Source organism: Balnearium lithotrophicum (assembly GCF_900182585.1).
In the GTDB taxonomy this organism is placed as follows: Bacteria; Aquificota; Aquificia; order Desulfurobacteriales; family Desulfurobacteriaceae; genus Balnearium; species Balnearium lithotrophicum.
On the sequence record NZ_FXTM01000019.1, the window covers coordinates 1 to 43,879 of the forward strand.

Below are 43,879 nucleotides of genomic sequence, written 5' to 3' on the forward strand. Positions count from 1 at the left end.
ATCTGAGGTTGTCTTACTCTGTGAGGTCTTTTGTTTCTGTCTTTGAGGCCTTCTAAACCGTACTTTTTGTATCTATTTTTCCATTTGTAGAAGGTGGTTGGACTTATTCCGAAGTATCTGCAGGTTAGTCTTGCATTTTGGTGTTTTTCGTAGTGTTGAATCCATTTAAGTCTTTTTCTCACGTTTGGGTCTTTTGTTAGGTCGAGTTTGGTTTTGATTTTCGTTCCTCTTTTGATTGTTTTTTTGAAGGGTGTATTTGATATGTGCAGGGATGCACCTTTGAATTTCTTTAATTGTTTCATTGGTGGACACCTCCTTTTGTTGGAGTTCAAATCTTATTTTAGGGTGTCCACCTTCTTTCTGAACTTCAACAGATGTCAATACTATGATAATTTTCTATTTTTGTAATTCAATTTACATATCAATAATTGAGATAATATAAAGATTTCCTTATTTAAAAATCCCGTTTCTACATCAACAATTAAAAGGAAGAACTGAAAAAATTCCTGTAAGAATCCCCCTCATAAATTGTTGTTATGTTAACCCTTAAGCTCAAATCTTAATCAACTTTCTTTCAACCACTCAGCAACGTCAAGGGCGTGGTATGTAAGAATTAAATCTGCTCCCGCTCTCTTCATTGATGTAAGAGTTTCTAAAACAACTCTCCTCTCATCAATCCATCCCTTCATAGCGGCAGCTTTAACCATTGAATATTCACCACTAACGTTGTACGCAGCTGTTGGATACTTGAAGGTTTCCTTTACCGCCCTTATTACATCCATGTATGCAAGAGCAGGCTTAACCATTACTATGTCTGCTCCCTCCTGAATATCTAAGGCAACTTCCCTGAGAGCTTCATTAAAGTTAGCAGGGTCCATCTGGTACGTTCTTCTATCTCCAAATGCGGGCGTAGACTCTGCTGCATCCCTAAAAGGACCGTAGTAGGCAGAGGCGTACTTTGCAGCATAGGACATTATTGGAATGTCCGAAAATCCTGCAGAATCTAAGGCCTCCCTTATTGCTTTAATCATTCCATCCATCATTCCAGAGGGAGCCACCATGTCGGCTCCGGCTTCAGCATGGGATATAACCTGTTTTTTTAAAAGTTCCAGAGTTTTATCGTTGTCAACATCACACACCTCACCACTACAGGCCAAATACCCACAATGGCCGTGGGAGGTGTATTCACAGAAACAGACGTCGGTTATTACGTAGAGCTCCGGACACTCCTTCTTAAGTTTCCTCACTGCTCTCTGAATTATTCCCTCTTCCGAGTAGGAGTCTGAACCCAGTTCATCCTTGTGTTCAGGTATTCCAAAGAGGATAACTGCAGGAATTCCAGCTTTTAAAACCAACTCACCTATTTCAGGCAGTCTATCTATGGAGTACCTAAACTGCCCAGGCATAGAGGGAATCTCTTCCTTCTTATTTTCTCCTTCAACAACAAAGATGGGATATATGAAATCGTCTACTGTTAGAACAGTTTCCCTTACCATTCTCCTGATATTTTCATTTTTCCTCAATCTCCTCAATCTCAACTGGGGGAACCTTCCTGTTAGCATAACTCTCCTCCTATCCTACTTTTCAGGACTACATTTCTACTGTAATCTTACTAAAGTTTAATCAATCAAAGAGTAAAGAAATTATTTCCTTAGCGATTTCGCTTGATGTTCTATACAAAACCTTTGTCCCTTCCTTTCTGAAAGAGAGAATTCCCAACTCCTTCATTAAACCAACATGTTGTGATACTTTTGGTTGAGAAATTTTTAAAATGTCTACAAGGTCCTTAACACAGACCTCCTTTTCCATAGTGAGAATAACAATGGCCAATCTCTCTGGATGACCTAAAACTCTTAAAAACTCAGCTTTTTTCTCTAAACTTTTTCTCTCTATTTCCAGTTGGCCAATCATCAGAACACCTCCTCCTCGTAATCAAAGTTAACCGAATTCCAGATTTTGTAGAACTTTCTAAGCTTCTGGTCGTTCCACTTTGGTAGTGGAAGCCCTAACTCTATTCTATCGATAATATCCCCTATGTTTAGTAACACTTTTCTCCTGAGGAACTCCAAAATTCCATCTACCAACTTTTTCTCTGCTTTTTTAAAGAGGATTAATCCAGGATACTTCATTTGTAGTTTTCCTATTGTGCTCCATCCCCTCTCACTTCTGACTATGAAAAGAGCTCTGTTTTCTTCCTTAATGGGAACGTAGGTAATATCACTCCCCTTAGCCGATAAGTTAAGACAGTATCGGCAGGCCGAATTCATGTATCTGTGGTGAATTTCTATGGGAACTTCAACGTCCTCTCCCTCTACTTCGTAGAAGAGATGGTCTCCTTCAAAGAAAATTCTTTCAACTTTGCCGCTTTTCTTAGATATATCTAAGAGCTCTGCTTCAAAAGAAGAACTCTTTAAGTTTCCAGGACAGAGAATTCCGATTTTTATTGCAATAGCTGTTTTCGTCCAGTTACATCCTATGCCGTAGTACTGAGTTTTGTTTATACCGTCAAAGACACAGGAAGGAGCAAGAACTGCTAATTTTGACAAACTGTACTTTTGAACAGCCTTCTTTAAGAAGGAATTAATCCCAAAACACGCATTCTTCTTTGGAACTTTGACCTTTTCCTTTGAGAGGATGAGCTCCGGTTTGAATCCATCCTCACTACACGTTAAGAGACCATCAATGAGGTTTTCTAGAAACATAAGTTTTAAAAATTCCTCTAAAGGATTTCCCCTTTCAGAGGTTACCTCAAAGACTTTTCTGTACTTCCCTATAAGAAACTTTTCATCAAGGAATAACATTAACTCCCCTTAATAGGTTGGTTGTGGATAGGTTTTAAACGTCTGAGGACAAGCAGCTAAACAGGCTCCACAAAAAACACAAAGGGATAGGTTGAGAGTAGGTTTGTTGCACCTTTTATCATAGGTTATAGCCCTTGTAGGACAAGCTGTAGAGCAGGTTCCACATCCTGTACAAAATCCCTTATTGACAACTTCTGAAAGGATATCCAGTCCGCTGACCCTTGCAGAGTTGGCCATGTACTCAAACGGTAGGAGAAAGTCCTCGTTTGATTCTAGAAGAGCAAGGAGAAAACTGTAGAGGAGTGAAGGGTTGGGAGGACAACCAGGAATAGCGTATTTGATTTTACTTCTTAAAAACTCCAATTCTGTTAGAGGTATAAAGCTCTGTTCGTGGGGTTGGGGCAACTGATTTCCACAGGAGAGTCGTCTTATTCCCCCGAATGAGGAGCACGCTCCAACGGTAACGATAGCCCTGGCCTTTTCCTTAAGCTGTTTTAGAAGGTTCAAGTGGTGATGGTCCTCAATACAGAGAGCTCCTTCAACAAAGGCAACATCCATTTTAGGGATTTCTCTGTTTCGAGTAAGCATGTTGGAGTAAACTAACTTAACAGTATCAAGTATTTCAACTGCATCTTCAAACATATCCAAAAAGGAAACTTGGCAACCGGAACAGCTTGAAAGGTGGACAAAACCTATTTTCAGTTCAAAATCACCTTCCTCTGAGAGGCTGTAGAACAATTTATCCCCCTAATGGGATGCACATACTATACATGGGTCGTACGCTCTTACAACGTATTCGACTTTGTCAATCTCCACACCCTTGAGTGACTCGGAGATTGCCCAAAAATTAATTTCCGTTGGAACTACAATTTTATAATATATAATTTTTCCAGATTTATCAATTTTTACAGCATGTACATTTGTTCCCCTTGGAGCTTCGTGGACTCCTACTCCCAACGTTTCTCCATCGGAGATGGGTAACCTTCTATTCCTGAGCTCCCCAGAAAAACTATTACTTTCAAGGAGTTCAAGAATTCTCTTTAAGGCCTCAACGTTCTCCTCTCCCCTTAAAATGTGGAGCTCCTTTATTCCCCCTTTAGGTTTATAACCTTTAAAAAAAACTGCCCTTGCTCTCGGACCTGTTTCAACAGGTTTCCCGTTGAGTAGAGGATAAAGGTTAGAAACTCTCCTCTTTAGTTCACCCTCAAAGATTTCTTGAGGCATCCTAAAGGAAAATCTGTTGAAATCAATTTCCTTACCGTAGTAAAGGTCGGTGGAGAAGAACTCTAAATTGTGACTTCCAAGGGTTTCTTCTAAGGATTCCCTCCTCCAGAGTTCATCGACAGCTTCCCTAAATGTAAGGTAGTTACTTTCAAGTAAACCTAAAACTTCTTCTCCTTCCTTTAAAAATTTCTCCTTTACAAAATCCTCGAAAGGTTCTGAGATTCCTCCTACAACTATGTTTGGAGAGTGGATAATTTCACCACCTGCAGACTCAAGAAGACGGGCTACAAATTTTCTAACTCTTTGAACCTCCCGTATAAACAGAAATCTGTCATCCTTCTTTAGAAATAGGTCCTCAGATACCATTATCTGATGGAGGAGATTGTTGTAGATTCTAACGGCCAAACCTAAAACTTCCCTTAAAACTTCAGCCTCTGGAGGTATCTCTATTCCCGCTGCAGATTCAATGGCCTTTGCAGATGCTATCGAGTGGGTTATTTGACAGAGCCCGCAAATTCTACTGGTTAAAACGGGAGCAACAGAGGCCTCCCTTCCAATTAAGAGGGTCTCAAATCCCCTAACGGGAACCAAAGCAAAGTACAGTCCCCTTTTGACGATTCCATCTTCAACATCCAAGTAGAGGCCCGAATGGCCTTCCGTAAGAGGTATTCCTTCTATCTTTACAACTTTCCTCAAATCAACCCTCCGTATACTGCCTGTCCCAAAGAAATTCCCCCATCGTTTGGAGGAACCAACTGGTGAATAATCGGTTTAAATCCAAGGGAAGAGAGTTTTTTAAAGGCCTTTTCAACTAAAATCTTGTTTTGAAAAACACCACCAGAGAGAGCTACCTTCCCAATTCCTGTTCTATCCCTCAGTATTTGTGCTGTTTTAACGATTATGTCAACGACGGTATTGTGGAACTTCATTCCTATTTCCTCAGGTGAAACCCCTTTCTTCAAATCCTCCAGTATTCCCAAAATTATTGGTCTCCAGTCTATTTCGTTACCTTCTATTTCAAAGGGATAGCTCTTCTCCGTTCTCGCCTTCATTGAGAGCTCTTCAAGTAGAATTGCTCCCTGTGCGTGGTAGGAAACGTAGTTTCTTATTCCCAAGATGGAGGATACTCCGTCGAATAACCTTCCCATACTTGAAGTTAATGGGGAGTTAACCCCTTTTAAAACCATCTGCTTTACAAATTCAACTTTTCCGGCCTCAACGTTCAGGAGCTCCCTCGGTTCCTTCTCTACCTCCATTAAAAGTGAAACGGCAGTTCTGTAGGGTTCCTTTACGGCTTTATCTCCTCCGGGAAGTGGAAAGTACCTCAAGTGAAATTCCCTTTCAAAATCGGTATATGAAGCAGTTAAAACCTCCCCTCCCCAGATTTTCCCGTCCTTTCCATACCCTGTTCCATCAAATGAAAATGAAATAACTCTCTCCTCAAGGGGAACTTCGTTTTCAGCCATGACTGAGATTGTATGGGCGTGGTGGTGGTAAACCTGCCTTACCCTTTCCTGAAAGAACTCTTTCCCAAACTTCGTTGTAAAGTAGCCTGGATGATAGTCTGTAACTACCACCTCCGGTTCTAATTCAAAGAGCTCTATTAGGTCCCTGACAGTTTCCTTTAAAAATTCCTCTGCCTTTAAATTGTCGATATCCCCTATGTGCTGGGATATGTAAACTTTGTCCTCCTTTCCTACGGCAACTGTAACCTTCATGTGGGGACCAAGGGCAAGAACCGGTCTTTTAAGTTTAAATGGAAGAACTACTGGAAGTGGAGCATACCCCCTTGAACGCCTAATTGGAACGATTCTACCTGAAATGACCCTAACAACTGAATCGTCGCACCTCCTTGCTATGTCCCTGTTGTGGATAAGGGCTCCGTCAACTAATTTCCCTAAGACTTTTTCAACCTCTTCGTTCCTGTACATAATCGGTTCATCTGTTAAATTGCAGCTCGTTGCAACAATTGGCTTCCCAAAGTCCCTAAGGAGGATGTGGTGGAGTGGTGTGTAGGGAAGAAAGGCTCCTACAGTTTTAGTATCTGGAGAAATTGAGGGAGCTAAGTCTGTATTTTCCTTTCTCTTTAAAATGACAATCGGAGTTTCAACGCTCGTTAGTGCAATTTCCTCAAGTTTCGATACCTCTGCGTACTCTTTTAACTGGTCTAAATCCTTAAACATAACTGCAAACGGCTTTTCCTCCCTTCTCTTTCTCCTCCGAAGTTCCCTTACAGCCTTTTCGTTCGTTGCATCGCATACAAGGTGAAATCCACCCAATCCCTTAACTGCAAGAATTTTTCCTTCCTTGAGAAATCTAACCGTTTCCTTTAATGCACTTTCCCTCTCTCCTATCCTTTCTCCCTTTTCATTTAGGAGTTCTACATGTGGACCACATTCAGGACATGCGTTAGGCTGGGCGTGGAACCTCCTGTTTAAAGGGTCTGTATACTCCCTGTAACACTCAGGACACATCTTAAACTTTTTCATCGTTGTGTTTTCCCTGTCGTAGGGAAGGGAGAGTATGATTGTGTACCTTGGACCACAGTTTGTACAGTTTATGAAGGGATATCTGTATCTCCTGTTGCTTTTGTCAAAGAGCTCCCTTAGACAGTCCCTACAGGTTGCTAAATCCGGTAGAACGGAGACCTTAACTTCTCCCCTCTTCTCACTCCTTCTTATTTCAAAATCACTGTAGCCGATGTCATCGAGGAATTTCTTATCGATGCTAAATATCCTTGCAGCCGGAGGGAGCTCTGTCTGGAGTTTCTTTAGAAATTCCTCCAACCTCTCTTTTTCACCCTCAACTTCAACTACAACACCGGAATCACTGTTCAGTACGTAACCCCTTAGAGAGAGCTCCTTAGCAACTCTGTAAACGAAGGGCCTGAAACCTACTCCCTGAACAAGTCCTGTAATAAAGAGTTTTAATCTCATACTTTAATTCCTTCCTATAGAAATATATTTCCACTTCACCAATCAGTTTTAATTGTAGGATAATTACCAACACAAACAGTATGGGGAGAGTAGATGGATAGAAGACTTATTGAACAGCACGTTACTCTGGAAGAGTACCAGAAAATTCTGGAACTGCTTGGAAGAGAACCAAATTTAGTTGAACTTGGTATATTTTCGGCTATGTGGTCCGAACACTGTTCCTATAAGTCTTCAAGGCCACACCTCAAAAAGTTTCCAACAGAGGCTCCGTGGGTGGTTCAAGGACCCGGTGAAAATGCAGGAATCATAATGGTTGATGAGGAAAGGGGAATATGTGCAGCTTTCAAGGTTGAGTCCCACAACCACCCATCCTACATAGAGCCGTTCAACGGAGCAGCTACAGGTGTAGGTGGAATTTTGAGGGACGTTTTTACAATGGGTGCCCGCCCTGTAGCCTGTATGGATTCTTTAAGATTTGGAGAGCTTCACGACTCAAAGATGAGGTACGTGACGAAGGGAGTCGTTTCTGGTATTAGCCACTACGGAAACTGTGTTGGAGTTCCGACAGTTGGAGGAGAGGTTTACTTTGATTCGTGTTACCAGACGAATCCCCTTGTAAATGCATTTGCACTGGGACTTGTTAAGAAAGACAAGATTTTCTACGCAAGGGCAGCAGGAGTTGAGAATCCCGTTATATACGTTGGAGCAAAGACGGGAAGGGATGGAATCCACGGGGCAACAATGGCATCTGAGGAATTTTCCTCAGAGGAGGAGGTTGAAAAGAAGGTTAACGTTCAGGTTGGAGACCCATTCCTTGAGAAGCTCCTGATAGAAGCCTGTTTAGAGGCAATGGAAAAGGAAGGAATAGTTGCTATTCAGGATATGGGAGCTGCTGGATTAACCTCATCCTCGGTTGAGATGGCCTCCCGCGGAGGCGTTGGCGTTGAGTTAGACCTTGATAAGGTTCCTACGAGGGAAGAGGGGATGACCCCTTACGAGATAATGCTCTCAGAATCTCAGGAGAGAATGTTAGTTGTCTGCGAAAGGGGAAAGGAAGAGGAGATAATGAACGTTTTTAGGAAGTGGGGATTAGATGCCGTTGTAATTGGTGAGGTTATTGAGGAGCCTGTTTTGAGGCTCTTTTGGAAGGGAGAGGTTGTTGCGGAGCTCCCTATAAAGGCACTTACAGATGAAGCTCCCGTTTACTATAGGCCCTTCAAGGTACCAAAGTACATTATTGAGAATAAAAAGTACGACCAGAACGACATTCCTGAACCTAAAAACCTAAACGAAGTTGTAAGAAAGCTCCTTTCCTCCCCTACGATAGCAAGTAAAAGGTGGATCTGGGAGCAGTACGACCACATGGTTCAGATAAATACCGTTGTCTATCCTGGTTCAGATGCGGCCGTTTTGAGGGTTAAGGGAACAAAAAAAGGAATAGCTATAAGCAGTGACTGTAATTCAAGGTACTGCTATCTGAACCCTTATGAGGGTGGAAAGATAGCCGTTGCTGAAGCAGCAAGGAATGTTGCCTGTAGTGGGGCCGTTCCAAGGGCCATAACGGACTGTTTAAACTTTGGTAGTCCGGAGGACCCGGAAATTATGTGGCAGTTTGTCAAGGCAACAGATGGAATGGCCGACGCCTGTAAGGTTCTTGAAACTCCGGTTGTCAGTGGGAATGTAAGCTTTTATAACGAAACAAAAACAGAGGAAGGAAAGAGAGCCATTTTCCCAACTCCTACAGTTGTCTGTGTGGGGGTTTTAGAAGATGTAGAGAAACGGATGACCTCCTACTTTAAGAACGAAGGGGATATTATCATCCTACTTGGCGAAAACACCGGAAATATTTCCGGTTCAGAGTATCAAAAGTTAGTGGAGGGTGAGTTTAAGGGAAGCGGTCAAACGGTAGATTTAAGATTTGAAAAAACCCTTCAGGAAGCTTTAATTGAAGCAATAAAATCGAAACTGATAAAACACGCCCACGATGTATCTGAAGGTGGTTTAGCAGTTAATCTCTTTGAATCCTCCTTCGAGAGGGGCTTAGGGTTTGAAGTTAATTTAGATGACGATTTGAGAACCGATTTCTTACTCTTCGGAGAGGAGCAAAGCAGAGTCGTTGTAAGTACCTCTCAGAACAGGTTGGATGAAGTATTAGAGTTTTTCAAGAGAAAAGCCGTTCCAGCTAAAGTAATAGGTAAGGTAGGTGGTAAAAGGGGAATAATCAAACATAAGGGAAGAGAAGTTGTGAATATTCCAATAGAGGAATTAAAAGAGCTCTATGAGAACTCCTTAGAGAGAGAGCTTGGTATCTGTTAAATTCTCCTTTGAAAAGCTTCAACTTATTTATAAGGTTGGCAGATTGGGATTCTCTGCCGGCCTTTTTGTTCTCCTTCTTTCGGTTTACTCGATAAGTTCAAAATTTCTCGACCCATACTCCTATTTAGTTTTAGGAATCTATTCTTTTATCTCATTTCTTATCCTTCTTTTTTCGGAAAAGTCCTACCTTTATGAATTTCTCCTTGACGAATTGTTTCTTTTTCTCCTTGCAGTCAAGGGAGTTTTTTCGTACACCATTTTTTCTCTCTTTCTCTTCTTTCCGATTTTTTTCTCCTCCCTTTTTCTAAACAGATGGCAGGGGATATCTGTTCTTATCCTTTCCTATTCACTTCACATTTTTTACTTTCTTATAGAGAGGGGAGAATTTAATCTACTTCAAAGTTTTCTTAACTTTTTAGCCCTTACTCTAATTTTCTTAATTTCCCAGAAAATAAGGGAAAACATGGAAGAACAAAAGAGAAATTTTGAGGAGTTGGAAAAATTAAAGAAAGAGTCTGAATTTTATAAAAGACTCTACGAAATAAGTGCAAACCTAGCTCACGAACTGAAAAACCCGTTAGCTTCAATTAAGGGAGCTCTCCAATTAATAAAACCGGAAAGGGAAAATGAGAAGTTAATGAAAATTCTTTTTACTGAGGTTGATAGACTCGATAGAACGATAAGGGATTTTCTCAATTTATCAAGGCCTATGCCCCAGTTTAGAAAACGAATTAATGCCAAACAGGTTGTAGAAACTGTTTGTAATAATCTTGTTTCAGAGAAATCCTGCAAAGTAGAGGGTGAAGACGTATGGATTTTTACAGACCCACAATCTTTCAATTCCGTTGTTGAGAATCTAATAAACAATGCTCTCTACTGGGCAAGGAGTCAAGTTATTGTGAAGGTTAAAAAGGATAGAAATTTACTTGAACTGAGGGTTGAGGACGACGGTCCAGGGGTTTTAGAAGAGGATAAAGAGAAAATTTTTGAGCCATTCTTCTCAAGGAGAAGTGGTGGTTCCGGCCTTGGCCTCTCCATTGTTAAGAAGTTTGTGGTTGAAAATGGAGGATTTATCCTTGTTGAAAGGAGTTCCTTAGGGGGAGCTGCTTTCATTTTAAAAATTCCTGTTGGAGAGTTTGATGAGAGCTCTGATTCTTGAGGATGAGATTAACTTAAGGGAAATACTCAAAATGCTCGTTGGTGAGTTTGGTTACGAAATTAGCGAAGCTGGAAGTTTAAAAGAGGCTTTTTCCCAAATCGATGAGAGAATCTACGATTTAATTCTCGTTGATTTGAGGCTTCCTGATGGTTTTGGCATGGAAGTTGTGAGAAAGGTTAAAAAGGAACAGCTTGAAACTGAAATGATAATAATTACAGCCTTTGCTACGACGGAGACAATTAAAGAGGCATTTGAATTGGGGGTTTACGACTACATAGAAAAACCCTTTAACGTTGATGAACTGAAGCTGATTTTAAGGAACGTTACAGAAAAAATTAGATTGAAGGGGAAAACAGAAGAAGACTTCCCTTTAATAGTTGGAAAATCAAAGGTAATAGAGAGGTTAAAGGAACAGATAAAAAAAATTGCTCCTTACGATGTCAACGTTCTGATTTTAGGAGAGAGTGGAACTGGTAAAGAACTCGCAGCAAGGGCAATTCACAAGTTAAGTCCAAGAAGGAATAAACCCTTTGTTGCAATTAACTGTGCAGCACTACCGATGGAGCTACTTGAGAGTGAACTCTTCGGTTATAAGAAAGGGGCTTTTACTGGAGCTCTCTCTAACAAAATGGGACTTATAGAGAAGGCCGACGGAGGAACTCTCTTTTTGGACGAAATAGGGGATATGCCATTACAACTTCAAGCAAAGCTTCTAAGGTTTTTAGAGGAAAAGACATTTATCCCTTTAGGTTCAACTCAGGAAAAAAGGGTTGATGTAAGAGTTTTGGCAGCTACAAACAAGGACTTAAAGAGGGAAATTGAGGATGGAAGGTTTAGAGAGGACCTCTACTATAGGCTTGCAACAATCACTCTATGCACTCCTCCTTTAAGGGAGAGGAGGGAGGATATTCCTATCTTGGTTGAATACTTTGCAGATATCTTTTCAAAGAAGTACAAAAAGAGGGTAAGGAAAATTTCTCCCCGCTTCATAAAGTACTTATCCTCACTACCCCTTGAAGGAAACGTTAGGGAACTTAAAAATTTGGTTGAAAGGGAGGTAATTCTCTTAGACGATGATGGAGTCCTTGGAGCTGGCTTCTCTTTCGAAAGCTTTAGTATTCAGGATGTTGAAATTCCACCTGAGGGAGTAAACCTGAAAAAAATTCTTGAAGAAACGGAAAAAAATTACCTGCTTAAAGCACTGAAGTTAGCTGAGGGAAAAAAGACGAAGGCAGCAGAACTTCTTGGATTAACATTTAGGGAGTTTAGGTATAGATTAGGAAAGTACACCCCCCAAAGGGGGGATAAGGAAGATTAACCTTCTTTTTCCTCTTTGTTTTCCTCCTCTGCTTCTACCTCTTCAACCTCTGCAAGCTCAATCAGTCTGTCTAATGCCTTCTGCCTCAAAATGTCCTGCCTTATCATGCTGAGTAGTCCCTTTTCCTCCAACGACTGCCTTGCCTTTACGTAGTCTCCGCCAAAGGCAGAATCTGCAAGTTTCTGTATTTCAGATTCAACATCTTCGTCTGTAACTTCAATCCCTTCAAGTTCGGCAATTCTCTCAAGGAGAAGCTTGACCTTTACCGTTTTTTCTGCGGTCGGTCTTACCATCTCAACTATTCCTTCAGGGCTGACTTGACTTACATCAACTCCAATTTGAGCAAGCCTGTTTAACTGATTCTGAGCCTGAGCCCTTATCTCAAGGTCTAACATTGATGGAGGTACGGGGATGTTCACCTTTTTGAGGAGTTCCTCAATAATCTGGTCCTCAACCTCCTCCTGCTCCCTTACCTTTTCAGCAGTTTCTAAATCCTCTAAGATTTTCTTCTTCATGTCTTCAAGATTCTCAAATCCAAACCTCTTTGCAAACTCATCGTTAACTTCAGGGAGCTCCTTTTCCTTAACTGACTTTACTTTAAACTTAACTTTAACCTTTTTCCCCTTAGCTTCACCGTACTTTTCTTCATCTGGAGCCTCAAACTCAACCTCTCCTTCCTCTCCGGCCTTCTTACCTAAAACCTCCTTCTCAACCTCTGGCCAGAGTTGCTCCTGTCCCAAAACTACTGAAACTTCACCTTTATGGCTCTCCTCCTCCCCTTCAACCTGAGTTTCGTACTCTAATTCAACCAAATCTCCTTCCTTAGCTTCCCTGTCAACCTCCTTCCATGTTGCACTCTGGTTCCTCAAGCCCTCAATTACCTTCTGAACGTCCTCATCTCCAACGTTTCTCTTTGTTCTCTTTACCTTTATTCCCTTGTAATCTTCGGGATTAATCTCTATTTCAGGCTTAACCTCAAGAATTAAAACTACATTGACTCTATTTTCCTTAAGGTCTGCGTTGTAGGACTCAACTCCGGGGTCAGAGATTAGGTTGAGCCCTTCTTTTTCCAAAACTTCAGCCAACTTCTGAGGAATGAGTGTTCTTAGTAGAGTATCCTTTATATCCTCCTCGTAGTACTTCTTTATTACAGACGCAGGAGCCTTACCGGGTCTAAAGCCGGGAACTTTTGCCCTTCTTCCTATCTCCCTGCAGATTGCCTTTACCTCTTTCTCTACCTCTTCAGGTTCTAACTCCATTTTCACTTTCTTAATTACATCGTTTACATTCTCCAATTCGTATTTCATCTGTTCCCTCCTTTCTTTCTTACTCTTCCCATTACTTTAAGCGGCAGACTCCACACCTTTGTAAATGCCGCTCCTGCCTTATGGTCAAAGGTATCCTTTGGACTGTAGGTTGCCAAATCCTCAATGTAGAGCGAATTTGGAGACTTCCTTCCAACAACTTGAGCACTTCCCTTGTAGAGCTTAAATCTCACAGTTCCTGTAACCAAAGGAGAAATTTTATTGTTAAACGCATCTAAAGCTTCCCTAAGTGGTGTGAACCAGAGGGCTTCGTAAACAACTTCTGCGTAAGGGTGCTTTATGTGACTCTGTTTGTAGTGGTAAGTAAATCTGTCAAGAACTAAACTTTCAATCTCATCGTAAGCCTTTATGAGTAGTAGTCCTGCAGGAGATTCGTAAACCTCCCTTGATTTAATCCCGACAAGTCTATTTTCAACCATATCTATTCTTCCAAATCCGTGTCTTCCAGCAATTTCATTCAAATCCCAGATTAATTTCCAAATCTCTGTGTAGCTTTTGCCGTTTAGAGAAACTGGAGTTCCCTCTTTAAATTCAATTTCAACGTACTCGGGCTCATCAGGTGCCTTCTCGGGGGATACTGTTAAAACGAAAGCATCCTCAGGAGGTTCTATATAAGGGTCCTCAAGTGGACCGGCTTCTATTGCAACTCCCCACAAGTTTCTATCGTAGGAATAGGGCTTCTCCTTCGTTGCCACCACAGGAATTCCGCACTTTTGAGCGTACTCTATCTCCTCATCCCTCGACTTGAACTCCCACTCTCTAACGGGAGCAAGAACTTCAATGTCGGGGTCTAAGGCCCAAACTGAGGCCTCAAACCTCACCTGGTCGTTACCCTTTCCCGTTGAACCGTGGGCAACAAAGTCGGCTCCAACCTTATGGGCGATTTCAACCAACTTCTTAGCTATCAAAGGCCTTGAAAGGGCACTTATCAGTGGATACTTTCCTTCGTAGAGAGCTCCCGCCCTCATTAAGGGTAAACAGTACTCCCTTGCAAACTCTTCCTTTATATCATCAACAATGGCCTCAACGGCCCCTGAAGCCTTAGCCTTTTCTGGAATTTCTGTAAGCTCTTCACCCTGTCCAACGTCTGCAGTATAGGTAATTACCTCGTATCCTCTATCTGTTAACCATCTAACTATCACAGATGTATCAAGCCCACCGGAATAGGCGAGAACAACCCTTTTCTTCACATTTCCCTCCTAAAAAGGATAAAAGTCTGTGGAATTTTAGACAATTTTATTTATAAGTTCAAAATTGTTAAAAGAATCTAATTCCGAAAATGTAGAGAAGGAGCTTAAAAGTTAATCCAACTAAGAATAGAGGAAGTACTCCCAATCTAAGGTACCTAACGGACAAAAAAGCATAAGCTACCCATATGAAGGAAAACGGGTAGGAGACCAGGAACTTTAGAATAGTCAGAACAACAAAGAAAAGCATTCCAGTGAAGGCAGAAAGGACGGCGGATATTCCTCTTCTTATAAGGGTTAGCTCCTTTATTTTGCTGTAAATGTCGGCAAAGAGAAGGGTAAAGAAAAAGGAGGGATAGAACATTCCAAAGGTTGCAACCATTCCCCCTAAAACTCCACAGACTTTGTACCCTATGAACGTCGAAGTTATCAGGATTGGCCCCGGCGTAATCTGGCCAAAGGCGATTCCGTCCGTAAACTCCTTGAGTGAAAGCCAGTGGTGGTAACTGACAACTTCCTGTTGAAGGAGGGGGAGAATTGTAAATCCATTTCCAAAGGCAACTGAACCGATTTTTACCATTGAGAGGAGGAGTTCTGCCAACTTTCCTTTCGATACCAATCCTACTAAAAGGGCAGCAAGGAGTGGAGCTCCTAAAAGAAACAGTTTAAGGTAGTCAACTGATACGTTTGAGACATTAAATTCTCTTTTCCCCTCAATGGATTTAAAGAGAAACGTACCCAAAACAAAAGAGACGGCTACTACAACAGCTCCATTGACGTTTAGGAGAACTGAGAGAAAGGCAAAGAGCGCCATCAAGAACTTTTTAAGTGTACTTGAAAATTTCCTGGCAAAGTCAAGGGAAATGTGGATTAAAACACCTAAGACCATTCCTTCCAACGGAGGAAAGAGGCTCTTAAGCCAGGCAACCTGCTTAAAATTAAAATAGATGTAGGAAAGGAAAAGCATCAAGAGAAATGTAGGGAGAAGAAAGAAAAGTGTGCCTAAGAGAGCTCCAGCCACTCCCCCTATCCTGTAAGCTACGTACGTTGCAAGGTTGAACATTACAGGACCCGGGTAGAGCTGAACCATTCCAAGACCTTCCTCAAATTCCTTCTCTGTAATCCATCCCCTTTTTAAAAAGGAGGACCTTAACTCTTGAAGCATAACTGCACCGTAGGCAGTAAGTCCCAACTTTAGGTAGGCAGTTGAAAGCTCAAAAAGTGAGGGTTTTTTCCTATCCATTGAGAAATTCTCTGTACTTTTTCTCTACTTCGTCAGTATACTCCCTCCTCTTACAGTCTGAGTAGATAACGAGGGGAGGTTCTACAGTTACTCCCTTACCTCCTCCCCTTACCCCTTCAACCAAGAACAGGTTTGCCTCCCTCCCGAAGCAGGGATACAGAAACCTCAGTCTTTTAGGTTCTATCCTATTTTCCCTCATGAGAAAGATTGCATCTGTAAACCTGTGAACGGGTAGGAGGAGGTAGAATCTACCTCTATTTTTCAGTAAGAAGCCTGCTGCTTTTATAAAGTCCTCTAGCTTTGCCTCAATCTCCTGTCTTGCCAGAGCCCTCAAGCTTCCCTTTGAAATGGAACCCTTCCCAACCTCAATGAAGGGAGGATTTGTTACAACAATGTCAAAGGAGTGGGGTTTGAAAACCTTACTCACTTCCTTAACGTTAAGTTTCAAAACTTGAAACCTCTCTTCAACGTTGTTTATTTCTGCATTCTTCCTCGCCAATTCAACGTTCTCCTCTGCAACATCAATTCCCACTGCAGATATTTCACCGTACTTTAGAAGGAGGAGAATCGGAATAACACCGCAGCCCGTTCCAAGGTCTATCAGTTTTTCCTTTCCCTTTATCCTTACAAAGTCAGCAAGCAGGAACGTATCCGTTCCGAATCTAAAACCGTCCTTCAGTTGGTAAAACTTGCACTTTTCATTTAAAAATGTTGAAAGGTCTACCCTATTCTCCACAGAGATTCCTCTTCATTGAAGTTACGTACCTCTTTATCTGTTCAATCCATCTCAAAAAATCGTTTGTATCGTCGAAGTAGTAATTTGCAACATCCCCAACTACGTGTTCAAAGTCTGCCGGATTGTTCTTTAAAAACTGGTCAATTTCTGAGAGGAGCTTTTTTGCAGTTTCACAGTCCACCAATTCCTCCCTGACTATGTCCCAGTCGGACTTCCCCTCCTCAATCCCGTACGAAAAGGATGCAAGGAGGGAGTAGAAAAAGGGATACCTCTCCTCAAAGAGCTTCTCCTTCTCGTAGTTCACTTCCTCCTCCATCTATGTTGGATATGCAGTTAGAACAATGAAACCAAACCTTTTGTCCTTTTTCAAGACTATTCTTGCACTCTTACACACTCTCTCAGTGTAATAACCCCTTCCCCTTACTACCTTTATTCCTATCGGTTTTTCTCCCCTGTAGATTAGAACTAATTTGTTGGGAGCTCTGCTGTTTAAAAGCCACTCTTTAATTCTATTTCTGTTTTCTGAAATAGCCCTTCTAACAACCTCTTCTGCAGTTCTTAAATCGTAAAAAGAACTTGCACTCCTTAATCTTGGCTCACTTTCAAGTCTTTCTACAAGCCACTTATAGTTCTTCCCGACGTGTCTTCTTATCGTATGTCCTCCAACTGTTTCGTAGAACTTCAATCCCCTGTAGTTAAGCTCGGTTAGGGTCTCTCTTTTTACCTTCTCTCCACCTGAAAAACAGCTGTAGAGGGTAACTGGAAAAATCAGGAGGAGGATAGAAATTATTAACGTTAATATCCTCTTCATTCTTACCTCCGTTGAATTTAGTTGAATTTATTTTTTAAAAAAACTACATTAGTCTTGTAATCCAATCGGGAGGAAAAATGGCGAAGTTTATCGATAGAGCTAAAATATTTGTCCAGGGAGGACACGGAGGCAACGGCTGTGTTGCATTTAGAAGGGAGAAGTTCGTTCCTAAAGGTGGCCCCTCTGGAGGCAGTGGCGGTAAGGGAGGAGACGTTGTCTTAGTTGCCGATAGAAACGTCCACACACTCCTTGACTTTAAGTATAGGAGGCACTACAGGGCTGAAAGGGGAAGACACGGAGAGGGAAACAAGAGAAGCGGAAAGAGTGGAGAGGACCTAATAATTAAGGTTCCCGTAGGAACGGTTGTAAGGAATGCAGAGACTGGAGAGGTGATTGGAGACCTGACTGAACACGGGCAGAGGTTGATAGTTGCCAAGGGGGGAAGAGGAGGAAGGGGAAATGCAGCCTTTGCAACACCTACAAGGAGAGCTCCCGACTTTGCAGAGCCAGGTGAACCTGGAGAGGAGAGATGGATAGAACTTGAACTCAAACTCCTTGCAGATATAGGCCTTATAGGTTTTCCAAACGCTGGAAAGTCAACCTTCCTCTCTAAAATTTCTGCAGCAAAACCGGAAATTGCAGACTATCCGTTTACAACGTTGAGGCCAATTTTGGGAGTTACGAGAGTGGGGGACCACTCCTTTGTAGTTGCGGACATCCCAGGGCTTATAGAGGGAGCTCACAGGGGAAAAGGTTTAGGTCATGAGTTTTTAAAGCATATTGAAAGAACAAAACTGTTACTCCACCTCATAGATTTAACGGACCAGACAAGGTCTCCTGAGGAGGCTTTTGAGGCCATAAATAGGGAGTTGGAGCTCTACTCCCCAGAGCTCTCAAAGAAACCTCAAATCGTTGTTGGAACGAAAATCGATGCACTTTCAGACCGCTCCATTCTAAACAGGCTCAAGGAGTACTTCTCCAAAAAAGGTTATCCTTTCTTTGCAGTTTCTGCTGTAACTGGAGAGGGGATGGATAGGCTTATGAGCTTTGTTTCCCAGAAATTAAAGGAGCTTGAGAATGTTCAGAAGAGCAAGGAGAATAGTAGTTAAGGTAGGTTCTCAGCTTTTAGCTGGCGAAACCGGACTGAACAGGGAGTTTATTCTTAACGTAGCCTCTCAAATTGCCAAGTTAAAGGAGGCAGGGAGAGAAGTTATTCTGGTAAGTTCTGGGGCAGTCCTTGCAGGTATAAAGGCCTTAGGTTTTAACAGGAAGCCCTTTTCACTTGCCGAAAAACAGGCTCTCTCTGCAATCGGTCAACCATATCTCCTTGCAGAGTACAGGAGAGCCTTTAAGGAGTTTGGTGTTGAGGTTGCCCAGGTTCTCCTGACTGCAGAGGATTTAAGGTCTAAGGAGAGATTTTTAAATGCAAGGAATACGTTTGAATCCCTCCTGAAGTTTGGAGTCGTCCCCATTGTTAATGAAAACGATACAGTTTCAACGGAGGAGATTCAGATTGGCGACAACGACAATCTATCTGCCCACGTTTCAGTTGTCGTCGAGGCTGAACTCCTCATTATGCTAACAACTGCAAAGGGTATATACGATAAAGACCCTCTTAAAAATCCCGATGCAAGGCTGATTCCCGTTGTTGAGGATGAGAGGGAGCTCTTTAGGGTATGCGACTTTTCCTGTAAAACCTCCTTCGGCACTGGAGGTATGGGAACAAAGGTTGAGGCTGCATTAAAGGCTGTAAAAAAGGGAATTCCCGTTATTGTTGCAGGAGGAAACGAAGATAACGTTCTTCAGAGAATTGTAAATGGAGAGAGATTGGGAACCCTATTCCTGCCGAAGAAGGTTTTGAGGGCAAAGGGATACAGAATTCTCTATTTGATGGAGCCAAAGGGGAAAATTTTCGTAGATAGGGGAGCAGAAGAGGCCATTGTAAACTTTGGAAAGAGTTTACTTTCAAAGGGGATTAAACACTGGGAGGGCGAATTTAGAAAGGGCGATGCCGTAGAGGTCTATTCAGAAAGGGGAGAGTTGATAGGAAAGGGAATTTCAAGGTGCAGCAGTAGCGAGATTGAGAAGAAAAAGGTTTGCATCCACAGGGACGACTTTGTACTGATAAAGGAAGGAGTATAAAGATAATGGAGTTTAAGAAACTTTTAAGAATAGAGCTCTAAATGATGATATGTAGGAAATTCCTTAGAAAGAACTCCTTTATTTCTTATCTAATTTTTGCCGTCTGTGACCTGTTTGAGTCGGACTACATGTTCTATGCTGCCTCGATAGCTTACTATACCTTAATGTCAATAATTCCCCTTTTTATATTTCTCTTTTTCTTAGGAATGGTCATTTTTCATACAAATTTTCAAGAGTTCATTCCAAAGGAGTTTTTGAACTCCCCTTTAAAGCCGATAATCAACCAGATAAACCAGGTAATTAACAGTTCAGGAATAATAAGTGGAACGGCAGCTCTTGTAATGCTCTGGTTTTCAAGAGGAATATTTCTTTCTATTGAAAGGTCATTCTGTGAGATTTTAAGGGTAGACAACCCTGCCGGTTTTATTTACAGGCACTTAGTTATAGTTCTCGTAATACTTTTGCTTTGGGCTCTTATGTTCATGTTCTATGTAGCCCACTATCTACTTGCCTTTCTGCTTCCTCAGTTTCCAGCCCTCTCCTTTTTATCTTCACTTGTAGCACCGTTACTTCTATTTATCATTCTACTGTCCATATACTACTTCCTCCTGCCTATATCCCTTCCCATTTCATTTATGGTTAGAATCTCACTAATTGTTTTTTTCCTCCTTGCACTCTTTGAGAGGTTTTTCGTTTGGTTCATAGTTAACGTCTCAAAGGTGAGTATTCTCTACAGTTCCTTTGCTGCGGTAATAATTTTTCTCCTTTGGATATACTACTCTGCAACCGTTATACTCTTAGGTGTAGGAATTGTCAAAGGAAAGGTAATTGCAGAGGGAGAGGTCAATGAGAATAGTAAAGAAAGTAAAGGAGATGCAGGGGATAGGAACTAACCTCCTTAAAACCGGAAAGGAGGTCGGCTTTGTTCCTACAATGGGTTACCTTCATGAGGGCCACTTAAGTCTTATAAGAAGGGCAAGGAGAGAAAATGACGTTGTAATCGTTAGTGTGTTTGTTAACCCTACTCAATTTGGCCCGAACGAAGACTTTGATAGGTATCCAAGGAATTTAGAGAGGGATGCAGAGCTTTGTAGGAAGGAAGGAGTTGATTTTCTCTTTAACCCTTCCGATGATGAAATGTACCCTGAGGGTTTCTCAACATTTGTTGAAGTAGGAGGCTTAACTGAGAGTTTGTGTGGAAGGAGCCGACCGGGACACTTTAGGGGTGTTGCAACAGTTGTAACGAAGCTTTTAAACATTGTTCGGCCAACAAGAGCTTACTTTGGAGAAAAGGACTTTCAGCAACTTCAGGTTATAAAAAGGCTTGTTAGGGATTTGAACATTCCTGTTGAAATAGTAGGATGCCCAATTGTTAGGGAAAAGGATGGTCTTGCTATGAGTTCGAGAAATGTATACCTCTCGGAGGAAGAGAGGGAATCGGCACTCTCCCTCTACAGAGGATTGAAACTTGCAAAGGAGCTCTTTGAAAACGGGGAAAGGAATCCTGAGGTAATAAAGGAAAAAGTCAGAGACTTTATCCTTTCACACCCTAAGACAAAAATTGACTATGTAGAAATCGTTTCCCCGGAGAGCTTGAAACCTGTATGTAAAGTGAAGGAAGGGGATGTAATAGCTCTTGCTGTCTTTGTAGGAAATACGAGGCTTATAGATAACTACACGTTTGGAAGGGAACTCTAATATAATAAACTTAAAATTAAAGAGAGGAGAGTCTGATGGTCTACGAAATAACATTAAAAACTACAGGAAGAGACCAGTTTATAGATATTACAAGACAGGTGGAATCAGTGGTTCTTCAGTCTGGGGTAAAGAAGGGAATTTGCGTTATTTACGTTCCCCATACTACTGCAGGAGTTACGATTAACGAAAATGCAGACCCAACGGTAAGAAAGGATATTATTAAAACTTTGGATAAGCTAATTCCCTGGAGAGAACCATTTTACGAGCATGCTGAAGGGAACTCTGCGGCCCACATAAAGTCCTCCCTTATAGGGTGCAACCAGACGGTAATCATTCAGGAAGGAAGGCTCCTCCTTGGAACTTGGCAGGGAATCTACTTCTGTGAATTTGACGGTCCCAGGACGAGAAGGGTTTTTGTGAAGGTAATTCCAGAGTAACTGGGAGCAGGCCGTAAGCCGGGTTCTGTTTTTAAGGGAGTCATTTATCTGTGCAGCTTACCCACCGGCATCGGGCGGGCCACCCTCAAGCGCCGGCCTATTTAGCCTTGCTCCGGGAGGGGGTTGCCGTGCCTCTCCTCCTTACGGAGAAGAGCGGTGGTCCCTTACACCACCTTTTCACCCTTACCACCTTTTAGGTGGCGGTCTCTTTTCTGTGGCCCTTCCGCAGGGTCGCCCCTGCCCGGCTCAACGCCGGCTCCCTGCCCTGTGGAGCCCGGACTTTCCTCTCAAAGGGTCTTCCCCTTTGAGCGACTCCCCGTCCTGCTCCCACTATAAATATAGGCATTTTCTACTTTTTTACCTCTTTCCCTAATTTTCTCTCAACTGACCTTATCTTTTGCTCCAGTCTGTTTGACCTTCCTTTCCTTATATCAAACTTTACAACGGAATATACTCTATTACAGTCGGGTTCCAGAAGCTCGTAAGCTTTCTTAATTATGGAAAGGGCTTCATCCATAGTTTCTGTTTCAAAAACAGTTCCCATAGGGGTTAACCTGTAAGGAATGCCGCTCTCATCTATCATTTTAATTATTCTTGAAACGTAGGAGCTTACACTTTCACCCTTATCTGTAGGAAACATTGCAAATTCGACCAAGACGGACATTCTTTCCTCCCCTATTTACTTTCTCTCTATAATTTAACTTCTGAATACTGATGGAGGAAAGTATGGAAAGAAAAACGATAGGCGTTTGTGTAGGGGAAATTACAACTTCGGAAGCTGAGTTTATAAGTGGTAGTAAGGTAGCTTTAGGTGACTACGTTGAACTTAGTTACGATGGCTACAACGTTTTAGGTTTTGTTAAGGAGATTAAGAGGCTCAACCGCTCTTTGACAAGTGAGTTAGACCCTGAGGACGTTGAAAAGGTCAGAAAGTTCTCAAAGGGGAATTCAATTTTTTACGGAAAGGTATCAATACTTGGGGACCCAGATAGGAGGATGTTTATTCCAAGGATACCACCTGAGCCCGGAACGGTTATCTACGAAGCAAGTAGCGAGACACTAAAGAAGGTCTTTGGAGAGGAGGGAGAGAGCAAGATAGAGGTGGGGAACCTATTAACAAGACCTGAGGTTTCAGTTTATATAGATGTCAACAGCATAGTTACAAGGCACCTTGCGGTTCTTGCAATAACGGGAGGAGGAAAGTCAAACACTGTCTCGGTAATTCTTGAAGGACTCTTGGAGAAGGATGGAACTATCCTCGTTTTTGATATGCACGGAGAGTACGTAAACTTTGAAATGGAGAAGAACGGAGCTCTCGTTGTCAAAAGAATTGACCTTTTTCTCAATCCTGTTAAGCTGAGCTATCACGAGTTTAGGCTCTTTGCAAACGTTGACGACAGTGCCTACATACAGGACAGGTACTTAAGGAGAGCTTTTAAAGAAACGATAGAGGCAATTTCAGATGGAACTATTCAAGCTGAGGAATTCTGGGGTTACCTTGAGGGAAAACTAACCGAGTGGGCAAACGATGAAAACTATAAGGACGATAGAAAGTCAATAACCGGGGTTCTTAACAAGGTTGAGGATATGAAGGAGGCCTACGGGGAGCTCTTTGCCCTCAACCAGTCACCGATAGTAGAACAGATAGAGTTTGGAAGGTTAAATGTGATAGACCTTTCCCACGTTGATGAGAAGATTGCAGACATTGTTGTAAGTCACGTTTTAAGAAACGTCCTTGATGCAAGAAAGAGGTTCATTAGGGAAGGAAACGGATTGGAGTTTCCCCTCTTTATGGTTCTTGAGGAGGCCCACATACTTGCTTCATCAACGATAAACACCCGCTCACGGTACTGGATTTCAAGGATTGCGAGGGAAGGTAGGAAGTTTGGCCTCGGCCTGTGTTTGGTTACTCAAAGACCGAAAGCCTTGGATTCAAACGCACTCTCCCAGGCAAACAACATGATAATCTTAAGGCTTGTGGAACCGGGAGACCAGAGACACGTTCAGCAGGCTTCAGAGTCCCTAAGTGCCGACCTCGTCAACCAGCTTCCCTCTCTAAACGTTGGAGAGGCTCTCCTCATGGGACAGATGATTTCAGTTCCCGCACTTGTGAAGATAAGATTGGCAAGAGCAAAGAGGGGAGGAAACGACATAAATGCCGTTGAGGAGTGGAAAAAGTACAGAGAGAGGAAAAGTAAGGTAAACTCTGTTCTTGACAGCATTTTAGACCCGGAGTTTTAGATGGAAATCATTAGGGAAAAGAGGAAAGTTGCTCTATACTCTGTTTTTGTAAATCTCTTTCTGACTGTTCTTAAACTCTCAGCCGGTTTGGTTTCAAGTTCTCATTCTCTTATTGCAGATGGAATTCACTCTCTGGCAGACCTTGCAGCCTCCCTCTCGGTCTATGCAGGTATAGTTATGGCAAATATGAAGGTTAAAGAGTTTCCCTACGGCCTCTACAAGGTTGAAAACTTTGTTTCCCTTCTAAGTGCATTTGCTATATTCTTTGCAGGTTATGAAATTCTAAAGGAAACCTTCTTTGAGGGGAGCTCCCACAGGATAGAAAACCTCCCCGTTGCTGTAGGTGCAGTTCTGATAACCATCCTCGTAACCTACTTCTTTTCAAAATTTGAGAGAAGAAAGGGGGAGGAACTTAACTCTCCAAGTCTTATAGCCGATTCGGAGCACATTAAGACAGATATGTTCTCAGCCCTCGTCGTTTTAGTTGGAGTTGTCGGAAGTTACTTAGGATATCCCATCGTTGAAAAGGTAGCCGTTCTAATCATTGTCCTCTTTATCTTCCACGCAGGTTACGAAATTCTCATTGAGGCATTAAAGGTTTTGTTGGATGCTTCAATTGACAGAGATAGCCTCGAGAGGATAAGGAAATTGCTGCTCTCCCATCCCCTTGTTAAGGAGGTTAAGGAGATAACTGGAAGGAGCTCCGGCAGTTACAAGTTCATCGAGGCAGAGGTAAAGGTTGGAACGAACGACCTTAAAAGGGCTCACAGAGTAGTTCACGAGGTTGAGGCTAAGGTTAAGAGGGAGGTTCCATTTATAGAGAAGATAATTATCCACTTTGAACCTGAGGAGAGGGAGGAAAAGAAGTACGCTATTTTTGTCTCTGGAAACAGGGTTTGCAGTAAGTTTGCAGAGTGCCCCCAAGTTCTCATTCTTGAAAGGGAGGGCAACCAGTGGAGGAGGGTAGAGGTTTTTGAGAATCCTGCTGTAAAAATAAAGTATGGAAGGTGCATAGAGCTTGTAGAACTCCTTGCAAAGAAGGGTGTTAACTGTGTGGCTGTAAACAACCTTCCCTTGGGAAAGGGAGTTATATATGCCTTATCCGCTTACGGAATGGGAATGAAGTTGATACCTAAGGATGATTTGGACGAATTTTTAGAGGAGCTTAAGAGGAATCCCCACTGCGAACCACCGTTGGCAGTCTGGAATACATACACCTGCGATATAGGAGGAGAAGTTGAAGGCTCAGGACTTGATAGAGAGGGACAGGGATAGAAAAAATCTCTCTGTAGCAATCTTTGTCGATATGCAGAACATTTACTACGGAGCAAAGCACTCCATAAATAAAAAGGTTGACTTTAAGAACCTTTTGGAACTTGCCCTTAGGGGGAGAACCCTCTACAGGGCAATAGCCTACTTGGTTAACCTTGATAGGGTCAATCAGGACGGCTTCATCCACGTTTTGAGAAACATCGGCTACGAGGTCAAACTGAAGGAGCCAAAGAAGTTCTACAACTGGGACAGAGTTGAGTATAAGGCCGACTGGGACATGGGAATTGCAATCGATGCAATTGCAATGGCTGAGAACGGGAAGGTTGACGTTGTTGTTTTAATGAGCGGAGATGGGGACTTTGTCGATTTAATAAACTTTCTCAAGGCAAAGGGGATAAAAGTTGAGGTTATTTCCTTTAAATCAATAACGGCAAAGGAGATAATCTCTGCTGCAAACGAGTACATAGACCTTGAAGAAGTCTCAGAATTTATCGTTTTAGAGGGAGAGTGATGAGGGTAAAAGTGTTTCCAAACGCTCCATTTTTAGTCAATACCATACTTTTCTGGGATGAGGAAACGAAAGAAGCTGCTGTTGTGGACCCTGGAAGTAAGGAGGTATTAGAGGATATAGAGGATATTGTTGATAGGGAAAATTTGAACGTTGTCTACGTTATAAACACCCATGAACACCCCGACCACACAGCTGCAAACGCATGGGCAAAACTAAAGTTTCCAGAAGCAAAACTGATTATGCATCCGGAGGCAAAGAGAAACTTGAACTTCTGGGTAGAGAGTGAAATAGGACTCATGGCAGGGGCCGAATACTCACCTGCTCCTGATAGAACTGTTAATGAAGGTGACGTTCTTAAGTTGGGAAATTCCGAACTCAGAATTCTCCATACTCCAGGACACTCCCCCGGCAGTATAGTTCTCTACTCACCAACGGACAGAGTTGCCTTTGTAGGTGACCTGATTTTTAAGGGAAGCATAGGAAGGTACGATTTACCTATGAGCGATTTTTCCCAACTTAAATCGTCAATATTTAAAGTTTTAAAGGAGCTCCCTCAAGACACAGTTTTAATTCCAGGACACGGAGAGAAAACAACGATTGGCGAAGAGCTCCGTGAAAATCCCTTCATTAGAGGTCTTATCAGATGACCTTTGGAAGCCACATTCTTGCAGGGGTAGTTTTTGCATCTTTTTTCAACTTACCGATTCTCCCTTCTATCTTAGGTTCTATTCTTCCTGACGTTGATTTAAAAAAGGGGCTTCCTTTTCCCAATCAGAGAACCCTCTTTAACTCACACAGGGGCATAACTCACCATATTTTAATACCAATAGTTCTTCTTTTTGTTTCTATTACTGTAAAGGACTTTCTCAACAAAAGTTTGGGATTGAACCTTCTCTCGTTTACTGTTGGTTACTTTTCCCATCTCTTTTTGGATGCTTTAACTCCGTTAGGTATTCCTTACAGTACAAAGTACTATCCAAGGTTTTCCTTCAAACTGTTTAAAACGGGTAAAATAGGAGAACTCTTTGTTATACTTATACTAATAGCTTTATTAATCTTTCAGGTTAAAAGTGGTGAATTGGACTACAGTTCTTTTAAATTTACAAGATAGGAGGTAGAGGATGAAGTTCTTTATCGATACTGCTGATGTTAATGAGATTAAATCTGCAATGGAAATGGGTTTGATAGACGGAGTTACTACAAATCCAACACTAATCTCAAAGACCGGAAGACCCTTTTTAGAAGTAGCTAAGGAAATCTTAGAAATTGTTCCTGGACCTGTCAGCTTAGAGGTCGTCAGCCTTGATACTCAGGGAATGGTTGATGAGGCAAGACAGTTGGCAAAGTTGGGAGATAACGTAGTTATCAAAATTCCAATGACAACAGAGGGTTTAAAGGCAGTTAAAATACTCTCATCGGAGGGAATAAAGACAAACGTTACACTCGTCTTTTCACCGCTTCAGGCATTACTGGCAGCAAAGGCCGGTGCAACTTACGTCTCCCCTTTCGTTGGAAGGTTAGACGATATAGGGCATGACGGAATGGAACTTATCTCTCAGGTTGTTCAAATCTACGAAAACTACGGTTTTGAAACTGAAATTATCGTTGCAAGTGTAAGGCACCCTCAGCACGTTTTACAGGCTGCACTCATTGGAGCTGATATTGCTACTATCCCTTACAAAGTAATAAAACAACTTGCTAAGCACCCTCTAACAGACATAGGAATCGAAAGATTCTTAGAGGACTGGGCTAAGGTTCCCGATAGGGAATCCATCTTTAGGTAGATTTAGGAGGAGGCTTTGGATAGATACCATGGAGAGGAAAAGTTAAAAGAACTCTATGACCTGTTAAAAAGTGGTCTTGATAGATTAAGTGAGATTGAATATTTGATGAAACTACTTGAAACAGAGGTAAAAGACTATGAGTCTTTGATTGATAAGGAGAGTTTAATACCTAAGATAAAGTTTGTTAAGTATAAACTTGAGAGATTGATTAACAGACTGAAGTATGGAAGTGAAGAAGTCTTAGTATGTGCAGGCATTAAAATAGATATTTTAGGGGAGGATATTTCAACTTCTGACAAAAAGTTTCTCACAAACGATATTCTAAGTTATTTGGATAATAGAATCAGACCTACAGATATCCTATTTAGGGTTAATGAATCCAGCATGGGTATTATTTTTATCTTAAAGAGCGAGAAGGATGAGGAGGCTGTAATCAACCGCTTGAACCAAATGTTACTCCATATAAAGACAAAAACTTACAGTGATAAAAATATACTAATAAACCTTAAGCTTAAACATTTTCGTATCACAAAAGAAAACAGTGCTGATAACGTAATAGACAATTTGGAAAATATTTTAAGGGAAATAGAGTAGCGGAGCTCCGCTACTCTATTATTTCAAGAACGGCCTTCTTACCCTGTTTAGCTGCAGCAGCTGAAAGTATTGTTCTTAAAGCTTTTGCAGTTCTTCCCTGTTTACCAATAACTTTTCCAAGGTCTTTAGGGTCAACCTTTAGTTCAATTACTACAGTTCTCTCCCCTTCAGTCTCATTTACTGAAACTGCATCCGGATTGTCCACAAGCCTCTTAGCAACACACTCAACGATTTCCTTCAGTGCAGACATCTTCCACCTCCTTATTGAAGAGCTCTCTTGATGAGTGAAGCAACTCTGGGGGTTGGCTGAGCACCCTTTGAAAGCCATTCCTTTACCTTTTCAACATCAATTTGAAGTTCCTTTGACTTTGGATTGTAAGTTCCTAAGATATCAACTGCCCTTCCATCCCTCTTGGACATAGCTTCGGCAACAACAATCTTGTAAACGGGAAGTTTCTTTCTTCCCATCTTTTTAAGCCTTATCTTAACCAACCTTCTCCTCCTATTTTGAAATTTTGAAGTCTAATTTTAGTCCAAAACTACTTCAATTCAACTCCTTAGAAAAAGGGAAATGGAAACTTTCTCCCCCTTTTGGCCATCTTTTTTTGCATCTTCCTCATCTGTTTCATGGCCATTTTCATCTGGACAAACTGCTTTATTAGGGCATCAACCTCCTTTACACTCGTTCCGCTTCCCTTAGCAATTCTCCTCTTTCTACTTGCATTTATTATTGCGTGGTTTCTCCTCTCCTCTGGAGTCATTGAGTTTATTATTGCCTCTATTCTCTTTAGCTTCTTGTCATCTATTGCCTGTTGAACCTGTTTCAAAACTTTCTGGCTTCCAAGCCCTGGTATCATTCTTATAATCTGCTGAATGGGACCGAGCTTCTGAATCATTCTAAGCTGCTGCCTGAAGTCCTCTAAAGTAAACTCTCCGGACAGGAGTTTTTCCTGCATAGAAAGGGCTTCCCTCTCATCTATAACCTGTTGAGCCTTTTCAACAAGGCTGACAACATCTCCCATCCCAAGAATTCTCGATGCAACCCTATCGGGATAGAACTGTTCAAAGTCCTCTATCTTTTCACCTGTACCTGCAAACTTTATAGGCTTTCCAGTTACCCCCTTAACAGATAGCGCCACTCCTCCCCTTGAGTCTGAATCCATCTTCGTAAGGATAATCCCCGTCATTCCAACGGCATCGTTGAAGGCCTTTGCAATGTTTACAGCTTCCTGACCTGTCATTGCGTCTATAACGAATAGAACTTCATCAGGATTTGTCTCCTCCCTTATTCTTCTTGCCTCCTCAAGGAGTTCCTCATCAATGTGTAGCCTTCCAGCTGTATCGATTATGAGAACATCGTAGTTCTCATCCCTTGTCTTCTTTAGAGCATCCTTTGAAATCTTTACGGCATCCTTTTCATTCTCCTCTAAAAATACGGGAACTCCTATCTTTTCCCCCAACTTTTTAAGCTGGAGCATTGCCGCAGGTCTATAGACGTCTGCAGAGGTTAACAGAACCTTTTTTCCCTGCTTTTTTAGGAAATTTGCAAGTTTTGCAGCAGTTGTTGTTTTACCGGAACCCTGAAGACCAATTAGTAAAATTACTGCAGGTTTGTTTTTTAAGTTTAACTTAGCTTCCTCACCGCCCAAAGCCTCTACAAGCTCATCGTGAACAATTTTTACGAGCTGTTGTGCAGGATTTACTCCCTTGACAACCTCTGCTCCTAAGGCCTTTTCTCTAATATCAGAAATGAAATTTGAAACCACCTTGTAGTTTACGTCTGCTTCAAGGAGGGCAAGTTTTATCTCCCTCAATCCCTTTTCTAAAGTCTCCTTATCTATTCGACCTTTTCTTCCAAACTTTTCAAGTGTAGACTGAATCCTTTCGGCTAAAGCATCAAACATTTATTCCTCCGACAAGGGAATTTCCAACCCTGCAACTGCCTCTATAAATCTATCTCCCCAGTTTTCCTTGAAAAGGGATATGGCTCTATCACCTGTACAGTGGCAGGGAGCTACAAACTGGGTGAAGTTTTTCAGCTCCTCACAAACCTCTAAAATCTCATCATCTGTAGATTTGTAGAGGTGAAATCCCCCAACGGTTAGAAAGAGGGTTTCTCCAATTAAAGAAACAGCCTTTTTTGCAATTTCCACAATCCCAGGATGAGAACACCCTGTTATCAGGAGAGCTCCCCTTTCAGTAAAAACAATTAAGGAGTGTTCCTCAGAGGGCTTCTCAAGGCCTGTTGGAAGGATTCCCGTTGAGAGAGTTCTCTCAGAGATGTAGGTTGGAGCTGAAACAGGAACACAAATGGCAGTTTCAGGGAGCTCCTTTTCAATTTCAAAGCAGTCAGTTTCAGGGACGTAAATCTCTACTGAACCGTTTTTACTCAGTACGTAGGGCAGTCCTCCAACGTGATCCCAGTGGTTGTGGGATATAAAGACCTTATCAATTGATGATGGGTCAACACCGGCGGTTTCCATATTTTTCTTTAAAACTTCAGGTTTTGCCCCTGTGTCAAAGAGAATACTCTCCTCTTTAAGCTCAATAAGTGCTGAGAATCCCCAGTCTGGCAAGAATGGGGGGAGAGCTCTGTTATCGTAAAGAATCGTTAAGGTTTCCATAATTCCTCCAGAAATTAGTCAACTATTTCCTCACCAAAGTTAGATAAATCCTCGTATGAAGAAAAGAGGTAGACGGGAACGTTGAGTAATTTCTTTAAACTGCTATAGTTCGTTTCAACACTTTCATCGTACTTTTCCCTATTGTTCAAAATAACAGCTTTTACATTTACACCTTCACACTCACAGACTCTTACTGTTAAAAGAGTGTGGTTTATGACTCCTAATTTATTAAGAGCTACAACAATGACTTCAGCACTTAAATCCCTTGCAAGGTCAAGAAACGTGTAGTTCCACGTTATTGGAACAAGCAGTCCCCCTGCGCCCTCAAGGAAAACCTCATCGTAGTTCTCAGAGAACTTCCTTAATTTTTCTTTAAGTTTATAAGTGTCAATTTTCACTCCCTCTATTTCCGAAGCAACTGCAGGAGCTACGGGAGTTTTGAATTTGTATATCGGAGGGAGTTTTCCATTACAAATCCTTGAGATTTTTTCTGCATCCTCACACAGGGGATTACATCCTGTCTCTACAACTTTTAAGCCACAAACGTTTTTTCCCCTTTCCCTAAGATAGCGTAAAATTGAAACTGTGAAGTAGGTTTTTCCAACTCCAGTGTCCGTCCCAGTTATTAAAATCATAGTTTTTTATTATACGCTTTTACAGCAACCTTTGACGAGTAAAGCTCATTCATCCTATCAATTAGCTTTTCCTGAACTTCACTTGCTTTTGCAATAACACTATCTATCAAATCAGAAATTTCCTTTCTTTCTTCTTCAGAAATATTGGCCAATTGGAATGTTTTAATTTTTGAAATATCTTCGTAAAGAAGGTCAATGTTTTCTATTTTCTCGGCGTTTAAAAGAGAGAGATGTTTTCTAAGGAGAGATTTTATTTCATTTACTTTCATTATTTTCCAAAGCCTCTTTAAATCCTGAATAGACTGTTTCTAAGATTTCCTTTACGTTTTTTATTCTTTCTTTATCGTTCGTTGCATTTGCTTTTACAAGCTCTAAAATACAAAAATCGTAAAGTTTATCTAAATTTTTAGCTATTTCTCCTCCTTTCTCAAAATCCAAGGAGGCCTGCATAACTGATAGGGCATTTGTTACCTTTGTCAGTGACTCTGCCTTTGTTTTTACGTCTCCCTCGTCTATTGCGAAGATAGAAATATTTAACAAGCTTATCATTTCCTCATAAGCTTTTAAAAGTAATCCTTCATTAGTTAAAACTTCTTCCTCTGTTTTCATATATGTGGCATACGGGTTTCTCAAAATTTACCTCCTAAGTTTTATTTTCTTTTGACTGTGATAGTGACGCAGCAAAACTCTGGATTCTCATCTGAACTGATTTCATCTCAGAAAGATAAGTCTGTAGCTTTGCAAACCTTATCCTCATTGATTCAATTTCTTTGTTAATCATATCAGTCATAAATCTTACTCTATTATCAATATCATTAATTCTATTTCTGTAGTTGTTTTCCTCATTAGTAAGGTTTACGTCATAACTTTGAACGTAAGAGTCAATAGAACTTCCAAGGTTCATGAGGATATCCTTTGCATTATCCCTTTTCATAAAATCATCAAACATGTCCTCCTTTAAAGTTAAATGTCCCTTCGTATTTTCAATAGTTCCTTCAGTATCAAGAATACCGTACTTTCCAAGACTGTTGGTTATCATATTGAAAATTGTGTTTTCTATTGTGTGTAAACTGTACTCTCCCTGTAACGGTTGACCTTTTGCAGTGTATTTTGAAATGGTATCGTGTAGATTGTTGTATTCCTTTAGCAAATCCTTTACTAAAGACTTTATTTTTGAATAATCCCTATCAACAGTTAAAGTAGTTGTTCCTGTTTCCTTCGCTGTAATAGAAATTCCATTTATTGCAGAGTCAAAAGTATTTGTAGGGTTTGAAAATTGAATACCATTGATAGAGATTTCTGCATCCTGAGCAGAAACGGTTTCATAGGTCTTACTTGAATCCTCGCTAAATACGCCGTCTGAATCATCTCCAGGATTAAGATTGTCGTCTATTCCTGTTATCTCATTTTCAATGCCTGTTTCGGTGGAGGTTATCATAAGTTGGTAATCTGGATTATCGTTTGTTCCTACATTTATTATTGATGCTTTTAAATCGCCAGAGTTGTTAATCTCTTCAGCAATTTCCCTTAAAGTTTTTCCACCGTAATCAATTGAAAAGTTCTTCTCTGTTCCGTTCCTTTTGTAAGATATTGTTAAAGTTCCATTTTTAGAAATTGGAGAATCTAAATTCGTTATAGAATTTACAGTTCCAACTTTATAGGTATTTGCCCTGGCAAGTTGTGAAACTTCTACGTCGTAGGTTCCTTCAACAGGATTTCCAGTGACTGAAGCAGATGCAACGTCAGAATTTGAAACGGAAGCCTTAAGAATGTTGTAAGTTTCTTCTGAAGATAAACTCTCAACTGTTTTTAAGAATGCCTTAAGCTTTGAATGGATATCAGATAGAGCTTTTATCTTTGCCGATACAAGCTGCTCCTGGGACTGAAGCTGCTGAACAGGAATCATTTTAATGCTTTTCAATTTATCAAGGTAACTTTGGTAATCAAAGTCACCTGTTAAATTACTTATGTAGAATTCGCCAGCCATTTTAACCTCTTAAGCTTTCTCTCTAAGGAGAAGTCCAGTTATTTCGTCCAAATATTTAGCTATTTTAAGAACGTACTCTGGAGGTATCTGTCTTATTACTTTATTGGTCTGTTTGTCCACAACTTTTACTACAGTTATATCCGTATCTTTATCTATTTTTATTTGAAGTTGAGTATTCAACATGGACAGTTTTTTTCTAAGTTCCTCCAAGACTTTTTCCACAACTTCTGGAGATACCTTCTCATTTTTAAGTTTTTCAATTTTTTCTTCCTGTTGCTTTATTGTTTCCTTTTGAATTCTGACCTGATTTTTTTGGTCAAGTGCTTGAAGGTTTTGGGAGTTGATTTGGCGAGCTGAATCTATGTTCTGGATAGATTTAACATCCATTTTTACTCTCCTCTATTCTTTAAAAACCATTATACTAAAGGGGGCAGGAGCCCCCAAATATTATCTGAGAAGTTGAAGAACGAGCTGTGGAAGCTGATTTGCCTGAGCAAGCATAGCCATACCAGACTGCATGAGGGTTTGCTGTCTTGTAAACTCAGCCATCTCCTTAGCAAAGTCAACGTTCCTAATCCTTGACTCAGCCTCTCTTGTCTGAGTAGCTGCAAAGTTGTTGTTGTCAACAATAGCCTGGAGATTTATTTGAATAGAACCTAAACTTGAACGCATAGAATCAACTTTTTTAATGGTTGTGTCTATAACTTTCATAGCAAGCTCTGCATTAGCATTGTTTGTCACATCAAGAGAATTTAGGTTGTTGAGCAACGCTGTTCCTGTTGCAGAGGTAAGTCCTAAAGCACTACTGACACCAGTAAAATCGTATGCATAGGATTCTGGAGCTAAAACCGTTAAATCACCTACCTTTATTGCAGTGCCTTTTGTATTACTATCATCAACAGTGATTGATGAACCACCCTGTATAAATTGACCCAGGTTAAATGAAGTATTTCCAGCAGTACCTCCTGCTGTGACTGAGGCTTCGATAGCTACAGTTTCCCCATTAGTTTCTAAAACGAGCTTATTATTTTCTGCTTTTGCTGTTAAATCCAAACCTTTAGCGGCTGCTTCAGAATTAATCTTCTGGATTAAATCATCAAGAGTTATGGTACTTCCTCCAGTATATGTAATGCTAAAGTCAGGACTTTCTTCGGGACCAACGTAGAAATTGAAAGTAACAGAATCATCGGAGCCTACTGCTATGTTCTGCCACGTATTATCCGCTACACTTTTGTTTTTAGCTGTAGCCTGAAATCCCAATTCCTTGAGAGTTTCATTATTATTCACGAAATCGGCTATTCTTTTAGCGTCAGTAATTTCATTGTTTGTAGGAGTAAGAGTAACTCCTCCTATATTGATTGTTTCTGTTGTCTTAAATTCGTAATCAGGATTATTAGTTAGTGTATTAGCTAACGTATCTTGGTAAGCAACGCTTTGTCCTGTCCCATTTACAACATAGGCTCCTAAATCCTTTGCCCTTGCACTGTCAATGGAAATTGAAAGTGTCTGGTCTGCCCTTGGTCCAAAATGAATAACCTTATTTTGAAAAGTACCATCTAAAAGCTTTAATCCGTTAAATTCAGAAGTAGAAGCTATTTTATCAATAGCATCTACAAGTTTCTGAATGTCTTTCTGTAAAGCTTGCCTTGCATTGGCATCATTGGTGTCAGCAGCTGCCTGTTGGGCTTTTGTGTACATGGTAACAAGCTTATCGTAGATTTGTGAAAGGGAGCTCTCTGCAATTTGAGCTGCAGAAATTCCATCCTGAGCGTTCCTTGAACCTTGGTCAAGGGCATTTGCAACAAGTTTTAACTGGTCAGCAATAAAGAGACCTGCAGCATCATCCTTAGCCGAGTTAATTCTGTATCCTGTTGAAAGTCTTTCAAGGGCAGTATTGAGATTCCTTTCCGTTTTAAGCAAATTCACGTGAGTGAAATCAGCCTGATAGTTGTAGTTAATTCTCAGTGCCATAGCTACCTCCTAATTTGTTTTGTTCTCTACTCTTTATTATCGGTACGACCGATTTTCATTTTAGTGTTAAACTTTAGTTCTAATAGTTGAAAATTTTTTGCAAAAACTTATAATTGTTAATTAACAGGTAAATAAGGAGGGAGATATGAAGAAATTACTGACTGTTTTAACGCTAACTTTAACAGGAGTTCTTTCTGCAAATGCCGGTACCTGGGAATTGTCGTGTTCGGGATGTCACAACGGAAGTTTAGCCCCAACAAAAACTACCCTTTTAAAGAAGTACCACTCCAAAAGGGAGTTCTTAGCTGCAGTTAGAAAAGCTACAGAAGTTGGGAAAATGCCTTCATCACTACCCTTTGAAAGTGCAGCTGACGAACTCTACGGCGGAAAAACTGCTGAAACTAACACTACTTCTAAAGCTACAACTTCATCGGACGAGTACTCCAAGTACAAGAGGTTCTTCAAGCCACTTCCAGCACTTCCAAAGATACCGGCAGACAATCCTTTAACCCCCGAAAAGGTTAAACTTGGAAAGATGCTCTACTACGACCCCAGGCTCTCAAGGAGTAAGTTAATTTCGTGTAACACCTGCCACAACTTGTCCTTAGGTGGAGATGATAATCAAAAATCTTCAATTGGTCATAGGTGGAGAACAGGAGGAAGGAATGCTCCAACAACTCTAAACTCCGGATTTTTGAGGGTTCAGTTCTGGGACGGTAGAGCTCCAACCTTAGAGGAGCAAGCAAAAGGTCCACTTCAAGCTCACGTTGAGATGAATTCAACTCCAAAAATCGTTGTAAGAAGGCTTAAGGAAATTCCAGAGTACGTGGAGCTCTTCAAAAAGGCATTCCCTGGAGAGAAAGACCCCGTTACGTTTGAAAACGTAGTAAAGGCCATTGCTGCTTTTGAAAGAACCCTTAATACTCCAAACTCCCCATTCCAGAGGTACCTATTGGGAGACGACAGTGCTCTTACAAAGGAACAGAAGGAGGGAATGAAGCTCTTTGTTAAGTACGGATGTATAGCCTGTCACAACGGTCCCGTCCTCTCAGACGGTCAGTTCCACAAGTTTAAGTGGAACAAGGACCTTGGCCGCTATAGGGTAACAAAGAATCCAAAGGACAAGTACATGTTTAGAACGCCTCAGCTTCTCAACGTTGCAGTAACCGCTCCTTACTTCCACGACGGTTCAGTTAACTCTTTAGAGGAAGCTGTAAAAATCATGGCAAGGAAGGAACTTGGAAAGGAAATATCAAACGAGGATGCTAAGAAAATTGCGGACTTTCTACGCTCTTTAACGGGAGAAGTTCCTCTTGAGGCAAGAGTTCTTCCTCAACTTCCAGGAAACAATCCTGAGTAATTTTGGTGCCCGCTTCCTGCGGGTGCCTGTATAATTTCACTATGAAGTACTTTATTTCCGATACCCACTTTTTTCATAAAAACATCTTAAAACTCTGTCCTCTTAAGAGATTTCCTGAATTTGAAAAAGAAATCCTTGAAAATCTAAAGAAAACTTTAAAACCACAGGATACACTCTACCATTTGGGAGATTTCTCATGGGTAGATTCTGAGGAACTCCTTAGAGATTGGACAGAGATTCCAGGAAGGAAGGTTCTAATAAAGGGAAACCACGACTGGAAGTTTAAAAACTTACCTCTTTACTTTGATGAGATTGTTGAATTTTCAGAAATAATTGAAATTAGGGGAAAGAAAGTCCTCCTATGCCACTTTCCTTCTAAGGATTTGAGAACCTACAGATTTTTAGAGCTCCAGAAGAAAGTTACAGAGATTTACCACTCCAAAAACTGTTCCTTACTAATCCACGGGCATGTCCACTGGAATCCATTCTGCGTTTTCTGCGGCTGCCACTTAAATCGTGTAAAATGCATCAACGTAAATGTTGAGTTTACAGGCTTCAGAGCTCTGTCTGAGGAGGAAATGCCGCTGTGATTAAGGTCATCTTTTTAGACGTTGATGGAGTTTTGACTGACGGTAGTATAACTTACGATAGTTTCGGAAGGGAAGTTAAATCGTTTAACGTAAAGGACGGCTACGGCATTGTTAGAGCTCTAAACTCAGGAATTGACGTTGTAGTTATTTCAGGTAGGTTCTCAAGCCAAGTGGAGAAAAGATGTAGGGAGTTAGGGATAGAAAAACTCTTTCAGGGCGTTTCCGATAAATTGGCATTAGCAGAGGATATTTTAAGTAGAAAAGGGCTTACTTTTGAAAGTGCTGCTGCGATGGGGGACGATATTCCCGATTTACCCCTTTTAGAGAGGGTAAGGCTGAGCGGAGCTCCACGGGATGCGGTTCCGGAGGTTAAGGTAAAGGTAGATTTCGTCTCAAGAAACTATGGAGGTAGAGGAGCAGTTAGGGAATTTATTGACTGGGTGATGAAGAAAAATGAGGAATAAGTTCTTTCAAATTGCTGTTCTCTTAATTTTTCTATCCGTGTTACCCCTTGTCGTATTTCTCAGTCGCAGGGAAGCTCCCCCTGAAAAGGTTAAGATTCCAAAACATAGAAAGCAGACGATAGAGGAGTTCGTTCTAAAGTCTTCCGGAAAAAACAGGTGGATTTTAAGAGCTCCAACGGCTACTTTTTTAAACAAAAATACCATCAAACTGATAAAGCCAAAGTTAAAGGTTTTTCTAACGGAAAAGGTTGAGATAGAGGCTGACAGTGCTGAATTTTTAAGGGATAAGAATAGAGTGATTCTAAAGAATGTCCGTTTGAAGGGTAAAAACTTTAATGCTTTCTCTCCTTCTGGAACGTACTTTCTAAAAAGTGGAGTTTTCCTAAGTAAGTCAAAGTGCAACGCTAACTTTAACAAAGTCAATAACATTACAGGAAAGGGATGTAAAATAGAATTTAAGAGGGAGAAAATTACAATTTTCAGCAGTGTAAAAACAACAATTAAAGAGGTGAAGAAATGAGGTACTTTTTAAGTCTAATTTTGGTTCTTATTCTACTCTCTCAGGGCTACTCTGCAGTAAATAACTCCCTTCCCATCGTCATTGAGTCGCAGAAACTTGTTTACGACAACAGGGAAAAGGTTGCTCACTACATTGGAAGCGTTATAGCTCAGCACGGAAGAACGGTAATTACCGGCGATGAACTCTTAGTCTACTTTGATAGGACGGGAAAACACGTGAGAAAGATAAGAGTTAAAGGGAACGTTCACATAAAGGACCCGAGGGGAGAGGGTTGGTGTAAAGAGCTCATCTACTATCCCTTTGAGGAAAAGGTTGTTCTCATAGGTAACGCAAGGTTGAAACAGGGTAAAAACCTACTTGTTGGAGATAGGATTGTAGCTTATCGTGACGGAAGAGTTAGTGTTGAAGGGGTAAAGGAGAAGGTGAAATCTGTCATTTACCCGGAGGAAAACAAAGGTGGAAAGAGAGGTAAAAGACCTTAATGTTTTGAGGGCGGAGAATATTTCAAAATCGTTTAGGAAGAAGAAGGTAGTTGATGGGGTTACGATAGAGGTAAGGGAGGGAGAAGTTGTAGGTCTTTTGGGGCCAAACGGAGCCGGAAAAACGACTACGTTCTACTGCATCGTTGGGCTGGTAAAACCCGACGGAGGAAAGGTTTTATTAGGTGAGGAGGATTTAACAAACGACCCTACCTACATTCGTGCAAGGAAGGGAATATCGTACCTTCCCCAGGAGCCATCGGTTTTCAGGAAACTTACGGTTGAGGAGAACTTGAGGGCTATCCTTGAGATGCACAACTTTACAGAGGGGGAGATAGAGGAAAGAATAAACTGGCTTTTAAGCAGATTTGGAATCGAACACTTGAGAAACCAGAAGGCATCCTCCCTCTCTGGCGGTGAGAGGAGAAGGGTTGAGATTGCGAGAGCTCTCACCATAAATCCAAAATTCCTCCTCTTAGATGAGCCTTTTGCGGGTATTGACCCTATAGCGATTTCAGACATTCAATCACTCATAAAGGAACTGAAGGAACTTGACATTGGAGTTTTAATCACCGACCACAACGTTAGGGAAACGTTAAAAATTACAGATAGGGCGTACATAATTGCCCATGGGAGAGTGATAGCTTCGGGATTTCCCGAAGAAGTTGCCAAGGAGGAAACTGTCAGGAAAGTTTATCTTGGTTCAGAGTTTGAGCTCTAAACTAATAGTATAATGGATAAAAATATTGGGGATTTTCCATTGTTACTTACAGAACCCGAAGTTTACGAATTACTAAAGAAATACCGTATAGAAACTCCAAGGTATAGAGTTTTCACGAGAGGAGAAACTCCCAACTGGAGTACGTTCCCTGCAGTTTTAAAAATCGTTTCAAGGGAGAAACTACACAAGAGCAACGTCGGTGGTGTCGTTTTCGTTTCTTCTAAGGATGAGTTAATAAAGAAGTTGAAAGAGTTTGAAGGTAGATTTCCCGATGTTGAAAAATTTATTGTTGAGGAAAAAATCTCCGGCATTGAGGCCTTTGTAGGAGTCAAAAGGGACGATTCTTTTCTCCACTCAATAGGAACAGGAACGGGGGGAATTTTTGTAGAGCTCTTTAAAGACGTTGTTTTTATTCCTTTAGAGTCCTCAAGGGAGGAAACTTTAAACTCCCTTAAGAAAACGAAGCTGTTTAGGCTTATAGAAGGATTTAGAAACTTTAGGGGTAATTTAGAGCTCTTTTTAGATTTCATAGAAAAATTAAAGACTCTCCTAAGGGAAAACTTAGAAATCTACGAACTCGACCTGAATCCAACCTTTATAACTGAGGAAAGGGTAGTTCCTGCAGATGGGAGGGCTTTTCTAAAGGAGCTGCCGAAGAGGGAAGAGTTTTCTCCCTTGGACGGTGAAATCTTTAGGCCTCAAACGGTTGCAGTTATTGGAGCATCAAACAACCCGAAGAAAGTCGGTTATGCCTTAGTTAGAAATCTGGAGCACTTTAAGGGAAAGCTCTTTCCGGTTAACCCAAAGTATGAGGAAGTTTTAGGTTTCAAGTGCTACCCATCGGTTAAGGAGATTCCTGAAGAGGTAGATTGTTCATTAATTGCCGTTCCATCAAAACTCGTTCCTGAGGTCTTGAGAGAGTGTGGAGAGAAGGGAATTAAGCTTTCAGTCGTCATATCTGCAGGTTTTGGAGAAACGGGAGAGGAAGGAAAGAGGCTTGAGGAGAGGTTAAAAGAGATTTGTAAAAAGTACAAAATGAGGCTATTAGGTCCCAATACGTTGGGATTTATGGTTCCGAGCTTAAAACTTAACGCATCATTTTCATCGTCCATGCCTCCTGCAGGGAATGTTTCATTTCTGTCTCAGAGCGGAGCTCTCATAACTGCAGTTGTCGATAGAGCCATAGAGGAGAGGTTTGGATTCTCCGAAGTAGTTAGTCTAGGAAATCAGGCGGATATTGAGATAACCGAAACAATAGAACTTGCAGTGAGGAACAGGGATACAAAGGTAATTCTTTCCTACGTTGAGGGGGTAAGGTTTGGAAGGGAGCTTCTTTCCTTTGTCGGAGAGAAACCAACTGTTTTCATAAAGGCAGGAAGGGGAGAGAGTGGTAAGAGGGCAGCGGCCTCCCATACAGGTTCTTTGGCAGGTGACTACAAGCTGTTCAGGGACCTAATCGAGACAAAGGGAGGAATAGTCGTTGACTCCTTGGAGGAGGCCTTTGACGTTTGCAACTTTCTGAAGACCTACGGAAGGTTAAGAGGAAAGAGGATTTTAATAGTAACAAATGCAGGTGGTCCCGGAACTCTGGCCTCCGATTACTCTGAAGAGTTTGGACTTGAGCTTATATCGATTAGTCCTGTAAAGGAGGAGCTCTCAAAGTACCTTCCTCCAAACTGGAGCAGGATAAATCCTGTTGACCTGATAGGGGATGCAACTTCCGACAGGTACAGGAACGCATTTAAGGTTCTTGAAAAGTTGGACTGGGACGTCTGCCTTGTAATAGTTACTCCACAATCTATGACAGATTCACCGGAGATTGCCCAAGAAGTTATAAAATTGAGAAATAGGACAAAAAGAGCAGTTGTTGGTTGTTTCATGGGAGGTCACTCTGTTAGGACGGCCGTTGAAATTCTAAAGAGTGAAGGAATACCAGTATATCCAGACCCTTTTAGGGCTGTTAATTCAATAAGGAGGGGAGTATGGAGCGTTCAGTCATCATCGGAGGAGAGGCCGGAGAGGGAATAAAGGAAGGGACCAATCTCCTATCCAAAGTCTTAGTGAACATAGGTTATTCTGTCTTCACCTATCACGACTATCCTTCTCTTATAAGGGGAGGACACAACTTCTCAACCGTCAGGTTTTCAAACGAGGAGGTGAAATCTCCCGTTAAAATGGGAGACTACATAGTTGCCCTTGACGATAGGAGCGTGAGGAGACACAGGGAGGATGCAAAAACTGAAACCGTCTGGATTCTCGATGAGGGAGTTAAGGAAGAGGTAAATGGAAAGGTAATAAGGTTACCAATAAGAAAGGAAGTTAAGGGTGTCATGAGGAGCTCTGCAACACTTGGAGCTCTCCTTAAAGCATTTAGAATTCCTGAGGAAGAGGGATTAGCCGTTCTTAAGGAGTTAAAAAATTACGAGGAGAACGAGAGGATATTCAAGAGGTTCTACGAAATTTCTCAGGAAGTTGAGGAAATCGTAGAGGTTGAGGGAATAAAGGGTGAGTACATATCTGGAAGTGAGGCAATTGCCCTTGGGGCAGTTGACGGTGGACTGAACGTTTACATAGCCTACCCTATGACACCTGCATCACCCGTCCTTCACTTCTTGGCTTCTAAAAAGAGGGAGCTTGGAGTAAAGGTAGTTCAGCCTGAGAATGAAATCGGCGTAATAAACATGGTCTTAGGGGCAGCCTACGCAGGTGGAAGGTCAATGACGGGGACGTCGGGGGGAGGATTTGCCCTCATGACCGAGACTTTGAGCCTTGCAGGAATGAGTGAAACTCCTGTTGTTATATACGAGGCTCAGAGGGGAGCTCCGTCAACGGGAGTTCCAACGTACACAGAGCAGGCCGACCTCCTCTTCGTTCTCTTTGCAGGTCACGGAGACTTTCCAAGAATAGTTGTTGCACCTTCAGATGCTAAGGAGTGTTACCTTCTAACGAGAGAAGCCTTAAACCTTGCTTGGAAGTTTCAGGTTCCCGTTGTAGTTTTAGGAAGTAAAAACGTTGGAGAGAGTTTTTATACGCAGGAGATAGTTAGAGAGAAGGTAGTTGAGGAGCCAAAAGTTTGGAGTGGCAGTGGAGAGTACAGAAGGTACGAAATAACCGAGGATGGAGTTTCACCCCTTGCCTTTCCTGGAACAAAGGGAGTTGTTGTAAAGGCAACGAGCTACGAACACAACGAGGAGGGAATAACGACTGAAGAACCCTCAGAAATTGTGAGGATGATGGACAAGAGGGAGAGGAAGAGAAAGACGATAGAGGAGTTTTTCAGGAAAAGGGATGACACTGTTTCCGTTGGAGGGGACTTAAGTTCAAGGAGAGTTTTAGTTACGTGGGGTGAGAACTGGGGAGTTTGCTGTGAGGTTGGCGAGGAGCTTGGATACAAAGCTGTAAAGCCAAACTACTTGGAACCCTTCCCATCAGAGAGACTCCTTTCCGAACTTGAAGGAGCAGAGGAAGTTACAGTTGTGGAGCTCTCACCTTCAGGACAGTTTGAGAAGCTCCTAAAAATGAACGGAATCTCTGTAAACAACAGGTTTAGAAAGTACGATACAAGGCCAATCTTCAAGGAGGAGTTGGCAGAATTTCTATCGGGAGGGAGAGATGCTTAATTTGAAGACAAAGGCGGAGATTACATGGTGTCCCGGATGTGGGAACTTCGGAATACTCAAGGCCTTTGAGAGTGCAGTTAACGAACTTTCCAACGAAGTACCCGTTGAGAACTTTGTAATTGCCTCGGGAATTGGATGTCACGGAAAGATTGTCGACTACATCAATTTGAACAGCTTCTACTCGATACACGGTAGAGCTCTCTCAAACCTTGAAGGAATGAGGTTGGTTAACGACAAGCTCGTCTGTGTTGGATTTGTAGGTGATGGAGATATTTACGCCGAAGGAGTTTCCCACCTAATCTTCGCAGCAAAGAGGAACGTAAATATAACTGCAATAGTCCACGATAACCGCTCCTACAGTTTAACAACAGGTCAGTTTACACCAACGAGTCCTTCAAAATTCAAGGGAAAGTCAACTCCTGAAGGTCCTCCTGAGGACCCTATTAACCCACTCTTACTTATGCTTTCATCCGGAGCGACATTTGTAGCCCGTGGATTTGCCGGAGACATACCACACTTGACTTATCTAATAAAGGAGGCCATAAAACATAAAGGGTTCTCGTTTATCGATGTCCTTCAGCCCTGTGTTACGTTCTTCAACACGTTTCCTTTCTACAGGAAACACTGCTACAAGTTGGAGGAAGTTAACCACGATGTGACAAACTTTGAACTTGCAGTTGAAAGGGCAAAGGAGTGGGACTACAACGATGACAGTGAGGATGTAAGGATTCCAATAGGTATATTCTACAGAGTAGAAAAACCAACTTACGAGGAGAGAGTAGGTTAACATACTGTTGTTGTGTTGAAGTTCAGAAAGAAGGTGGACACCCTAAAATAAGATTTGAACTCCAACAAAAGGAGGTGTCCACCAATGAAACAATTAAAGAAATTCAAAGGAGCATCCCTGCACATATCAAATACACCCTTCAAAAAAACAATCAAAAGAGGAACGAAAATCAAAACAAAACTCGACCTAACAAAAGACCCAAACGTGAGAAAAAGACTTAAATGGATTCAACACTACGAAAAACACCAAAATGCAAGACTAACCTGCAGATACTTCGGAATAAGTCCAACTACCTTCTACAAATGGAAAAATAGATACAAAAAGTACGGTTTAGAAGGCCTCAAAGACAGAAACAAAAGACCCCACAGAGTAAGACAACCTCAGAT

The 43,879-nt window shown here is 41.5% G+C and carries 49 protein-coding genes and 1 other RNA gene; 25 read left to right on the forward strand and 25 right to left on the reverse strand.

The features are described from left to right. The 7 genes from FN732_RS07240 to hypF all read right to left on the reverse strand — a co-directional run. Nucleotides 1-302, reverse strand: a 302-nt coding sequence (locus tag FN732_RS07240) for a helix-turn-helix domain-containing protein (protein ID WP_142934556.1), incomplete at its 3' end; no start/stop codon positions are given. Nucleotides 303-563: 261 nt separating this feature from the next. Continuing rightward, nucleotides 564-1,562 carry a porphobilinogen synthase gene (hemB, locus tag FN732_RS07245; RefSeq protein ID WP_142935901.1) on the reverse strand — a complete coding sequence of 333 codons (999 nt, stop codon included), beginning with the start codon at nt 1,560-1,562 and terminating at the stop codon, nt 564-566. Between the two features lie 61 nt (nt 1,563-1,623). After that, entirely contained in the window at nt 1,624-1,911 is a 288-nt protein-coding gene (locus FN732_RS07250; RefSeq protein ID WP_142935902.1) for an ArsR/SmtB family transcription factor, read from the reverse strand. Further along, on the reverse strand, nt 1,911-2,801 hold the full coding sequence (locus FN732_RS07255; RefSeq protein ID WP_142935903.1) for a Coenzyme F420 hydrogenase/dehydrogenase, beta subunit C-terminal domain: 891 nt from the start codon (nt 2,799-2,801) through the stop codon (nt 1,911-1,913). The genes FN732_RS07250 and FN732_RS07255 overlap by 1 nt, the downstream gene beginning before the upstream one ends. A 9-nt stretch (nt 2,802-2,810) precedes the next feature. After that, a complete protein-coding gene (locus FN732_RS07260; protein WP_246051350.1) occupies nt 2,811-3,539 on the reverse strand; it encodes an NADH-quinone oxidoreductase subunit B family protein in 729 nt (242 codons plus the stop codon). Nucleotides 3,540-3,548: 9 nt separating this feature from the next. After that, complete coding sequence (locus FN732_RS07265; RefSeq protein WP_142935904.1) at nt 3,549-4,721, reverse strand: nickel-dependent hydrogenase large subunit; 1,173 nt, start codon at nt 4,719-4,721, stop codon at nt 3,549-3,551. Next, entirely contained in the window at nt 4,718-6,961 is a 2,244-nt protein-coding gene (gene hypF, locus FN732_RS07270; protein WP_142935905.1) for a carbamoyltransferase HypF, read from the reverse strand. Before hypF ends, FN732_RS07265 begins: the two co-directional genes overlap by 4 nt. Before the next feature lie 93 nt (nt 6,962-7,054). Here hypF and purL point away from each other — a divergent pair, with 93 nt between their 5' ends. The 3 genes from purL to FN732_RS07285 are packed head-to-tail and all read left to right on the forward strand — an operon-like array spanning nt 7,055 to nt 11,754. Continuing rightward, entirely contained in the window at nt 7,055-9,277 is a 2,223-nt protein-coding gene (gene purL, locus FN732_RS07275; protein ID WP_142935906.1) for a phosphoribosylformylglycinamidine synthase subunit PurL, read from the forward strand. Further along, entirely contained in the window at nt 9,264-10,436 is a 1,173-nt protein-coding gene (locus tag FN732_RS07280) for a sensor histidine kinase (protein ID WP_142935907.1), read from the forward strand. The genes purL and FN732_RS07280 overlap by 14 nt, the downstream gene beginning before the upstream one ends. After that, the gene (locus tag FN732_RS07285; protein WP_142935908.1) at nt 10,417-11,754 is read left to right on the forward strand and encodes a sigma-54-dependent transcriptional regulator; all 1,338 of its coding nucleotides are present in this window, start codon (nt 10,417-10,419) and stop codon (nt 11,752-11,754) included. The genes FN732_RS07280 and FN732_RS07285 overlap by 20 nt, the downstream gene beginning before the upstream one ends. Here the strand turns inward: FN732_RS07285 and tig are convergent. The 6 genes from tig to FN732_RS07315 all read right to left on the reverse strand — a co-directional run bounded on the left by tig (nt 11,751) and on the right by FN732_RS07315 (nt 17,056). Continuing rightward, nucleotides 11,751-13,061, reverse strand: a complete 1,311-nt coding sequence (gene tig / locus FN732_RS07290; RefSeq protein WP_142935909.1) for a trigger factor — start codon at nt 13,059-13,061, stop codon at nt 11,751-11,753. The genes FN732_RS07285 and tig overlap by 4 nt on opposite strands. After that, nucleotides 13,058-14,269, reverse strand: coding sequence for an argininosuccinate synthase (locus FN732_RS07295; RefSeq protein ID WP_142935910.1), 1,212 nt, complete (start codon nt 14,267-14,269; stop codon nt 13,058-13,060). The genes tig and FN732_RS07295 overlap by 4 nt, the downstream gene beginning before the upstream one ends. A 67-nt stretch (nt 14,270-14,336) precedes the next feature. Beyond that, nucleotides 14,337-15,509 carry a chromate efflux transporter gene (gene chrA / locus FN732_RS07300; RefSeq protein WP_142935911.1) on the reverse strand — a complete coding sequence of 391 codons (1,173 nt, stop codon included), beginning with the start codon at nt 15,507-15,509 and terminating at the stop codon, nt 14,337-14,339. Then, complete coding sequence (locus FN732_RS07305; RefSeq protein WP_142935912.1) at nt 15,502-16,245, reverse strand: tRNA1(Val) (adenine(37)-N6)-methyltransferase; 744 nt, start codon at nt 16,243-16,245, stop codon at nt 15,502-15,504. Before FN732_RS07305 ends, chrA begins: the two co-directional genes overlap by 8 nt. Further along, nucleotides 16,235-16,549, reverse strand: a complete 315-nt coding sequence (locus FN732_RS07310) for a hypothetical protein (RefSeq protein WP_142935913.1) — start codon at nt 16,547-16,549, stop codon at nt 16,235-16,237. The genes FN732_RS07305 and FN732_RS07310 overlap by 11 nt, the downstream gene beginning before the upstream one ends. Before the next feature lie 12 nt (nt 16,550-16,561). Further along, nucleotides 16,562-17,056: an RNase A-like domain-containing protein gene (locus FN732_RS07315; RefSeq protein WP_142935914.1), complete on the reverse strand. Its 495-nt coding sequence runs from the start codon at nt 17,054-17,056 to the stop codon at nt 16,562-16,564. Between the two features lie 77 nt (nt 17,057-17,133). On the opposite strand from FN732_RS07315, the gene obgE reads away from it, so the two are divergent. Genes obgE through FN732_RS07340 form a run of 5 tightly spaced genes read left to right on the forward strand, consistent with a single transcriptional unit; the run spans nt 17,134 to nt 21,333 of the window. Then, nucleotides 17,134-18,165 carry a GTPase ObgE gene (gene obgE, locus FN732_RS07320; RefSeq protein ID WP_142935915.1) on the forward strand — a complete coding sequence of 344 codons (1,032 nt, stop codon included), beginning with the start codon at nt 17,134-17,136 and terminating at the stop codon, nt 18,163-18,165. Beyond that, on the forward strand, nt 18,134-19,198 hold the full coding sequence (proB, locus tag FN732_RS07325) for a glutamate 5-kinase (protein ID WP_142935916.1): 1,065 nt from the start codon (nt 18,134-18,136) through the stop codon (nt 19,196-19,198). Before obgE ends, proB begins: the two co-directional genes overlap by 32 nt. Before the next feature lie 41 nt (nt 19,199-19,239). Continuing rightward, on the forward strand, nt 19,240-20,091 hold the full coding sequence (locus FN732_RS07330; protein WP_246051351.1) for a YihY/virulence factor BrkB family protein: 852 nt from the start codon (nt 19,240-19,242) through the stop codon (nt 20,089-20,091). Further along, complete coding sequence (gene panC, locus FN732_RS07335; RefSeq protein ID WP_142935917.1) at nt 20,045-20,896, forward strand: pantoate--beta-alanine ligase; 852 nt, start codon at nt 20,045-20,047, stop codon at nt 20,894-20,896. The genes FN732_RS07330 and panC overlap by 47 nt, the downstream gene beginning before the upstream one ends. A gap of 35 nt (nt 20,897-20,931) precedes the next feature. Continuing rightward, nucleotides 20,932-21,333, forward strand: coding sequence for a secondary thiamine-phosphate synthase enzyme YjbQ (locus FN732_RS07340; protein WP_142935918.1), 402 nt, complete (start codon nt 20,932-20,934; stop codon nt 21,331-21,333). Here the strand turns inward: FN732_RS07340 and rnpB are convergent. Together rnpB and FN732_RS07350 are read right to left on the reverse strand one after the other, a co-directional pair. Next, nucleotides 21,333-21,661: RNase P RNA component class A (gene rnpB, locus FN732_RS07345), an RNA gene on the reverse strand. The genes FN732_RS07340 and rnpB overlap by 1 nt on opposite strands. A gap of 21 nt (nt 21,662-21,682) precedes the next feature. After that, nucleotides 21,683-21,997: an MTH1187 family thiamine-binding protein gene (locus tag FN732_RS07350; protein WP_142935919.1), complete on the reverse strand. Its 315-nt coding sequence runs from the start codon at nt 21,995-21,997 to the stop codon at nt 21,683-21,685. Between the two features lie 62 nt (nt 21,998-22,059). Here FN732_RS07350 and FN732_RS07355 point away from each other — a divergent pair, with 62 nt between their 5' ends. Genes FN732_RS07355 through FN732_RS07385 form a run of 7 tightly spaced genes read left to right on the forward strand, consistent with a single transcriptional unit; the run spans nt 22,060 to nt 27,735 of the window. Then, the gene (locus FN732_RS07355; protein ID WP_142935920.1) at nt 22,060-23,574 is read left to right on the forward strand and encodes a helicase HerA domain-containing protein; all 1,515 of its coding nucleotides are present in this window, start codon (nt 22,060-22,062) and stop codon (nt 23,572-23,574) included. Next, a complete protein-coding gene (locus FN732_RS07360) occupies nt 23,575-24,849 on the forward strand; it encodes a cation diffusion facilitator family transporter (RefSeq protein WP_142935921.1) in 1,275 nt (424 codons plus the stop codon). Next, nucleotides 24,812-25,357 carry a LabA-like NYN domain-containing protein gene (locus tag FN732_RS07365; RefSeq protein ID WP_142935922.1) on the forward strand — a complete coding sequence of 182 codons (546 nt, stop codon included), beginning with the start codon at nt 24,812-24,814 and terminating at the stop codon, nt 25,355-25,357. Before FN732_RS07360 ends, FN732_RS07365 begins: the two co-directional genes overlap by 38 nt. Further along, on the forward strand, nt 25,357-26,004 hold the full coding sequence (locus FN732_RS07370; RefSeq protein ID WP_142935923.1) for an MBL fold metallo-hydrolase: 648 nt from the start codon (nt 25,357-25,359) through the stop codon (nt 26,002-26,004). The genes FN732_RS07365 and FN732_RS07370 overlap by 1 nt, the downstream gene beginning before the upstream one ends. Next, nucleotides 26,001-26,468 carry a metal-dependent hydrolase gene (locus tag FN732_RS07375; protein WP_142935924.1) on the forward strand — a complete coding sequence of 156 codons (468 nt, stop codon included), beginning with the start codon at nt 26,001-26,003 and terminating at the stop codon, nt 26,466-26,468. The genes FN732_RS07370 and FN732_RS07375 overlap by 4 nt, the downstream gene beginning before the upstream one ends. 10 nt (nt 26,469-26,478) lie before the next feature. Continuing rightward, entirely contained in the window at nt 26,479-27,141 is a 663-nt protein-coding gene (gene fsa, locus FN732_RS07380; protein WP_142935925.1) for a fructose-6-phosphate aldolase, read from the forward strand. A gap of 15 nt (nt 27,142-27,156) precedes the next feature. Beyond that, nucleotides 27,157-27,735: a hypothetical protein gene (locus FN732_RS07385; RefSeq protein WP_142935926.1), complete on the forward strand. Its 579-nt coding sequence runs from the start codon at nt 27,157-27,159 to the stop codon at nt 27,733-27,735. Between the two features lie 10 nt (nt 27,736-27,745). On the opposite strand, the gene FN732_RS07390 is transcribed toward FN732_RS07385, so the two are convergent. The 10 genes from FN732_RS07390 to FN732_RS09725 all read right to left on the reverse strand — a co-directional run bounded on the left by FN732_RS07390 (nt 27,746) and on the right by FN732_RS09725 (nt 34,952). Further along, complete coding sequence (locus FN732_RS07390) at nt 27,746-27,985, reverse strand: KH domain-containing protein (protein ID WP_142935927.1); 240 nt, start codon at nt 27,983-27,985, stop codon at nt 27,746-27,748. Nucleotides 27,986-27,996: 11 nt separating this feature from the next. Further along, nucleotides 27,997-28,227, reverse strand: a complete 231-nt coding sequence (rpsP, locus tag FN732_RS07395; RefSeq protein ID WP_142935928.1) for a 30S ribosomal protein S16 — start codon at nt 28,225-28,227, stop codon at nt 27,997-27,999. Nucleotides 28,228-28,292: 65 nt separating this feature from the next. Then, complete coding sequence (gene ffh / locus FN732_RS07400) at nt 28,293-29,639, reverse strand: signal recognition particle protein (RefSeq protein WP_142935929.1); 1,347 nt, start codon at nt 29,637-29,639, stop codon at nt 28,293-28,295. After that, the gene (locus FN732_RS07405; protein WP_142935930.1) at nt 29,640-30,359 is read right to left on the reverse strand and encodes an MBL fold metallo-hydrolase; all 720 of its coding nucleotides are present in this window, start codon (nt 30,357-30,359) and stop codon (nt 29,640-29,642) included. A 14-nt stretch (nt 30,360-30,373) separates the two neighbouring features. Continuing rightward, a complete protein-coding gene (gene bioD, locus FN732_RS07410) occupies nt 30,374-30,994 on the reverse strand; it encodes a dethiobiotin synthase (RefSeq protein WP_142935931.1) in 621 nt (206 codons plus the stop codon). Next, nucleotides 30,991-31,263: a hypothetical protein gene (locus FN732_RS07415; protein WP_142935932.1), complete on the reverse strand. Its 273-nt coding sequence runs from the start codon at nt 31,261-31,263 to the stop codon at nt 30,991-30,993. Before FN732_RS07415 ends, bioD begins: the two co-directional genes overlap by 4 nt. Then, entirely contained in the window at nt 31,250-31,627 is a 378-nt protein-coding gene (fliS, locus tag FN732_RS07420; protein WP_221928612.1) for a flagellar export chaperone FliS, read from the reverse strand. Before fliS ends, FN732_RS07415 begins: the two co-directional genes overlap by 14 nt. A 10-nt stretch (nt 31,628-31,637) precedes the next feature. Further along, on the reverse strand, nt 31,638-32,981 hold the full coding sequence (gene fliD, locus FN732_RS07425; protein ID WP_142935933.1) for a flagellar filament capping protein FliD: 1,344 nt from the start codon (nt 32,979-32,981) through the stop codon (nt 31,638-31,640). A gap of 9 nt (nt 32,982-32,990) precedes the next feature. Further along, nucleotides 32,991-33,368, reverse strand: a complete 378-nt coding sequence (locus FN732_RS07430) for a flagellar protein FlaG (RefSeq protein ID WP_142935934.1) — start codon at nt 33,366-33,368, stop codon at nt 32,991-32,993. 60 nt (nt 33,369-33,428) lie between these two features. Next, complete coding sequence (locus FN732_RS09725; RefSeq protein ID WP_142935935.1) at nt 33,429-34,952, reverse strand: flagellin N-terminal helical domain-containing protein; 1,524 nt, start codon at nt 34,950-34,952, stop codon at nt 33,429-33,431. Nucleotides 34,953-35,097: 145 nt separating this feature from the next. Between FN732_RS09725 and FN732_RS07440 the strand changes: the two genes are divergently transcribed. The 10 genes from FN732_RS07440 to FN732_RS07485 all read left to right on the forward strand — a co-directional run. Then, nucleotides 35,098-36,312, forward strand: a complete 1,215-nt coding sequence (locus FN732_RS07440; RefSeq protein WP_142935936.1) for a cytochrome-c peroxidase — start codon at nt 35,098-35,100, stop codon at nt 36,310-36,312. A 41-nt stretch (nt 36,313-36,353) separates the two neighbouring features. Then, nucleotides 36,354-36,902, forward strand: a complete 549-nt coding sequence (locus FN732_RS07445) for a metallophosphoesterase family protein (protein WP_142935937.1) — start codon at nt 36,354-36,356, stop codon at nt 36,900-36,902. Beyond that, on the forward strand, nt 36,899-37,366 hold the full coding sequence (locus FN732_RS07450) for a KdsC family phosphatase (RefSeq protein WP_142935938.1): 468 nt from the start codon (nt 36,899-36,901) through the stop codon (nt 37,364-37,366). Before FN732_RS07445 ends, FN732_RS07450 begins: the two co-directional genes overlap by 4 nt. Beyond that, complete coding sequence (lptC, locus tag FN732_RS07455; protein WP_142935939.1) at nt 37,356-37,886, forward strand: LPS export ABC transporter periplasmic protein LptC; 531 nt, start codon at nt 37,356-37,358, stop codon at nt 37,884-37,886. The genes FN732_RS07450 and lptC overlap by 11 nt, the downstream gene beginning before the upstream one ends. Continuing rightward, nucleotides 37,883-38,368 carry an LptA/OstA family protein gene (locus FN732_RS07460; protein WP_142935940.1) on the forward strand — a complete coding sequence of 162 codons (486 nt, stop codon included), beginning with the start codon at nt 37,883-37,885 and terminating at the stop codon, nt 38,366-38,368. Before lptC ends, FN732_RS07460 begins: the two co-directional genes overlap by 4 nt. Further along, nucleotides 38,343-39,086, forward strand: a complete 744-nt coding sequence (gene lptB / locus FN732_RS07465) for an LPS export ABC transporter ATP-binding protein (protein ID WP_185954285.1) — start codon at nt 38,343-38,345, stop codon at nt 39,084-39,086. Before FN732_RS07460 ends, lptB begins: the two co-directional genes overlap by 26 nt. A gap of 12 nt (nt 39,087-39,098) precedes the next feature. Further along, nucleotides 39,099-41,114 (forward strand): acetate--CoA ligase family protein, encoded by a 2,016-nt coding sequence (locus FN732_RS07470; protein ID WP_142935941.1) that lies wholly within the window; start codon nt 39,099-39,101, stop codon nt 41,112-41,114. Continuing rightward, entirely contained in the window at nt 41,069-42,706 is a 1,638-nt protein-coding gene (locus tag FN732_RS07475) for a 2-oxoacid:acceptor oxidoreductase subunit alpha (protein ID WP_142935942.1), read from the forward strand. The genes FN732_RS07470 and FN732_RS07475 overlap by 46 nt, the downstream gene beginning before the upstream one ends. Further along, nucleotides 42,699-43,493, forward strand: a complete 795-nt coding sequence (locus tag FN732_RS07480) for a thiamine pyrophosphate-dependent enzyme (protein WP_142935943.1) — start codon at nt 42,699-42,701, stop codon at nt 43,491-43,493. Before FN732_RS07475 ends, FN732_RS07480 begins: the two co-directional genes overlap by 8 nt. An 84-nt stretch (nt 43,494-43,577) precedes the next feature. Next, nucleotides 43,578-43,879, forward strand: a 302-nt coding sequence (locus tag FN732_RS07485) for a helix-turn-helix domain-containing protein (protein ID WP_142934556.1), incomplete at its 3' end; no start/stop codon positions are given.

Coding starts and splice junctions, on each gene's coding strand:
- hemB (WP_142935901.1), bottom strand. CDS start 1,562: ATGCTAACAGGAAGGTTCCCCCAGTTGAGATTGAGGAGATTGAGGAAA.
- FN732_RS07250 (WP_142935902.1), bottom strand. CDS start 1,911: ATGATTGGCCAACTGGAAATAGAGAGAAAAAGTTTAGAGAAAAAAGCT.
- FN732_RS07255 (WP_142935903.1), bottom strand. CDS start 2,801: ATGTTATTCCTTGATGAAAAGTTTCTTATAGGGAAGTACAGAAAAGTC.
- hypF (WP_142935905.1), bottom strand. CDS start 6,961: ATGAGATTAAAACTCTTTATTACAGGACTTGTTCAGGGAGTAGGTTTC.
- purL (WP_142935906.1), top strand. CDS start 7,055: ATGGATAGAAGACTTATTGAACAGCACGTTACTCTGGAAGAGTACCAG.
- FN732_RS07285 (WP_142935908.1), top strand. CDS start 10,417: ATGAGAGCTCTGATTCTTGAGGATGAGATTAACTTAAGGGAAATACTC.
- tig (WP_142935909.1), bottom strand. CDS start 13,061: ATGAAATACGAATTGGAGAATGTAAACGATGTAATTAAGAAAGTGAAA.
- chrA (WP_142935911.1), bottom strand. CDS start 15,509: ATGGATAGGAAAAAACCCTCACTTTTTGAGCTTTCAACTGCCTACCTA.
- FN732_RS07315 (WP_142935914.1), bottom strand. CDS start 17,056: ATGAAGAGGATATTAACGTTAATAATTTCTATCCTCCTCCTGATTTTT.
- obgE (WP_142935915.1), top strand. CDS start 17,134: ATGGCGAAGTTTATCGATAGAGCTAAAATATTTGTCCAGGGAGGACAC.
- proB (WP_142935916.1), top strand. CDS start 18,134: ATGTTCAGAAGAGCAAGGAGAATAGTAGTTAAGGTAGGTTCTCAGCTT.
- FN732_RS07330 (WP_246051351.1), top strand. CDS start 19,240: ATGATGATATGTAGGAAATTCCTTAGAAAGAACTCCTTTATTTCTTAT.
- panC (WP_142935917.1), top strand. CDS start 20,045: ATGAGAATAGTAAAGAAAGTAAAGGAGATGCAGGGGATAGGAACTAAC.
- FN732_RS07340 (WP_142935918.1), top strand. CDS start 20,932: ATGGTCTACGAAATAACATTAAAAACTACAGGAAGAGACCAGTTTATA.
- FN732_RS07350 (WP_142935919.1), bottom strand. CDS start 21,997: ATGTCCGTCTTGGTCGAATTTGCAATGTTTCCTACAGATAAGGGTGAA.
- FN732_RS07355 (WP_142935920.1), top strand. CDS start 22,060: ATGGAAAGAAAAACGATAGGCGTTTGTGTAGGGGAAATTACAACTTCG.
- FN732_RS07360 (WP_142935921.1), top strand. CDS start 23,575: ATGGAAATCATTAGGGAAAAGAGGAAAGTTGCTCTATACTCTGTTTTT.
- FN732_RS07370 (WP_142935923.1), top strand. CDS start 25,357: ATGAGGGTAAAAGTGTTTCCAAACGCTCCATTTTTAGTCAATACCATA.
- FN732_RS07375 (WP_142935924.1), top strand. CDS start 26,001: ATGACCTTTGGAAGCCACATTCTTGCAGGGGTAGTTTTTGCATCTTTT.
- fsa (WP_142935925.1), top strand. CDS start 26,479: ATGAAGTTCTTTATCGATACTGCTGATGTTAATGAGATTAAATCTGCA.
- FN732_RS07390 (WP_142935927.1), bottom strand. CDS start 27,985: ATGTCTGCACTGAAGGAAATCGTTGAGTGTGTTGCTAAGAGGCTTGTG.
- ffh (WP_142935929.1), bottom strand. CDS start 29,639: ATGTTTGATGCTTTAGCCGAAAGGATTCAGTCTACACTTGAAAAGTTT.
- FN732_RS07405 (WP_142935930.1), bottom strand. CDS start 30,359: ATGGAAACCTTAACGATTCTTTACGATAACAGAGCTCTCCCCCCATTC.
- bioD (WP_142935931.1), bottom strand. CDS start 30,994: ATGATTTTAATAACTGGGACGGACACTGGAGTTGGAAAAACCTACTTC.
- FN732_RS07415 (WP_142935932.1), bottom strand. CDS start 31,263: ATGAAAGTAAATGAAATAAAATCTCTCCTTAGAAAACATCTCTCTCTT.
- fliD (WP_142935933.1), bottom strand. CDS start 32,981: ATGGCTGGCGAATTCTACATAAGTAATTTAACAGGTGACTTTGATTAC.
- FN732_RS07430 (WP_142935934.1), bottom strand. CDS start 33,368: ATGGATGTTAAATCTATCCAGAACATAGATTCAGCTCGCCAAATCAAC.
- FN732_RS09725 (WP_142935935.1), bottom strand. CDS start 34,952: ATGGCACTGAGAATTAACTACAACTATCAGGCTGATTTCACTCACGTG.
- FN732_RS07440 (WP_142935936.1), top strand. CDS start 35,098: ATGAAGAAATTACTGACTGTTTTAACGCTAACTTTAACAGGAGTTCTT.
- FN732_RS07445 (WP_142935937.1), top strand. CDS start 36,354: ATGAAGTACTTTATTTCCGATACCCACTTTTTTCATAAAAACATCTTA.
- lptC (WP_142935939.1), top strand. CDS start 37,356: ATGAGGAATAAGTTCTTTCAAATTGCTGTTCTCTTAATTTTTCTATCC.
- FN732_RS07460 (WP_142935940.1), top strand. CDS start 37,883: ATGAGGTACTTTTTAAGTCTAATTTTGGTTCTTATTCTACTCTCTCAG.
- FN732_RS07470 (WP_142935941.1), top strand. CDS start 39,099: ATGGATAAAAATATTGGGGATTTTCCATTGTTACTTACAGAACCCGAA.
- FN732_RS07475 (WP_142935942.1), top strand. CDS start 41,069: ATGGAGCGTTCAGTCATCATCGGAGGAGAGGCCGGAGAGGGAATAAAG.
- FN732_RS07480 (WP_142935943.1), top strand. CDS start 42,699: ATGCTTAATTTGAAGACAAAGGCGGAGATTACATGGTGTCCCGGATGT.